This is a genomic window from Vicinamibacterales bacterium (assembly GCA_036504215.1).
GTDB lineage: Bacteria > Acidobacteriota > Vicinamibacteria > Vicinamibacterales > Fen-181 > FEN-299.
The window spans coordinates 1-57,671 of record DASXVO010000079.1; the positions used below are offsets into that span (position 1 = coordinate 1).

General features: G+C 67.3%; 46 protein-coding genes (1 of these 46 running past the window's edge). 31 read left to right on the top strand and 15 right to left on the bottom strand.

Features of this window, described 5'->3' with window-relative positions; translation table 11 throughout:
• The coding region (locus tag VGK32_20995; protein HEY3384243.1) for a lipoyl synthase at positions 1 to 515 on the bottom strand (515 nt) is incomplete at its 3' end.
• A gap of 96 nt (positions 516 to 611) precedes the next feature.
• Between VGK32_20995 and VGK32_21000 the strand changes: the two genes are divergently transcribed.
• Positions 612 to 1,343, top strand: coding sequence for a metal-dependent hydrolase (locus tag VGK32_21000; protein HEY3384244.1), 732 nt, complete (start codon positions 612 to 614; stop codon positions 1,341 to 1,343).
• Between the two features lie 12 nt (positions 1,344 to 1,355).
• On the opposite strand, the gene VGK32_21005 is transcribed toward VGK32_21000, so the two are convergent.
• Positions 1,356 to 1,901 (bottom strand): hypothetical protein, encoded by a 546-nt coding sequence (locus VGK32_21005; protein ID HEY3384245.1) that lies wholly within the window; start codon positions 1,899 to 1,901, stop codon positions 1,356 to 1,358.
• A 12-nt stretch (positions 1,902 to 1,913) separates the two neighbouring features.
• Between VGK32_21005 and VGK32_21010 the strand changes: the two genes are divergently transcribed.
• The 6 genes from VGK32_21010 (at position 1,914) to VGK32_21035 (ending at position 6,686) form a co-directional block, all read left to right on the top strand.
• Positions 1,914 to 2,687 carry a helix-turn-helix domain-containing protein gene (locus tag VGK32_21010; GenBank protein ID HEY3384246.1) on the top strand — a complete coding sequence of 258 codons (774 nt, stop codon included), beginning with the start codon at positions 1,914 to 1,916 and terminating at the stop codon, positions 2,685 to 2,687.
• Positions 2,688 to 2,714: 27 nt separating this feature from the next.
• The gene (locus VGK32_21015) at positions 2,715 to 2,975 is read left to right on the top strand and encodes a ferredoxin family protein (GenBank protein ID HEY3384247.1); all 261 of its coding nucleotides are present in this window, start codon (positions 2,715 to 2,717) and stop codon (positions 2,973 to 2,975) included.
• 101 nt (positions 2,976 to 3,076) lie between these two features.
• Positions 3,077 to 3,607, top strand: a complete 531-nt coding sequence (locus VGK32_21020) for an NADH-quinone oxidoreductase subunit B family protein (protein HEY3384248.1) — start codon at positions 3,077 to 3,079, stop codon at positions 3,605 to 3,607.
• Between the two features lie 4 nt (positions 3,608 to 3,611).
• A complete protein-coding gene (locus VGK32_21025; protein ID HEY3384249.1) occupies positions 3,612 to 4,073 on the top strand; it encodes an NADH-quinone oxidoreductase subunit I in 462 nt (153 codons plus the stop codon).
• A 235-nt stretch (positions 4,074 to 4,308) separates the two neighbouring features.
• Positions 4,309 to 5,823, top strand: a complete 1,515-nt coding sequence (locus tag VGK32_21030; GenBank protein ID HEY3384250.1) for an aspartyl protease family protein — start codon at positions 4,309 to 4,311, stop codon at positions 5,821 to 5,823.
• Positions 5,823 to 6,686 (top strand): metallophosphoesterase, encoded by an 864-nt coding sequence (locus VGK32_21035; GenBank protein HEY3384251.1) that lies wholly within the window; start codon positions 5,823 to 5,825, stop codon positions 6,684 to 6,686. The genes VGK32_21030 and VGK32_21035 overlap by 1 nt, the downstream gene beginning before the upstream one ends.
• Here the strand turns inward: VGK32_21035 and VGK32_21040 are convergent.
• The 3 genes from VGK32_21040 to VGK32_21050 all read right to left on the bottom strand — a co-directional run bounded on the left by VGK32_21040 (position 6,683) and on the right by VGK32_21050 (position 13,221).
• Positions 6,683 to 9,865: a PEP/pyruvate-binding domain-containing protein gene (locus tag VGK32_21040; protein HEY3384252.1), complete on the bottom strand. Its 3,183-nt coding sequence runs from the start codon at positions 9,863 to 9,865 to the stop codon at positions 6,683 to 6,685. The two genes, VGK32_21035 and VGK32_21040, sit on opposite strands and share 4 nt — an antisense overlap.
• Positions 9,866 to 9,875: 10 nt before the next feature.
• Positions 9,876 to 11,642, bottom strand: coding sequence for a PEP/pyruvate-binding domain-containing protein (locus tag VGK32_21045; GenBank protein ID HEY3384253.1), 1,767 nt, complete (start codon positions 11,640 to 11,642; stop codon positions 9,876 to 9,878).
• A gap of 292 nt (positions 11,643 to 11,934) precedes the next feature.
• Positions 11,935 to 13,221, bottom strand: a complete 1,287-nt coding sequence (locus tag VGK32_21050) for a Glu/Leu/Phe/Val dehydrogenase (GenBank protein HEY3384254.1) — start codon at positions 13,219 to 13,221, stop codon at positions 11,935 to 11,937.
• A 326-nt stretch (positions 13,222 to 13,547) separates the two neighbouring features.
• Here VGK32_21050 and VGK32_21055 point away from each other — a divergent pair, with 326 nt between their 5' ends.
• Positions 13,548 to 14,312 carry a SprT family zinc-dependent metalloprotease gene (locus VGK32_21055; GenBank protein ID HEY3384255.1) on the top strand — a complete coding sequence of 255 codons (765 nt, stop codon included), beginning with the start codon at positions 13,548 to 13,550 and terminating at the stop codon, positions 14,310 to 14,312.
• Between the two features lie 53 nt (positions 14,313 to 14,365).
• Here VGK32_21055 and VGK32_21060 read toward each other — a convergent pair whose 3' ends face one another.
• Genes VGK32_21060 through VGK32_21080 form a run of 5 tightly spaced genes read right to left on the bottom strand, consistent with a single transcriptional unit; the run spans position 14,366 to position 21,030 of the window.
• Positions 14,366 to 16,612: a PPC domain-containing protein gene (locus VGK32_21060; GenBank protein HEY3384256.1), complete on the bottom strand. Its 2,247-nt coding sequence runs from the start codon at positions 16,610 to 16,612 to the stop codon at positions 14,366 to 14,368.
• Between the two features lie 18 nt (positions 16,613 to 16,630).
• Positions 16,631 to 17,944, bottom strand: a complete 1,314-nt coding sequence (locus VGK32_21065) for a DUF1501 domain-containing protein (GenBank protein HEY3384257.1) — start codon at positions 17,942 to 17,944, stop codon at positions 16,631 to 16,633.
• A gap of 10 nt (positions 17,945 to 17,954) precedes the next feature.
• The gene (locus VGK32_21070; GenBank protein HEY3384258.1) at positions 17,955 to 19,559 is read right to left on the bottom strand and encodes a DUF1553 domain-containing protein; all 1,605 of its coding nucleotides are present in this window, start codon (positions 19,557 to 19,559) and stop codon (positions 17,955 to 17,957) included.
• Positions 19,556 to 20,422 (bottom strand): 3-deoxy-7-phosphoheptulonate synthase, encoded by an 867-nt coding sequence (aroF, locus tag VGK32_21075; GenBank protein HEY3384259.1) that lies wholly within the window; start codon positions 20,420 to 20,422, stop codon positions 19,556 to 19,558. Before aroF ends, VGK32_21070 begins: the two co-directional genes overlap by 4 nt.
• Positions 20,422 to 21,030 (bottom strand): Rid family hydrolase, encoded by a 609-nt coding sequence (locus tag VGK32_21080; GenBank protein ID HEY3384260.1) that lies wholly within the window; start codon positions 21,028 to 21,030, stop codon positions 20,422 to 20,424. The genes aroF and VGK32_21080 overlap by 1 nt, the downstream gene beginning before the upstream one ends.
• A gap of 136 nt (positions 21,031 to 21,166) precedes the next feature.
• On the opposite strand from VGK32_21080, the gene VGK32_21085 reads away from it, so the two are divergent.
• The 11 genes from VGK32_21085 (at position 21,167) to VGK32_21135 (ending at position 38,923) form a co-directional block, all read left to right on the top strand.
• On the top strand, positions 21,167 to 24,097 hold the full coding sequence (locus tag VGK32_21085; GenBank protein HEY3384261.1) for a TonB-dependent receptor: 2,931 nt from the start codon (positions 21,167 to 21,169) through the stop codon (positions 24,095 to 24,097).
• Positions 24,098 to 24,139: 42 nt separating this feature from the next.
• The gene (locus VGK32_21090; protein ID HEY3384262.1) at positions 24,140 to 27,532 is read left to right on the top strand and encodes a M20/M25/M40 family metallo-hydrolase; all 3,393 of its coding nucleotides are present in this window, start codon (positions 24,140 to 24,142) and stop codon (positions 27,530 to 27,532) included.
• A gap of 6 nt (positions 27,533 to 27,538) precedes the next feature.
• Positions 27,539 to 28,567, top strand: coding sequence for a Gfo/Idh/MocA family oxidoreductase (locus tag VGK32_21095; GenBank protein ID HEY3384263.1), 1,029 nt, complete (start codon positions 27,539 to 27,541; stop codon positions 28,565 to 28,567).
• 123 nt (positions 28,568 to 28,690) lie between these two features.
• On the top strand, positions 28,691 to 30,328 hold the full coding sequence (locus tag VGK32_21100) for a methylmalonyl-CoA mutase family protein (GenBank protein ID HEY3384264.1): 1,638 nt from the start codon (positions 28,691 to 28,693) through the stop codon (positions 30,326 to 30,328).
• 32 nt (positions 30,329 to 30,360) lie between these two features.
• Entirely contained in the window at positions 30,361 to 30,765 is a 405-nt protein-coding gene (locus VGK32_21105; protein HEY3384265.1) for a cobalamin B12-binding domain-containing protein, read from the top strand.
• A gap of 244 nt (positions 30,766 to 31,009) precedes the next feature.
• On the top strand, positions 31,010 to 32,269 hold the full coding sequence (locus tag VGK32_21110) for a response regulator (protein ID HEY3384266.1): 1,260 nt from the start codon (positions 31,010 to 31,012) through the stop codon (positions 32,267 to 32,269).
• Positions 32,270 to 32,333: 64 nt separating this feature from the next.
• Complete coding sequence (locus tag VGK32_21115) at positions 32,334 to 34,982, top strand: valine--tRNA ligase (GenBank protein ID HEY3384267.1); 2,649 nt, start codon at positions 32,334 to 32,336, stop codon at positions 34,980 to 34,982.
• A 1-nt stretch (position 34,983) separates the two neighbouring features.
• Entirely contained in the window at positions 34,984 to 35,871 is an 888-nt protein-coding gene (locus VGK32_21120) for a biotin--[acetyl-CoA-carboxylase] ligase (GenBank protein HEY3384268.1), read from the top strand.
• Positions 35,872 to 35,876: 5 nt separating this feature from the next.
• The gene (locus VGK32_21125; GenBank protein ID HEY3384269.1) at positions 35,877 to 36,674 is read left to right on the top strand and encodes a type III pantothenate kinase; all 798 of its coding nucleotides are present in this window, start codon (positions 35,877 to 35,879) and stop codon (positions 36,672 to 36,674) included.
• A 164-nt stretch (positions 36,675 to 36,838) separates the two neighbouring features.
• Entirely contained in the window at positions 36,839 to 37,576 is a 738-nt protein-coding gene (locus VGK32_21130; GenBank protein ID HEY3384270.1) for a hypothetical protein, read from the top strand.
• A gap of 42 nt (positions 37,577 to 37,618) precedes the next feature.
• Entirely contained in the window at positions 37,619 to 38,923 is a 1,305-nt protein-coding gene (locus VGK32_21135; GenBank protein ID HEY3384271.1) for a TRAM domain-containing protein, read from the top strand.
• Here VGK32_21135 and VGK32_21140 read toward each other — a convergent pair.
• From VGK32_21140 to VGK32_21155, 4 genes are all read right to left on the bottom strand, one after another.
• Positions 38,917 to 40,161: a mannosyltransferase family protein gene (locus VGK32_21140; protein ID HEY3384272.1), complete on the bottom strand. Its 1,245-nt coding sequence runs from the start codon at positions 40,159 to 40,161 to the stop codon at positions 38,917 to 38,919. The genes VGK32_21135 and VGK32_21140 overlap by 7 nt on opposite strands.
• On the bottom strand, positions 40,149 to 40,835 hold the full coding sequence (locus tag VGK32_21145) for a gamma-glutamyl-gamma-aminobutyrate hydrolase family protein (GenBank protein ID HEY3384273.1): 687 nt from the start codon (positions 40,833 to 40,835) through the stop codon (positions 40,149 to 40,151). The genes VGK32_21140 and VGK32_21145 overlap by 13 nt, the downstream gene beginning before the upstream one ends.
• Positions 40,836 to 40,899: 64 nt before the next feature.
• Positions 40,900 to 43,098, bottom strand: a complete 2,199-nt coding sequence (argS, locus tag VGK32_21150; protein ID HEY3384274.1) for an arginine--tRNA ligase — start codon at positions 43,096 to 43,098, stop codon at positions 40,900 to 40,902.
• Positions 43,099 to 43,152: 54 nt separating this feature from the next.
• On the bottom strand, positions 43,153 to 43,755 hold the full coding sequence (locus VGK32_21155) for a molybdenum cofactor guanylyltransferase (protein ID HEY3384275.1): 603 nt from the start codon (positions 43,753 to 43,755) through the stop codon (positions 43,153 to 43,155).
• A gap of 29 nt (positions 43,756 to 43,784) precedes the next feature.
• Between VGK32_21155 and VGK32_21160 the strand changes: the two genes are divergently transcribed.
• The 12 genes from VGK32_21160 to VGK32_21215 all read left to right on the top strand — a co-directional run bounded on the left by VGK32_21160 (position 43,785) and on the right by VGK32_21215 (position 56,182).
• Positions 43,785 to 44,393: a hypothetical protein gene (locus VGK32_21160; GenBank protein ID HEY3384276.1), complete on the top strand. Its 609-nt coding sequence runs from the start codon at positions 43,785 to 43,787 to the stop codon at positions 44,391 to 44,393.
• Positions 44,390 to 46,006: a tetratricopeptide repeat protein gene (locus VGK32_21165; GenBank protein ID HEY3384277.1), complete on the top strand. Its 1,617-nt coding sequence runs from the start codon at positions 44,390 to 44,392 to the stop codon at positions 46,004 to 46,006. Before VGK32_21160 ends, VGK32_21165 begins: the two co-directional genes overlap by 4 nt.
• 13 nt (positions 46,007 to 46,019) lie before the next feature.
• Positions 46,020 to 47,363, top strand: a complete 1,344-nt coding sequence (locus tag VGK32_21170; GenBank protein HEY3384278.1) for a nodulation protein NfeD — start codon at positions 46,020 to 46,022, stop codon at positions 47,361 to 47,363.
• Positions 47,360 to 48,172, top strand: coding sequence for a slipin family protein (locus tag VGK32_21175; protein HEY3384279.1), 813 nt, complete (start codon positions 47,360 to 47,362; stop codon positions 48,170 to 48,172). Before VGK32_21170 ends, VGK32_21175 begins: the two co-directional genes overlap by 4 nt.
• 41 nt (positions 48,173 to 48,213) lie before the next feature.
• Complete coding sequence (locus VGK32_21180; GenBank protein HEY3384280.1) at positions 48,214 to 48,897, top strand: SPOR domain-containing protein; 684 nt, start codon at positions 48,214 to 48,216, stop codon at positions 48,895 to 48,897.
• Positions 48,898 to 48,914: 17 nt separating this feature from the next.
• Positions 48,915 to 50,438 carry an apolipoprotein N-acyltransferase gene (gene lnt / locus VGK32_21185; GenBank protein ID HEY3384281.1) on the top strand — a complete coding sequence of 508 codons (1,524 nt, stop codon included), beginning with the start codon at positions 48,915 to 48,917 and terminating at the stop codon, positions 50,436 to 50,438.
• 75 nt (positions 50,439 to 50,513) lie between these two features.
• Positions 50,514 to 51,654, top strand: a protein-coding gene (prfB, locus tag VGK32_21190) for a peptide chain release factor 2 (protein ID HEY3384282.1) whose coding sequence is annotated in 2 segments (ribosomal slippage) — positions 50,514 to 50,591 and positions 50,593 to 51,654 — 1,140 coding nt in all. Because the reading frame shifts where the segments join, the coding sequence is not laid out codon by codon here.
• Between the two features lie 75 nt (positions 51,655 to 51,729).
• On the top strand, positions 51,730 to 52,179 hold the full coding sequence (locus VGK32_21195) for an Rrf2 family transcriptional regulator (protein ID HEY3384283.1): 450 nt from the start codon (positions 51,730 to 51,732) through the stop codon (positions 52,177 to 52,179).
• A 132-nt stretch (positions 52,180 to 52,311) separates the two neighbouring features.
• Positions 52,312 to 53,295, top strand: coding sequence for a sulfate ABC transporter substrate-binding protein (locus VGK32_21200; protein ID HEY3384284.1), 984 nt, complete (start codon positions 52,312 to 52,314; stop codon positions 53,293 to 53,295).
• 114 nt (positions 53,296 to 53,409) lie between these two features.
• On the top strand, positions 53,410 to 54,234 hold the full coding sequence (gene cysT, locus VGK32_21205) for a sulfate ABC transporter permease subunit CysT (GenBank protein ID HEY3384285.1): 825 nt from the start codon (positions 53,410 to 53,412) through the stop codon (positions 54,232 to 54,234).
• Positions 54,231 to 55,052, top strand: coding sequence for a sulfate ABC transporter permease subunit CysW (gene cysW / locus VGK32_21210; GenBank protein ID HEY3384286.1), 822 nt, complete (start codon positions 54,231 to 54,233; stop codon positions 55,050 to 55,052). Before cysT ends, cysW begins: the two co-directional genes overlap by 4 nt.
• A 77-nt stretch (positions 55,053 to 55,129) precedes the next feature.
• Positions 55,130 to 56,182, top strand: a complete 1,053-nt coding sequence (locus VGK32_21215) for a sulfate ABC transporter ATP-binding protein (GenBank protein HEY3384287.1) — start codon at positions 55,130 to 55,132, stop codon at positions 56,180 to 56,182.
• Here VGK32_21215 and VGK32_21220 read toward each other — a convergent pair.
• Positions 56,172 to 57,671, bottom strand: the 3' portion of a protein-coding gene (locus VGK32_21220) for a PBP1A family penicillin-binding protein (GenBank protein ID HEY3384288.1). The gene runs 843 nt beyond the window's last position; 1,500 of the gene's 2,343 nt are visible here — the last part of the coding sequence; its start codon lies off the right edge, out of view; the stop codon is at positions 56,172 to 56,174. The two genes, VGK32_21215 and VGK32_21220, sit on opposite strands and share 11 nt — an antisense overlap.

The window sequence follows — 57,671 nt, forward strand, 5'->3', positions numbered from 1 at the left end:
TGGTTGAGGATGTCCGGCCGCGCATCGAGCACGGTGCGGAGCGGTTCCTCCTTGCCCTGGAAGTCGGGGATCAACACCTCAATCCGGCAGTCGGGCCGGCGGCGTCGAATCCCGGCGATCGTCTCGGCGAAGATCGACGCCCCGCCGTCCGCCAGGTCGTCGCGGTCAACCGAGGTGATGACCACGTAGCGCAGCCGCATCTCGTCGACGGCGTTCGCCACCCGCTCGGGTTCGGCCGTGTCGAGGCCGGCCGGACGGCCGTGCGCCACCGCGCAATACGGACAGTTGCGCGTGCACACGTCACCGAGAATCATGAACGTCGCGGTACCGTGGTGCCAGCACTCGCCGATGTTCGGGCAGTGCGCTTCCTCGCAGACGGTATTGAGATGGAGTTCGCCCATCAGCCGCTTCAGCCGAAGGTAGCTCGGTGACCCGGGCGCTTTGACCTTGAGCCACGCAGGCTTCGCTTCGCGGTGTCGGACGAGGACCAGCGGGTTCTCTATGGACGTGGACATACCAGGTGATTACCTTCTAATAATAGCAGACGCGGTTCCGAAGACCAGACGGACCGCACCGACGACCACATCGCTGATTCCGGGAGGAGTGTTCGAATGACGGCGCCACGTCTCTCCGCCACATGGCTCGGCCACGGCACCTTCGTGCTCGAGTCCGAAGAAGGACGGCAGATCCTGCTCGACCCCTGGATCGAGACCAACCCCGCCTGCCCCGCGAGCTGGAAGGGGGGTGGGTGGCAGAAACAGCTGGGCGCGCTCGATCTGATCCTTGTCACGCACGGTCACTCCGACCATAGCGCTGACGCGTTGCCGGTCGCCAAGGCCACCGGGGCGCCCGTCGTGTCGGTGTACGAGATCTGCAGCTGGCTGAAGGCCAAGGGCGCACCTGCCGTGAGCGGAATGAACAAGGGCGGCACGCAGGAGATCGCGGGGCTGCGCGTGACCCACGTGCACGCGGACCACAGCAGTACCTGCGAGGAACGCGGACAGATCATCGCACTGGGCGAGCCGGGCGGCTTTGTCATCGCCTTCACGAATGGCGCGACGGTGTACTTCGCCGGCGACACGGCGCTCTTCGGCGACATGGCCCTCATCAAAGAGCTCCACGAGCCGACGCTCGCGTTTCTGCCGATCGGCGATCACTTCACCATGGGGCCGAAGGCAGCGGCCGCGGCGTGCCGGCTGCTCGGCGTGCGCCAGGTCGTGCCGATGCACTACGGAACGTTTCCGGTGCTGACCGGAACACCGGCCGAGCTGCGCTCGCTGGTCGAGCCGGGCGTGAGGGTCACCGAACTCGAGGCCGGGCGGAAGACGGTGCTCACCGTCTGAGAAATCCCGCGCTCAGTCCGCCCGGTCCGCATGCAAGACGATGACGAGCGTTCCGGGCCGGAGCACGCTGAGGGTCGGGTCCGGGTACGGCGAGATGAGCGTGACCGACCCGATGGCTCTTCCCACGCGGTCGAGGACGGGGCCGCGCGCGACGGCGGCGCGGTGCCCGCCGTAGAGCCGTGCGAGCTTCGTTCGGTCGTAGCGGGCGACGCTGCCGAAGGCTTCGAGCGGATCCAACGGCTGTACCGTCCAGGCGTCCTTCGGCACGTCGATCGTCGCGCCGCTCGACGCCAGCACACGGTCCCGGACGCGCTCGATGTCTTCCGGGATCTGCTCGACGGTGTAGTCGCCGGCGGGCGCGGCCGCGGGAACGAATAGACGGGCAAGCGCCGCCGTGTCGGTTGGTGGGACCACGGTGCCGGCGGGCAGTCCCGGTGGCTGGGAGCCACAACTGCCCAACAGCGCGGCGGCGAGGGCGGCGCCGCACAGCCGTGCCGCTTGCCTTGACAGAATTGGACGCCGGCGGTAGTGTTTGAAGAACGAAATGCCGTTCCGCATAGTGGAATCCCAGTGACCGACGGTCAGGTTTCCTCGTCCCACGCCGGCAGTCTAACCTCGGTCGACAAGGCCTTCGACGTCTGCGAGGCGCTGTCGCACGAACCGGATGGCATGAGTGTATCCGAGCTGGCGCGCGTCCTGAAACAGCCGCGTCCGAGCGTGCACCGGCTGCTCGCCGTGTTGCGGCGGCGCGGGTACGTCCGGCAGGACGAGGAATCGCAACGGTACAGTTTGAGCATCAAGATGCTCGATCTGTCGTTTCGCGTGCTGGGGCGGTCGGAATTGCGGCTGCACGCGTACCAGGTTCTGCGCGACTATGCGGCGCAATCGGGGCACCGCACGTTCCTGGCCGTGCCCGCGTCAGGGGAAGTGACGTACATCTGGAAGGCGGCAGCCGACGACGTGGCCATGCGGACCGTGTTCGGCAAGGAGATGCCGGCGCACTGTTCCGTGTATTTCGACCCTGGGCAGACCAGCCGCCGCCTGAGTTGCCTCCGCCTGGTCGAGGCCCGTGACATCTCGCGCAGCGACGAGATGGTGAAGCGGCTGCCAGACGCGGGCGCCCCCGGTTCGTCATCCGAGGTTCCCGCCGGGCAGCGCATGTTCTGCACCTGCGCTCCGGTGTTCGACTATACGGGCCGCGAGGTCGCACGGGTGGGGGTCTTCGGTCACGGGCCGGACGACCGACCCATCCTGGGCGTGCACAACCGCGGGGCGTGGGAGTTGGCGAGGCACATCTCCCTTCGCCTCGGGTATCTGTCGGCGATGGCGATGGGCGTCGCGTAGCGACACGTAAGGAGAAGCGGAGGAAGCATGGCGTACGTAATCTGCGAACCCTGCATCGGGACGAAGGACACAGCGTGCGTGGATGTTTGTCCGGTCGATTGCATCCACCCGAGAAAGGACGAAGGCGACTTCGCCACGGCGGAACTTCTCTACATTCATCCGGACGAGTGCATCGACTGCGGCGCCTGTGTTCCGGCGTGCCCCGTGGAGGCGATCTTCGCACTCGACGAGGTGCCCGAAAAGTGGAAGAACTTCATCCAGATCAACGCGGAGCACTTCCAGAAGTAGGAGCCACGAGCCAGGATTTTGGAATCGGGAACTGAGGATCGAGACGGCCGGTTCCTGATTTCTGGCGTGGGGACGGGGTAGAAGGCAGGGAGGCGTTCGAGATGGGCCTGATTGATCACAAGTTCCAGGACAACTTCATCACCACCAATCTCGACACGGTGCTCAACTGGGCCCGGCAGTCTTCGCTCTGGCCGATGGGATTCGGCTTGGCCTGCTGCGCGATCGAGATGATGGCGACAGGCGGGCCGCGGTTCGACATCGCCCGGTTCGGTGCCGAGGTGTTCCGTGCGTCACCGCGGCAGGCCGACCTGATGATTGTCGCCGGCACGGTGACCAAGAAAATGGCGCCCGTCCTGCGGAGGCTGTACGACCAGATGCCCGAGCCGAAGTGGGTCATCTCGATGGGGAGCTGCTCGAACGCGGGCGGGCCGTTCCCAACCTACAGCGTGCTGCAGGGTGTGGACAAGGTGGTGCCGGTGGATGTCTACATCTCCGGCTGTCCACCGCGTCCAGAGGCGCTGCTCTACGGTTTGATGCGGCTGCAGGACAAGATTCGGAAGGAAGGGACCGTGTTCCGCAAGGAGCGGGTGATCAAGGTCGGCCAAACCGAACCGATCCTGGTGGAAGGGTAGCGCGATGAGCAATTTGGTTCGGACAATCTTCCTGGTGGACCTCCTCAAAGGCCTGTGGCTCACCTTGACCTACACGCCCCAGCCGGCGTTCACGTTCCAGTACCCGCTGGAACGGCGGCCGACGGCTCCGCGGTTCCGCGGCCTGCTTCGACTGCAACTCGAGCCCGGCACCGGCGCGCAAACCTGCATCGTCTGTGACCAGTGCGCGAAGGCCTGTCCCGACGATCTCATCTCGCTCGGGGGACACCGTGAGCCGGGGATGAAGCTGAAGACGCTGGACTATTTCGACTTCAACCTGTCGCGGTGCAGTTTCTGCGGACTGTGCGCCGAGGTCTGCCCGACCAAGCCCGTCAAGGCGCTCATCATGAGCGAGGATTACGAGCTCGGCACGTACAGCCGGGAGTCTCAGGTGCTGCGGGTTGACCAGATGTACGACGGCGTGCCGATCGAGCGGTACACGCACTGACCACAACGTTCCGCTCGTTGCTGGCGGCACCGCATGAGTTGGTTCGAGCCGGAGCCTCGCGGCCGGAAGATGGAACGCAGAATGCATCGGTAGAACGAAACGTGTCGGACGGCACGCGCGGAGCGGGAAAACAGGACGAGAATCGTAAGACGAGTTTCCTTGGTCACGCCCGGCCCGCCGTTGGCACACTGCTGATACGATGAAATCCCGACACGCTTCTGTGTGGAGAGCCCTCATGACGCCTCGCACCAAGCTCGCTGTCGCGATCTTCGTGATCGTTCCCGCGCTGTCCCTGGTGCTGTTCGCCGCCGGAAAGCCCAGCGTGGCGACGGCAGCGCTGCAAGTGTCGCTGGCCGAAATCCTGTACGACCAGGCCGACTATCGGTCGGCCATGCGGATCTATCTCCGCGCGACCGAATGCGACGATGCGAAGGTCCGCGACCGGGCCCGCGCGGGCACGATCCGGGCCGCGCTGCGCATCGCCGAATTCGGCATCGCGGCAACGCAGCTGTCGCCGCTTCGTGCGGGGAGTGCGGCCGACCCCGACGTCCTGGCCCTGGCCGGCGACACGCTGTGGGCCTCGGGCCGTTTCGACGAGGCCGAATCGGCCTATCGTGATTCCCTGGCGCTCGACGCGGCGAATGCCCGCGGGCACAACGGGATGGCGCGGGCGCTGGCGTCCAAGAGCCAGCTCGACGCCGCGCTCGACGAGGTCTACGCGGCGCTTCGCTCGACGCCCGGTGATCCGGAGCTGCAGCACACGCTGGGATCGGTACTCGAGCGGATGCGGCGGTACCCGGATGCGGTGGTTGCGTACGAGATCTTCATGAACACGCTGCCGCACTCGGGACAGGCCGAGTCGGGGTGGTGGACACGCAACCACGTGGCGTTCCTCAAGTCCTTCAACGGCACCGTGCCGTTCGAGATCGTGTCCCGCGACGACCGTCGTCGTCACGTGATCGACTTCCGCCTCGAGAACGGGAAGGTGATCGTGAAGGCGAGCGTCAACGGCAGCCGGCCGATGGACTTCGCGATCGACACGGGTGCCGAGCAGACGGTCGTGACCGAGAAGACGGCCCGGAAGCTGGGGCTCCGGCCGATGCTCCAGACCCTGTCGGCAGGCGTGGGGCTGTACGGGATGCGCGGGCTGCTGGTCGGCAAGATTCAGGCGCTCGAGATCGGCACGCTGACCGTGAAGAACATTCCGTGCCTCATCAAGTCGCCTGCGCTCCGGGGATTGCCCGTGGACGAGACGAACGGGATCTCGCCGGTGGCCCTCGGGCTGTCGATGACCGTGGACTACAGGAACCGGCGCCTGACGATCGGCGAGCCGGATTCCGTCGGTGACGGCATCGTTGCCGAGTTGCCGCTGCGACTCAATCGCCTGGCCACCGTCCGCGGCGACGTGAACGGGAATCCGGCCAGCTTCATCGTGGACACGGGCGGCGAGGCAATCTCGCTGAACGAAAGCACGGCGCGCGGGTTGTTCAAGCCGGACGATCGCCGGCGCATCAAGCTGCTGGTGTACGGCGCTTCGGGGTGGGATCCCGACGCGTATCTGCTGCCCGGCGTCAACCTGGCCTTCGGCGACGTCACGCTCGCCAACCAGCCGGTGATGGTGCTGAACCTGCGCGCGCCGAGCGTGCTGCTCGGCTACGAAATCGGCGGGATCGTCGGCTATCGGTTCCTGAGCAAGTACCGCGTAGAGTTCGACCTGAAGCAGAGTCTGCTCCGCCTGCGCACGCTCTGATGCCCGCCTGTTTCTTCGCGTCCGATTTGCACGGCCGCATACGGCGCTACAACTCGCTCATCGGGGCGATCGAGGCCGAACGGCCGGCTGGCGTGTTCCTCGGCGGCGACCTCCTGCCGTCCGGCTTCGGCATGGCCGGGTCCGTCGACCCGGATCACCTGGACTTCATCAACGGCTTTCTGGCCCCGCAGCTCGAGCGACTTCACTCCGTTCTTGGCCGCGACTATCCGGACATCTTCGTTATCCTGGGGAACGACGACCCGAGGGCTGAGGAAGCGGCTGTGCTGGATGCGGCCGCGCGCGGCGTGTGGCACTACGTTCACGATTGTCGAGTGGAGTGGCGGACCTTCGACGTCTACGGCTACGCCTGCGTGCCGCCCACGCCGTTTCGACTGAAGGACTGGGAGCGGTACGACGTGTCGCGGTTCGTCGATCCGGGCTGCCTGTCGCCCGAGGAAGGGTGGCGCAGCATCCCGGTGCCGGACCACGTCGTGCGCTACGGGACGATCCAGGGGGATCTCGAACTCCTCGTCGGGGATCGCCCCGTGGACCGCGCGATCATGCTGTTCCACTCTCCGCCGTACAAGACCGTTCTCGACCGCGCGGCGCTCGACGGGGTCACGGTCGACTACGCCCCGGTGGACGTGCACGTCGGCAGCATCGCCGTGCAGCGGTTCCTCGAGCGGCGCCAGCCGCTGGTAACGCTGCACGGGCACGTGCACGAGTCTGCCCGACTGACCGGGGAGTGGCGGACACGACTCGGAGAGACGCAGGCCTTCTCGGCCGCTCACGACGGTCCGGAACTGGCGCTCGTGAGATTCGACCCCGAGCACGCCGCGGCCGCCACGCGGGAACTGATCTAGACCGTCGCCCCCTGGAGCGGCAGGGCCCGCGCCGGATCGGTGATGGCCCCGATCTTCGACGCGAAGCTCGAGTGGTTCGCGAAGTCGGCATCGGTCACGATCTTCACGTCCAGGAGCCCTTCCGTCTTGTAGCCCGTGCGCAGGTAGTTCATCTCGCTGAGGCAGAGACTCCAGCCCTCGAGCCACGGTTCCAGCACGCGCCGCTTCTCGTCGTTGTCCTCGATGTGGACGATGAGATCGATGTCGCTGCCCGGTCCGGCCGTCGCGTTCTTCGTGCTGCCGAAGACGTACATGCCCTTGATGCCGAAGCGTGCCGGATCGGCCTCGAGCGCGATGTGCTCGACCATGCGCAGGCGCCACCGCCAGTGGTCCTCGGTCAGTTGATGCGTGTCGGCCCGCCGCTCGGGCGGGGCGCCCTGGGCGAGCGTTGGCGGAGCGAAGAAGGCGACCGCCTCGTCGAGGTCGGCGTTCATCAGCACCTGCAGGATGAGGCCCTCCGTGGCCTTCGAGACATCCACGACGCGCACCGTCTGAGCCAGGTGGGCGTACTCGGGCACCAACTCCGCCATGATGTTCGGGGACCGTCGAAGGAACATCTCGTTCAACATCTCGCCGTCGTCGCCGGGGAAGAGCGGGAGGTAGCGGATGCTCGCTTCCACGAGGTCCTGGAAGAAGTGCGTGCCGAACGACACGTCGGGCACGTAGTTGCCCTTCTTGGCGGCAATCTCCATCAGCATCGCGGTGTTGTTGATGTCCGAGTAGGTGACGCTCACGCCGAGCTTGATGTCGCCCCGGCTGCCCCAGCGCCCGGGGCCCATGAGGATGAACTGCCGCTTGGGCAGCAGCTTGTTGAGCCGGCCGATGACGCGGCCGACGTCCTTCAAGTCCGTGAGGTTCTCGACCTGGTCGTACTCGTCGGGATCGACGTAGACGACGTGCGTGATGTCCGGCACGCGACCGTTGGAGACGTACTTGTTCGCCGAGAAGAGGACGCGTTCGAACGGCAGGTCGCGCGGAATGGCTGACGGTGTCGCGTCCCGCGAGAAGCTCTGAGGCCGGCACTGGAGCAGGTACAGATCCTTGCCGTCCGAGGCGAACTCGATGTCGACCGGTGATCCAATCCGCTCGCGCAGCAGCTTGAGCAGCGCCTTCATCCGCGCCATGAACGGCGTGCTGCTCACCAGGCCGTCGAACGTGACCACGGTGTGCGACTCGGCCGGGTCCCATCCGAAGCCGACGGGCCGATGGATGCCCTCGCTGTCGTACACCGAGGCGATCAGCTCGAGGGCGGGGTACTCGCGGCCGTACTCGCGGAACAGGTCCCCGGCGTCCACGGTCTCGAAGCGCCGCGTCTCCAGGTTGATGACGTCGATCTTCCGAGGAGCGTACCGCAGGATCTCCTCGGGCCGGACGTTGACGCGCAGCCCGGGCTGTCCCGGTGCGACGAGGATCGGATAGTCGTCACCGACGCGATCGACCGCGCGCGTGCCGAGGCCGGGCACCAGACGGACGAGGCCGTCCTCGCGTTTGATGCGCGGCGACCACCGGAATTCGTTGTGACTGAAGGCGACGCCGGCGAACGACGGCATGAAGTACGGGCCGACGCGCGTGCCCACGACCTCCTGGATCATGATGCCCATCTCTTCGTGCAGGTCGAGGAGATTGCGTTCGGCGCGGTACTCGATCGGGTCCGCGCCGAAGAGCGACGCATAGACCTCCGCGATCGCGTCCATGAGCGCGCTCAGACGTTCGCCCTTCGTGCCGACGTTGGCCAGGAAGAGGCTCTTGTACTTGCCTGAGAACGCCGCGCCCATCCGATCCTCGAGCAGGCTGGAACTGCGGACGATGAGCGGCTTGCCTTCGAGATCGTCGAGGGCCAGCGACAGCCCCTTCATGATCTCCGGCGCGAACCGCGAGTTCTTGAACACCTGGACGATGTGCGGGTACTCGCGCCGAATCTGCTCGATCTCGAGGTACTTCCGGTTGTAGACGTCCTCGAGCTGGTTGTACTCGACGAAGCTCATGAGGCCGTCGGACGCGATGTACCACGTCTTCGGCACCTTGATGCTGCTCAGCAGTTCGGAGTATTCGCTGCACTTCCGGATGATCTGCGAGGCGAGCAGCATGCCGGCGCTCTTGCCTCCCAGCTTGCCGTGACTGGCGGGGGGGCTGATGATGTGGTTGACCAGCTCGTAGAAATCGCCTATCTCGATGTAGTTCTTGGCGGTGTTGATGAACTCGAGATCCTCGGTGAAGAACCGGCGGGCGAGCGACACGCGCAGGCCGATCTGAACCGACAGCGAGAGTTCTTCGTCCTCGACGGCGAGCTGGTGGTACCGCTCGAGCGCCTGGCCGATGTCGGTGAGCGACGTGCACTGGTTCTCGACCGCTTCAACGAGGAACCCGGTCTTGTCGTCCTTGATCCACTTCTGGATGCACGAGACGATCTCACCCTCGCTCAGGTGCGAGGCGGCGATGCGGAAGGCGTCCTCCGTGAGCGCCAGCAGGTCCTCGATGCTCTTCTTCCGCAGCGGGATGTTGTCCTCGAACCCATCGGACTGCTGCGTGAAGTCCGCGGCGAAGCGGTGCAGCAACTGCTGTGCCTCGTCGATGCCGTTCCAGCACAGGTAGTTCAGCATGCGGCGCGAGATCCGCATCAGCAGGTGCTGGTCGGTCTTCCGCAGGAACTCGATGATGACCCACCACTCGCGCTTCTCGGGTGAGGCGAGGTTCTCGATCGCCGACTGCCAGTTGCGGAGCGTGGTCTGCAGCTGTCGCTGCATCAGGAAGTGCGCGAGGCGCTCGGCAATCGTGTCGATCAGCTTCCGTTCTTCCTTGAGGAACGGCCCCTCGTCGGCGCGCGGCATCTGACGCGTGTAGAACATCTCGATGCTGCCGACCTTCTCGCCTTGCACGATCACGTCCGCGCGCAGCGCCCACGGCGTCTCGGTCACGCGCGGCAGCTGATACACCTGGCTCTCCAGGGTGATCTTCGCCCAGCACACGCTCGGGTACTGCCAGCCGCCCGGCAACACGTCCAGCAGCCGCCGGCACACGTCGTCCACCGACGCGTCAGCCTGGTTGATCAGTTCGTGAACCTTGTAGAGCGTGTGCAGTTCCTTCGCACGCTCCTGCAGTTGCTCGATGATGTTGTTGACGGGCTGATTGCCGGGGTTCATGAGTGTGGCGTCACTCCCTGACGCGGGATTCCCAAAGGACGACTCCGTGCCCCGTCCGGCCGTCCACCTCGACCCGAAGGGGACGCGGCACGCGAACGTGGCGGACGAACGCGGTCTCGGCAACCGCCGGCAGACGCGACAGACCGTCCCAGTCGATCGCGAACGGGCCGTCGAACGCGACCGAGAAGTAGCTGACGTTGAAGCTGGAGATGTTGTGGAAGAAGTGCGAGCCCTGGCTGAGATCCACGTTCATCGACGGCAGCGTGGCCTCGACGATCGCACGCGCCCCGCCGATCTGCGACCAGGCCACGGGGATGCCCAGCCACGGGTCCGAACTGCCCCAGCGCCCGAATCCGAGGAGCAGGTACGGGGTGCCCTGGTCGATGAGCCGCAGGTTGAGGTGCGCGATGTCCTCCGCGATGGCCGGCGTGTGCCTGGTCTCGAACGCGTCAGGCCGGACATAGACGATGTCCTGGATGTCGGTGAGGATGCCGTTGCCCATCACCCGATCGGAGGCGAGCAGCACGTGGGAGCGGTCGACGGCGTCGAGATCGACGTTCACGACCGTGTCGGACACCGACATCGGCCGGACCTGCAGGAAGCCGAACCGCGCGGGGCCATCCTCGTCCTCGGCGGGGAAGGTGACGGCGAACTCGATTTCCACCGGCGCGCCCAGGGCGTCCTGGCAGAGACAGAGCATCGCCTTGAGCAGCGCGTTCAACCCGTACTCCTCGAGCACGAGCAGCGGCGCGAAGTTCAGCACGCGGGGGCCGCGGATGCCAACCCCCATCGACATCCGATCCGACCGCGCGTCGTAGGTCGAGGCCAGGTACCGGAGGGTGCCGTCCTCGTCGGCGTCGGGGAGGGACCCGTGGACCAGGTACTCGGCTTCGGTCAGCGGATCGTACGCCGCGGGCCGTCCCATGTTCACCGCCCAGAACTGCACCTGCGTCTGCTTCAGTAGTTCGCCGACCGACCCGTACGGCGGCGTGGCCTGCGGGTACGCCGGCGAGTAGCTCCAGGTGATGCCCCCGTCCACGATGCTCTTCCCGAGGCCGAGCGCGAGATTGACGACGCCGTCCTCGGGCCGCGTGCGGCCGCTCCGGTAGAAGCTGTAGGAGCGCGCCACGCCCGACAGTTCGGGGTAGAACAGGTCGCGGTGGCGGCGGCCGACGATCGCCTGGAGGATCACCGCCATCCGGTCGTCCGAGCCGTGCCCCGTGAGGCGCCGGTAGTTGCGCGCGTTGGCGAAGAACGTCGAGGCGTAGACGAACTTGATCGCCTCGACCAGACGATGGAACCGTGATTCGACATCGTGCTGGTTGTTCGGGATCATCTTCGTCGCGTAGACGCCCGCGAACGGCTGGTGAAGCGCATCCTCGAGCAGGCTCGACGAGCGGACCGCGAGCGGCGTGTGGACCTGCCGGATGAGCGCCCACAGGTCGCCGACCAGTTCGGTCGGCAGGGCGGCGGCGAGGAACGCGGCCGCGATCCGATGATCGGGCTCGCCAGACGTCGCCAGGTCCCAGAGCTGGTTCTCGGCCATGAACGTCTCGAAGACATCCGTGGCCACCACGGTCAGCGTTGGCACGGTGACGTCGAAGTGCCGTCGCGCCCGTTCATCGAGACGCGTCGCGAGCATGTCCTTGACGGAGAGCAGGCTGTGGGCCTTGCCGCCGTACTCGCCGCTGCCGATGCACGTGAACTGCTCGCTGCCGTCGAAGAAACGGCGATCGAACCGAGGGACGGCTGGTCGGGTATGCAGGCTGTTGGGCATGGCGCCAGCTGAGCGGGCCGTCGCGTTCTACGTGTTCCGTACCGCGTCTCTCGGTCCAGGACGCGTCTCTGACCATCCTGCCAGGCGGTCGGTCGTCGTGCCGAAACGAGGATACCGCATCCGCCGGAACGGAGGAAGGAGGGCTTAAGCTGTCGCTTAACAGAGTGGGGCAAGGCGGGAAGGCGGCGGCAGACAAAGTAAGCAGGGCGGCCCTTTCGAGCCGCCCCATCGGTTCCGACTGACCGCGTCAGTATCCACTGACCGCGTCAGGTCCGACTGACATGTCTCAACTTTAGACCCAGCCGCGGTCCTTGCACGCCTTGGCGACGCGATTCACCGAGATCACGTACGCCGCGTCGCGCATGTACAGCTTCTGCTTGCGCGCCAGGTCGCTGACCGCGTTGAACGCCGCGGTCATCTTGGTGTCGAGCTTGCCAAGGACCTCTTCGCGTTCCCAGTAGTAGTTCATGTTCCCCTGCACCTGCTCGAAGTAGCTGCAGGTCACGCCGCCGGCGTTGGCCAGGAAGTCGGGGATCACGAAGATGCCTCGCTCGTGGATCACCTTGTCGGCCTCCGGCGTCGTCGGGCCGTTCGCGCCCTCGGCGATGAGCTTCACCTTGGGGTGAATCTTGCCGACGGTCTCCGCCGTGACCTGGTTCTCGATTGCCGCGGGCAACAGGACTTCGACTTCCTGCTCGATCCACGCGTCGCCCGGAAGGATCTCGTAGCCGAGCTTCTTCGCCTTGCTCTTGTCGATGCCGCCGAAGTGGTCCGTGATCCCCATCAACTCGTCGGGGTCCACGCCGGCCAGCTTGCGGAACGTGTAGGACACCTGGTCTTCCTGGTCCCAGCACGACACGCAGATCACCTTGCCGCCGAGCTGCCGGTAGAGGCGAACGGCATACTGCGACACGTTGCCGAAGCCCTGCACCGCCGCCTTGCAGTCAGCCGGCTTGAGGCCGAGTTCACGCAGTGCCTCGCGCACCGTGAAGATCACGCCAAAGCCCGTCGCCTCGGTCCGGCCGAGGGAACCGCCCATGCCCACCGGCTTGCCGGTGATGAAGCCGGGGTAGCGGCCACCGTGAATCGCCTCGAACTCGTCGAGCATCCACAGCATGTGCTGCGGGTTCGTCATCACGTCGGGTGCTGGCACGTCGTTGACCGGGCCGACGTTCTTCGCCATCTGGCGCACCCAGCCGCGGCAGATCGCCTGCTGTTCGCGCTGGCTGAGGTTGTGTGGATCGCAAATGACGCCGCCCTTGCCGCCGCCGAGCGGGATGTCCACCACCGAGCACTTCCACGTCATCCAGGTGGCCAGCGCGCGGACCGTATCGAGCGTCTCGTGCGGATGGAAGCGGATGCCGCCCTTGGCCGGGCCCCGGGCGTCGTTGTGCTGGACGCGGAAGCCACGGAACACCTTCACGGTGCCGTCGTCCATCCGAACCGGAATTGCGAAGGAGAATTCCCGAATCGGGTTGCGGAGCAGTTCCCGGGTGGCCGAATCGAGATTGATGATGTCGGCGACCTTGTCGAACTGAGCCTGTGCCATCTCGAACGGATTGAACGCTTTCTTATTCACGGATTATCCCCTCTCTTCTGTCGACCCGCCTCGATGGAGGCGGTAATAAGGCCAGTGGATCCTTCCGATCGATCAAAAAGTCTATCACGGCGCAACCCGGTCCTCGCGATCGATACGATGGGACGTGAGGTTGCGGATTGGAGCACCAGTCAGGTGCGTACCGAGGATTGAGGCGGACCCGTCACACGAACCAGAATCCGGAACGGACTCGGGCGGCCACCAAGCGGGCCGGACTCGCATCGGACCGTCCTTCAGACTAGAAGGTTGGCACGGAAGAGTCAAGGCCGGCGTCCCGTGTCCGGCGGCGGCGCGTGGTAGGCTGGCGTGTGGACTCCGACACGGGCGCACAGCCTCGACTGCCATTCGGTCCGGTGCCTCGCCCCCCGCGCGGCGGATCCGTTCGCGACACCCTCATCGCCCGTGGTCGCCCGCTGGTGGTGACGTACGTGCGCCACCGGCGCGCGCGGCACTACCTGCTGAGACTCGACGCGGACGGCAACGTCCGCATCACCGTGCCATGGCGAGGTTCGCGTGAGGAGGCCAATCGCTTCATCCGCGAGAAGATCTCGTGGATCGAGCGCGAGCGATTCCGTCAATCGCTTCGCCAACCCGGGCGTCGGTGGGAGGCCGGTACGCCGGTGCTCCTGGACGGGGAAGAGGTCGGTTTGGCGGTGATCGAGAACGCCGGTCAGCGCACGGTATCGGTCGGTCCCCATCGCGTGCCGCTCTCGGACGGCGATCCGGTCGACCTCAAACCCGTCGTCGAGCGCCATCTCCAGCGTGTCGCCACGGTCATGCTGGACGCCCGCCTGCGCGAACTCGCCGCGGAGCTTCGCGTCACCGTCGTCGCCGTCACCGTGCGCGGCCAGCGCAGCCGCTGGGGGTCGTGCTCGCCGTCCGGACGCATCTCGCTCAACTGGCGGCTCATCCAGTTGCCGCCCACCGTGCGCGACTACGTGCTGCTCCACGAACTGACGCACCTGCGTCATCCGAACCACTCCAGGCGGTTCTGGCGTGCGCTCGAGCAGGTGTGCCCGAACCTCGCCGACGCACGCGCCTGGCTGCGCGGCGCCAGCCTGCAGACCATGTAGGGCGCGTCGCCAAATCCGTGCTCGGTCGATGGGCTGAAGCCCCGCCCTCTCACCTACGGGACGATTTCGAACAGAATTGCCGGCAGGCATGCGAGCGTCAGGCGGCGGCGCTGGGACTTCGGGGCCTGGTTGCCGGCGGCCACGCGCTCGCCCGACACGGTGACGATGAGGTTACCCTTCGAGCCGGCCTTGGCCTTCGCCGCGTCCGCGCGCACGACGATCTCCGCGCCGCCCGCCGTCACCGACACGTCGGCCAGCGATAGCCCCTCGGGCGGCTCGCTCAGCTCCAGCCCGATCTGGTCGAACTGGCGCAGTGGCGGCAACGACACCCGGATCCTGGCACTGCCGCCTGCGGGAACGCGCACCGGCTGGGGCGTCATGACCCGCGCCCACGACCGCGTGGCTCCCCGCCGTATGACCGAGACACGTAAGGCGTCGACCGGCACCAGGTGGCGGTAGGCGAAGGCTTGCATCATGTTCTCGGCCGGCACGGCGCGGTGGGAGACGGACCGGCCATCAATCGTGGCACGACCTTCGACAACCAGGCCGACCGGCGTGTCGGTCGGCACCGGCGGAACGGTGAGCGTCACGCGGATCTGGTCCTGGCCCGCAGGTACGACTCCTCCGCTCAGCGAGAACCCGTCCGACGCGTCCTTCAATGACAGCGCGATGTCCCCTGCGAAGCCGTCCTTGCGGATGGCGTGGACGGAGACGGGGATGGTCGCGCCGGCGGCGGCGTTCACGGCCGACGGGGTCATGCGCAACTCGAAATCCGGCCGTGGCGGGCCGACGGACAGGCGGTAGCCATAGTCGGCTCCCCCCTTGCGCTGCCTGTCCCCGATGCGCAGCAGGTAGATCCCGTTGGCGGGCAGCGTCGCGATGATCAGCGAATCGGCCTGGTGAGTGACCAGGGCGGCGGCTTTGTCGTCGTGGTCGTCGTTGAATGCCACCCGGACGCCGGCCGCGTCGGTCAGTTCGAGCACGGAATCGAGTGGTGAGCCCAACCGCCGCCCGAAGACCTCGGCGACGATGCGGCCACCGGCGCGGCCCGTGAAGCTGTAGACGTCGACATCCCCCGGCTGCTGGATTCGGCCATTCACGATGACCGGGAGCGAGATGCGCTGCGCGGTCTTCGCCGTGTCGTTCGGTTCGCGCTCGGTCACCTCCGGCAGCTGGTCCACGGCGAAGGAAACCCGGTTCGACGAGACCTCGCCGCGTCGCATCGACAGAGGATAGACTCCGGGCGTCGCGTGCGTCGCGTCCATCGTGGCCCGGCTGGTCGACAGGTTCCAACCGGTGGCCTGGACGGTCGTCTTCACGCCCGCCGGACCGCCAAGAGGAAAGATCGACGTCAGGAACGGAACTTCGCCGATCGTGATGCGGTAGACGAAATCCTCGCGCCCACGGTAGAGCGCGTCCTTGATCTCGACGACGTATTCACCCTCGCTCGGCACCTTGAAGTGGATCACCGGATCGGGCAGGAACCGATCGTCATCGTCGTACGCCACCTCGCGGCCGTTGGCGTCGTAGAGCGTGAGCACCGCCTGGAACCATCCGGGCACCGCGTCGGCCAGGTAGGGCATCAGCTCGCGGGCGCTGGCGGCGATGATGAGGTCTGCGCCCTTGCGCGCCTCGAAGCGGTAGCGGTCGACGTCTCCGGGCACGTACTGCTGTCCCTGCCTCGGAAAGAACTGCGCACGGTCGGTGTCGCCCGGCACGAGCCGGCCGTTCACGACGGCCGGCAGCGTCACCGCGGTTTCCGCGTCCGCGCGGCTTTGCTTCTCCTCGTTCTCGCGAAACTCGGGCAGTTGGCCCACACAGAACACCACAGGGTCCGACAGGCCGAGTGGCGTCATCAGCCGCAGGAACCGCGGCCCGGCGACGGCTTCGGGTTCGATGAGGATATCGAGGGCCACGATCTCGGCGATGACGGGGTTCTGATTGCGACGCAGCGAGTCGGCCATCTTCAGCCGGAGCTCGGCGACCTGCCTGCGCACCTCGGGATCGGGACCGCCTTTCAGCAACTCCTGAACCTTGTCGCGCGACTCGCCGATTTCCTTCTGGGTCAGCGGCTTGTCGTAGCCGACGACCTCCGCGCGCACGCCGCCGCCCGACACCACGGGCGCCGCCGCGCCCTCGAGATATCGACCCCCGACCTTGACGTGGACCGTGGTGCCGCGCTGGCCCCCCGCCGGATAGACGTAGCCGATGTGCGGGGAATTCTGCTGCCCGAGGGCAGGAGCCGCGAGCAGCGTGGCGGCCGCGAGGCCGAGCACTGCGGACGTTTTCGTTCGAGGCATGCCGCTCCACTCCACGGATTACATGATTTCTCGGAGGATCCGATCGGGGCTCGCCCCATCAGCGGCGGTGGGAACGGCGCGGATGTCGAGTCCCTCGGGGTTTGGCAGTTTCGCGTCGGCCGACACGCCGAGCAGTTCGTACATGCTACCGATGAGATCGGCCGGCGAGACCGGCCGGTCCGTCACTTCTTCGCCCCGGCCATCCGACGATCCCACGACGTGGCCCCCCCTGAATCCGCCGCCCGCGACGAGCGCGGAGAACGCCGGGCCCCAGTGTCCCCGGCCGCCGTTCCACGGTGGTTCCCACTGCACCTTGGGCGTCCGGCCGAACTCCCCGCAACACCAGATCATCGTGCTGTCGAGCAGTCCCCGCGCGGACAGATCCTGGAGCAGCGCGGCGAGTCCCTTGTCGAGCTGCGGCAGCTTCTGGCGCATCAGCTGGAAGTGCTGCTTGTGCGTGTCCCATCCCTTCGAGTTGATCGTGATGTACGGCACGCCGCGCTCGACCAGCCGGCGCGCCACCAGGCACGATTGCCCGAAGGTGTTCTTGCCGTAGCGCTCGCGCTCGTCGTCCTTCTCCTGTGAGAGGTCGAAGACCTTGCCTGCCTCGCCGAGGATCAGTTCGTAGGCCTGGTCTTCGGTCTGCGCGAACGCCTGGAGCGCAGCGTTCTCGGGCGCGGCCTTCCCCAGCGTGTCGAGCTGGTGCAGCAGCGCGCGCCGGTCTCGCTGGCGCTGGTCCGAGACTCCCGGCGTGATTACCCCCTGGACCGCGAACGGCGTTTGCGCGGGGTCGCCGCCCGTGGCAAACGGGGCGTAGCGCTGGCCCAGGAAGCCGGCTTCAGAAAAGCGGCCCTGCAGATCCGTGAGGACGACGTACGGCGGAATGAGGCCGGAGTAACCCGCGCTGTAGCCCTTCAGCAGTGCGACGACCGCGCCCACACCGGGATAGACGAGCCTGGCTCCCGGCTTGCGGCCCGTCTGCACCGTGTAGGCGGCGGTCTCATGGGCGTTGGTGTCGTGCGTCATGCTTCGGATCAGCGAGTACTTGTCTGCCTGTCTGGCCAGCAGGGGCAGCAGTTCGCCAATCCGAATCCCACTGACGTTCGTCTCGATTGGTGTGGCGAGCGGGCCGGTGTAGTCGTTGCCGGCCTCGGGCTTCGGATCAAACGTGTCGAGGTGTGACGGTCCGCCCCACAACCAGATCTGGATGACCGCCTTGGCGCGCGCCGCCGGCGCCATGGCCCGCGTCCGGGCACCCAGTCGGTCGGCCAGCAACAGGCCGGCCGTGCCCCAGACTCCCCGACGTATCGCCTCGCGCCGTGTCAGTGGCATGTCTCGTCCTTCAATGACGGTACCGGAACTCGGCGGTGTTGATGAGCGCCCACGCCAGATCCTGGACCGCCGCTCGTCGGTTGCCGCCAACCGATCGCGCATATCCGGTTGCGATCTTCAGTTCCTCGTCGGTCGGCGGGCGGGAGAGGATCGTCAGGTACAACGTCGTGGCGATTTCACGCGCATCGCCCTTCGTCTGGAGCAGTGCCTGCAGCTTCGGGCCCTGCTGAAGCTTCCGCTGAATGTCGGTCGAGTTGAGCAGGTAGAGCCGCTGGGCGGCCGTCGGACGCGTCGTCCGCTCCGCAGCACGTCCCGTGTCGCGCGCGGGACGGCCGAACGTCTCGAGGAACGCACTCCTGATGCTGCCGTCCGCCAGCGCGATGGCACGCTGGTCGGGCGGGATGAACGTGAAGGGTTCGGGGATCGGGCTCGAGTACTGTTCGGCGGATCCGGTGATCTGTACGATGGCGTCGATCAGTACCTCGGCGTCGAGCGGCCGCACCACCGCCGCAGCGAAGTAGGTGTCCGCGTCGGCGCGCCCACCCGACGCGACGGCCGAGAGCTGATAGGTGCTCGAGTTCAGGATCAGGCGGTAGAGGGACTTCGGGTCGAACCGCGCGGCAACCAATTCGCGCTCGAGGTACGCGAGGAGTTCCGAGTGCGTCGCGGGGTTGTCCGGCCGAATGTCGTCCGGTTCGTGGACGATCCCGCGGCCGAGCAACCAGAACCAGATGCGATTGACCAGGCTGCGGGCGAACCAGGGATTCTCCGGCGAGACGAGCCACGCGGCGAATACCTCGCGGGGATCCTGGTCCGAAGACAGGCGGGCGGCAGTGCCGTCTGGAAATACGGCGGCGGGCATCTGACCGCCTGCCGTGGGCGCGCGCGCCTTGTCGGGGTCGAAGAAGACGATCTCTTCCTTCCACTCGCCGGTGTTCTTGTAGCCAATCTGCGAGAAGAAGGCCGCAAGTCCGGCGACGCGCTCGGCCGGCCAGTTCTCGATTCGCGCACCCATGAAGGTCTCTGCGACCATCGCGGCGATCGCCCGGGGCTCCCGGCTCTGGGTGGCGCGATAGAAATTGACGGGCGCCACGCGGAAATTGCTGCCGCTGGCGGTCAGCAGTTCGCGCGCGAACCGGTCATAGGGCAGATTGTCGCGAATGGCGGTCCGGATCCACCGATGGTAGGCCTGCACCGCGTTCGGCCACAGGTTGATCGGAAACTCCGATTTCACCCGCAGGGCGTCGCACCATTTCATCGCCCAGTAGTCGGCGAACTCGTCCCGCTGGAGCAACCGATCGATGAGGGCCTGCCGCTTGGTCGGCGACGTCTCGTCGATGAACGCGCGCGTTTCGTCGGCCGTCGGGAGCGTGCCAATCACATCCAGGAACACGCGGCGGACGAAGACCGCGTCGGAACAGAGCCGCGCGGGCTGCACGTTGAGCTGCTTCAGACGGCCGAAGACGAGCGTGTCGATCGTGTTGCGAATCGGGGGCGCGGCCCCCGGTTCGAGCGGGGATGATTGTCGGGTTCCGGTTGCTGGTGCCGCGGACAGATCGGCGCCTGGCCACGCGGCGGCCAGCACGAGGACGAACGCAACGAGTACCGTTCTCATGATGTGCACGTCAACATGTCGGCGGGGCTTGTCGCTGCCGAGTGGCGCCCGAGCGCGGCCGCGACAGCGGCGACCTGCCTCGTGAGACGGGCGAACGCCTCTGGCGTCAGCGATTGCGCGCCGTCGCTCCGGGCATTGGCCGGATCACAGTGGACTTCGATGAGCAGGCCGTCGGCGCCGGCGGCGACCGCGGCACAGGCCAGCGTCGGGACCATCCAGGCCTCGCCCGTCCCGTGACTGGGATCCACGAGCACCGGCAGGTGGGTGTGCCGGTGGAGCAGCGGCACGGCGTTGAGATCGAGCGTATTGCGCGTCGAGGGTTCGAACGTCCGAATGCCCCGCTCGCACAGGATGACGCGGTCGTTGCCGGCGGCGAGCAGATACTCGGCCGCCTGCAGGTACTCGGTGAGCGTCGCGCTCATGCCGCGTTTCAGGAGCACGGGATGCCGGCTGCGGCCGACCTCCTCGAGCAGCGTGAAATTCTGCATGTTGCGCGACCCGATCTGGAGGATGTCGGCGTGCGCCGCAACGATCTCGATGTGGCGCGGGTCCATGACCTCGGTGACGACCGGCAGACCCGTCTCCGCCCGAGCCAGCGCGAGGAGGGCGAGGCCCTCATGCTTGAGGCCCTGAAAGCTGTACGGGGACGTCCTTGGCTTGAACGCGCCGCCGCGCAGCGCCTTCGCGCCGGCCGCCCGTACGGCCCGGGCCGTGGTGAGGATCTGCTCTTCGCTCTCGACCGCGCACGGCCCGGCGACGATGACGACCTCCCGACCGCCGAAGTCCACGCCGCGCACCGAGACGACCGTGCCGCCGGGCCGGTTCTGACGATCCACGAGCATGGCGGGCGGCAGGTCGTGCATCACCGGTCTCCCACCCGGCGTGGGACCACGGCGATGGCTTCGATCTCGACCAGGAGATCCTCGCGGCACAGCCGCGCCTGGATGCCGGTGCTGGCCGGGAGCGGTTCGAGGCCGAGCCAGGTGAAGAGAGCCGTGCGGACCTCGTTGAAGTCCTTGTAGTCGCGCTCGATGTCCCGCAGGTAGCAGGTCGTGCGCACGACATCCTGCCAGGTGGCGCCCTCGGAGGCGAGTAGGCCGGCGATGTTCCGGTAGGTCCGCCACAGCTGTGCCCGGAAATCCCCCACGTTCGTCGTCTGGCCGGCCTCGTCGATGCTGGCCGTGCCCGAGATCATGATCATCGACTTGTCGCCGAGGTCGAAACGGATGGCGCGGGCAAACGACGAGGGCCGCGGATAGTCGTACGCCTCGTTCAAGATCGCCCCGGCGGTCACCGCCCGTTTCTCTACGGGTTCGCGCGAGGGGCCGGTACCGGCGGCCAGGCCCGGCGAGGGAATCCGGCCATCGGCCGTCAGGATGCCGAGCGCCACCATCTCCCGGCGTTCTTCGTCCGAACGGGGCCGGAGACTGACGGTGAGAACCGGGGGAGGGATGAGCGTTGAGGTAGCCATGGGTTTCCCTTCCGAGGCCGGGGCCAGGCCCGGCTCTTCTTCACCCTTAGACAGGGAATGCCGGCTGGACGTTGAAGCCCGGTGGGCCAGGGCCACGGGCTGGACAATGTGGGTTAGAATCAGCGACTCAATCCCGATGAGACGATCCGTCACCCTGCTGTGCGTGTCGTTGATGATCGTCCTGGCGATCGCCGCGTCCGGCGACGCCCAGACCACCGGAGGTCTGTCGGGGCGTGTGACCGATCCGTCCGGCCTGGGTGTCGTCGATGTGGTCGTGACCCTGACGGGACCGCCGCTGCCAAACGTCGCGCGCACGATCCGGTCCGACGCGAGCGGGACCTACCAGTTCAAGGACCTGGCCCCAGGCGTCTACCGGGTGTCGTTCGAGTTCCAGGGCTTCGAGCCCCAGACGCGAGACGTATCGATCGGGGATGCGGCCCAGCTCCCGCTCGACATCCGCCTCGAAATCGCTGCCATCCCCCAGACGGTCAAGGTGACGCACGATCTCGAGGACAACGAGATGCCGCGCGATGTCCGACCGGGTGAAGTGACGTGGCCGGCGGACGCCCTGGACCGCCTTCCCATCGGACGATCGCCGGAAGAAGTGGCGTTGATGACGCCCGGGGTGACGGCCACGGGGCCTGGTGGGGCGCTCACCATGGCGGGGGCGTTCTCCTACGGCAACCTGTTCCTCGTGGACGGCATGGTGGCCAACGACAGCACGCGCGGCCAGGCGCGCGGCTTCTACATCGGCGAGGCCGTGAAGGAAACGCGGGTCGCAGCGGGCGCGGTGCCCGCTGAGTTCGGACGGTTCCAGGGCGGTGTCGTGCAGACGATCACACGGTCCGGCGGGAACACGTTCAGCGTTTCCGGCCGTGTCGGGCTCACGAACGACTCCTGGCGAGCCCTGACCCCCTACAAGGGCGACCAGACGTTGAACCACCGCGTCCCCACTTGGGAGGCCGTCGTGGGCGGGCCGGTCGTCAGGAATCGGATCTACCTCCTGGTGGCGGCCATGGCGGCGCACAGCGAGCAGAGCCGGACGCTGGCCTACACGCGCGGGAACTACCCGTACGGAGAAGACGATCGAAAGTACCAGGTGAAGGGGACCTGGACGCCGTCCAGGGCGCACACCATCCGGGCCACGTACTTCCGCGTCGATTCCTCGCGGCAGGGCGTGAACGCCGGATCCGTGATGGACCGCGCGAGCCTCTACGACAACGAGTCGCCCGAGTCGCTGTCCGGGCTGACGTACAACGCGGTCGTGTCAGAGCGGTGGCTGCTCGAAGCCCGCTACTCACAGCGCCGGCTGACGTACTCGGGGTTTGGTTCGAGCGACACCGGCCTGGGCGGCGGCACCCCGATCTGGGATCGATCGCGGTCGGATGCGCGGTTCAACTCACCGGCCGGTTGTGCCGTCTGCCCCGACGCGGCCGATACGCGGAACAACCAGGACGTGGCGGCGAAGCTCTGGTTCAGTCTGCCGACGAGCCGTCGCGGCGTCCACGACGTGACGGTCGGCTTCGACCTGTTTCGGGAGACGCGGTATACGAACGCCTATCAGTCGGGCAGCGGATTCCGCGTTCGGGCCACGCGGTCGATCATCCAGGGTGACCAGGTGTATCCCGTCTTTCTCCCCGATCGGACGACGTGGATTTACTGGACGCCGATTCCGAAGAACTCGGCGGGCAACGACCTGCGGACGTACTCCGCATACGTCTCCGATGCCTGGCGCCTCTCGCCCCGGATGACCGTGAAGGCCGGTCTGCGGGTGGACCTGAACGACGACCACGACAGTCTCGGCGCCCGGGCGGTGAATGATCTCGCCGCGAGCCCCCGGCTGGGCGTCACGTGGGATCCGGCCGGCACAGGGACGTGGCAGCTGAGCGCGGGATGGGCGCGGTACCTGACCGCCATCAACACGAACGTGGCCGACGCGGCCTCGGCGGGCGGCCGTCCGGCGACGTACGTGTATGACTACCTCGGACCGGCGGTCAACCCGACGGCGTCGGCGACGCTCACGCCGTCGCACGTGGCCCTCCAAACGCTGTTCGCGTGGTTTCTCGCGTCTCCCGGCGTGGGCCGTGCCACGCGCAGCGCCCCCTCGATCCCGAGCGTCAACGTGCGGATGGACCCGGACGTCGGGCCGCTCGACACCCGCGAAGCGATGGTTGGCGTGTCACGCCAGTTGGGCCGCCGCGGGTTCGTGCGGGTCGAGGGCATGTACCGTCGATTTCTGAATTTCTACGCCACACGTCGGGACAGGGGGACGGGCAAGATCGTGGACCCGATCGCGGGCACGAACGATCTGGTGCTCATCACGAACGCCGATACCGACGTCTCGCGGTCCTACAAGGGGTTGTTGACGCAGTTCAGCGTCCGGGCCACCGCGCGCATCCAAGCGTCGGCCTCGTACACGCTGGCCTCCACGCGGGGCAATGTCGATGGCGATGATGCGAGCACTGGACCGTCGATGGTCACGCTCACCGACTATCCGGAGTATCGCCGCGTGTCGTGGAGTGCGCCGGACGGTCCGCTCGCCAGCGACCAGACGCATCGCCTGCGGCTGTGGACGACCTGGGATCTGCCCGTGTCGTCGCGCGTTGGGCGGCTGACGATGGCGCTCGTGCAGCGGGTGGAAACGGGCAGCCCGTGGTCTGGCGTGGCGAACATCAATCCCAAGGCGTACGTGGTCAATCCGGGATACGTGAGCCCGCCGACCTCGGTGCCGTACTACTTCACGCCCCGCGGGGAGTTTCGCACGGATACGCTGACGGCGACGGACATCTCGGTCAACTGGTCGCGCCGGCTGCCGCACCTCCGGAAGGGCCAGTGGTTCTTCCGTGGCATCCTGACGAACGTCTTCAACCAGTCGGCGGCGCTGCGGGTGAACCGTACGGTGCTGACGCGGAACGACAGCGTGGCGTTCCAGGGGTTCAACCCGTTCGTCGACACGCCGATTCGGGGCGTGCACTACGACTACGGCCCGGACTTCGGCAAGCCAATCAACCCCACCGATTACCAGTCGCCTCGCGAGTTCTCCATCTCCCTCGGCATTCGGTACTGAATGGGCGTTCCCAATTGCTATACTGCCCCCCGGGAGACTGCCATGACTGGTCGCCTGTCGATTGCCCTCGTGCTGCTCTCGCTGTCGATTCCGGCCTGGGCGGCCGTCCCCGGCGGTCGCGTCCGGCACGCGATGTCGGTCAGTCTCGATCCCGCCACGCACCAACTCGTGGTGACCGATACGATCCAACTTCCGCACGCGTGGGCGGGCGCGGTGGATTTCGTGCTGAGCGGCGCCCTGCATCTGACTCGGAGTGAGCCCGCGGCGCGCGAGGTTCCGCTCGGCCGGGACGCGACGTTGTTCGGCATCAACGGGACCAGCGAGGACCTCGGGCGTCAGGCCCAGGTGAAGCGATATCAGGTGACGCTCGCGCCCGGGCAGGCGACGCTGACGCTTTGTTACCGCGGCGCGATGGACTTCGGTCTCTCGGACGCGAAGGAGCAGTACACGCGCGGTTTCCGCACCACGGCGGGCATCGTCGGGCCCGAGGGCGTCTATCTGGCGGGCAGCAGTTTCTGGTATCCGGCGTTCAACGGGGACCTGGTCGAGTTCGACCTGGACGTCGCGCAACCGGCCGGCTGGCATGTCATCTCGCAGGGCCATGGCACGTCACGTGACGACCGAGGTCGCGCACGCTGGGCCTCGGGCGGCGCCATGGACGAGATCGACCTGGTCGGCGGTCCGCTCCAGGTCTGGCGTGATTCGGCGGGCACCGTCGAGACTCTCGTCTACCTCCACGATCGCGATGACGCGCTGGCGGCCAAGTATCTTGCCGCGACGTCGCAATACCTCGAGATGTATCGCCAGTTGATTGGCCCGTATCCGTACCGCAAGTTCGCGCTCGTCGAGAACTTCTGGGAGACCGGTTACGGGATGCCGACCTTCGCGCTGCTCGGCAAGCAGATCATCCGCTTCCCGTTCATCATCACCTCGTCCTACCCGCACGAGATCCTGCACAACTGGTGGGGCAACTCGGTCTTCGTGGACTACGAGAGCGGCAATTGGTGCGAGGGTATGACCGCGTACCTCGCCGACCATCTGATCCAGGAGCAGCGCGGGGCGGGCGACGAGTACCGACGTTCGACCCTCCAGAAGTACCGCGACTACGTCAAGGCCGGCCGCGACTTCCCGCTCACCGCGTTCCGTTCACGCGAGAGTGCGTCGACCGAGGCGGTGGGCTACGGCAAGGCGCTGATGGCGTTCCACATGCTGCGGCTGTCGGTCGGCGATGACACGTTCCGCATGGCCATCGCGCGGCTCTATCGCGACTTCAACGGCAAGCGCGCGTCGTTTGCCGATGTCGAGAAGACGTTTGCCACCGTGAGTGGGCGCGACCTCGGCCGATTCTTCGGGGATTGGGTTGGGCGCGCAGGGGCGCCGACGCTCGCCGTCGACGTGACGCGTGCGGGTCCAGACGCCACCGCGTTCTCTGTCGAGGGGCGTCTCCGGCAGACCCAGCCGGGCGATCCGTTCGTCGTCGATGTGCCGGTCGTCGTGCAGACGACCAAGGGCGTGGTCAGCGAGGTCGTCCATCTCGATCGCGCGGCGCGGGACTTCACGATCCGGTCCACCGACGCGCCGCTGATGGTGCACGTCGATCCGCGATTCGATGTCTTCCGCAAGCTCGATCCTCGCGAGACGCCGCCCTCGATCGGACAGATCTTCGGTGAACCCCGGGTGCTCGCGCTCCTCCCGTCGGGAGCGGCCCCCCAGGAACTCGAGGCCTGGCGGACGTTGCTCCAGGGTTGGCAGTCGGCAAGCCACGCCATCGAGATGAAGCGCGACATCGAGGTGACGACGCTGCCGCGGGATCGCGCGATCTGGGTGGTCGGGCGAGAGAACACGTGGGCGGGACGACTGTTCCGGACGCACGTAGGAATGGTGTCGAGCGAATCGGCGATCGAGGTGGATGGCGAGAAGATGGCGCTCGCGAATCATACGCTGGTGCTCGTCACGCGTCATCCGGACAACGTCGAGAAGGCCGTCGGCTGGCTGGCGGTCGATCCGGCCGCCGCGTTCCCCGGTCTCGGCCGCAAGCTGCCGCACTACGGCAAGTACTCGTATCTCGGCTTCGAAGGCACCGAGCCGGTCAATGTGCTGAAGGGGCAATGGCAGGATTCGGATTCGCCGCTGCGCGTGGACGTGCGGAGGCTGGCGGGGCAGACGGCGGCCATCATGGCGCTGCCACCCGATCCCCGCAGGCCACTCGCCGAATTGCCGCCGGTCTTCTCCCAGAAGGACCTGCTGGCGCATGTCGCGTTCCTCGCCGATGCGGCGCCCGAGGGGCGCGGTCCCGGCAGCGGCGGGCACGAAGCGGCCGCGAAGTATATCGCCGAGCGCTTCAAGGCGTTCGGCCTCGCACCCGGCGGCGCCGACGGTTCGTACTTCCAGCCGTTCACCATGCCGATTGGAGGGCCGCGCGAGGAGAAGCGCGTGTCGAACGTCGTCGGGTACATTCCCGGCACGAAGATCGAGTGGAAGGATCAGGCCGTGCTCGTCACCGCGCACTATGACCACCTGGGTCTCGGCTGGCCGGATGTGCACAAGGGCGACGAGGGCAAGGTGCACCCCGGCGCCGACGACAACGCGAGCGGCGTGTCGGTGATGCTGGAACTGGCGCACACGCTGGCGGCCGGCGAGAAGCCGTCGCGCTCGGTCGTGTTCATCGCATTCACCGGCGAGGAAGCCGGCCTGGCCGGCTCGAAATACTACGCGGCTCACGCTGGACGTTTCCCGCTGCCGAAGACGATCGGTGTGATCAACCTCGACACCGTGGGTCGCCTGGGTGAGCAGAGACTGTCCGTCCTCGGAACCAGCACCGCCTCGGAATGGCAGCACATCTTCCGCGGCGCGAGCTTCGTCACCGGCGTGGAGAGCCGCAATGTGCCCGAATCCGTTCAGGCCTCCGATCAGGTGAGCTTCATCCAGCAGGGCGTGCCGGCCGTCCAGATATTCACGAGCGCACACGCCGACTACCATCGGCCCAGCGACACGCCGGACAAGATCGACGGCCCCGGCCTCGTCAAGGTCGCCACATTCGTCCGCGAAGGCGTGGCCTATCTCGCGGAGCGGGCCGAACCGCTGACGAGCACGCTCGCTCCGGCCGGCGCGAGCGGCACCCAGACCCCGGCGGCGCCATCGGCCGCGACGGGCCCGGGCGCCCCAACTCCACGACGCGTGAGCTTCGGAACGGTCCCCGACTTCGCCTTCGAAGGCCCGGGAGTGAGAGTGAGCGGCCTGGTTCCAGGTTCGCCGGCGGAGAAGGCCGGCCTCCAGGTGGGAGACGTCGTCGCCGCCATCGACGGGAGGCCGATCGCCAATCTCCAGGCGTTCTCGAACGCGCTTCGCACGCTCGGCGTCGGCCAGACGGTACGGGCGACCGTCATCCGCGGCGGCAAGGAGCTGGCGCTGTCAGTGACCCTGGCTGAACGGTGAGGTGACATGACGTATCGCTCGGCCATCATCGGGACGGGGCGGGTGGGTTCGCTGCTCGAGCGCGATCCCCGCCGGCCCAAGCCGCACTCCCATGCCGGCTGGCATCGACGTCATCCGTCGATCGAATTGGTGGCCGGCGCCGACATCGATCCGGAACGGCTGTCCGCCTTCGGCGAGGATTGGGGTATTCCCGCGGACCGTCTCTTCGCCGACTACCGTGAGATGCTCGCCGTCGTCCGGCCGGACATCGTGTCGATAGCGGCGTGGGCCCCTGCGCGGCTCGAGATGGTGTTGGCGGCGCTCGACGCGGGCGCTCGCGGGCTGTGGATCGAGAAGGCCATTGCGACTTCCATCGACGAGGCGGAGCGGTTGCGCGAGGTGATCGCGCGCACCGGCGCGACGGCCATCGTCGATCACCCGAGGCGCGCCGACGGGGCCTACCGGGCGGTGAAGCGGGTCATAGACGAGGGCACGCTGGGCGAGTTGCAGACGGTGAACTGCCTGATGAGCGGGCACCTGATGCACACGGGCACGCACGCCTGGGACGTGCTGCTCTACTGGTGCGGGCCCTGGCGCTCGGCCACCGGCTGGCTCGATGATCCGGCGGTGGACGGTGTGCAGGTGAAGGACACGGGCGGGCACGCCCACGTCGTGTTTGGCGGCGACGTGCATGCGTACGTCACGGGCCGGGACAAGCGCTACTACATCTTCCAGTTCGACTTGGTCTTCAGCGAGGGGCGGATCCAGATAGGCAACGACGTACGCCGCGTGATGCGCCCGGCCGACAGCCCGCGCTACACCGGATTCCGCGAACTCGTCGAGGTGACCGATCTGCCGCTCGACGATCCCTATCCGCACCCGATGGTGTACGACCTGGTGCACGCAATGGAAAGCCGCGTCGAGCCGGTGATGTCGGTCCGGAACGCGATCGATGCGTTCGGCCTCGGGCTCGCGCTGTTCCAGTCCGGCCTCGACAATCACAAGGTCGTGACACCCGACCTGCTCGATCGCACCCTGCGCGTCGAAAGCGTCTGACGATGTGTCGGCCCCGCGCGCCGGGGACGCATGCTGCCGAGCGGGCGAGATCCTGTCCCGCGGGCGAGCACCTCTCCCGGAGTGATTTCCCGGCCGAGCGGGTTCCGCGCGATAATGGGAGGCATGCCACCCACAACTGGAGCGCGCCCGGGAAGCGTGGCCCCAACCTCGGCGAGGCAGGCCTCCTTCGCGACAATCTCGGGCCGGCCCGTCGAGAGGCTGTACACCCCGCAATCCCTGCCGGGATTCGACGACCAGCGCGACCTGAACGTCCCGGGCGGCTTTCCGTACACGCGTGGCATCCACCCGACGGGCTATCGCGGCAAGCTCTGGACGATGAGGCAGTTTGCCGGATTTGGGACGCCCGAGGAGACGAACGCCCGCTACAAAGAACTGCTGCAGAACGGCGGCACGGGCCTGAGCGTGGCGTTCGACCTGCCGACGCTGATGGGACGCGACCCCGACCACGCGCTGTCGCTCGGCGAGGTGGGGAAGTGCGGTGTCTCGATCGCGTCGCTGGCCGACATGGAGACGCTGTTCGACGGCATCTCGCTGGCCGACGTCACGACGTCGATGACGATCAACTCGCCGGCGTCGATGCTGTTGGCGATGTATCTGGTCGTCGCCGAACGCCAGGGTGCCGACTGGAAGGCGATCTCCGGCACCATTCAGAACGACATCCTGAAAGAGTTCATCGCCCAGAAGGAGTACATCTACCCGCCGCGTCCGTCGATGCGGCTCATCACCGACGTCTTCGGCTTCTGCATGCGCGAGGTGCCACGCTGGAACACGATCTCGGTGAGCGGGTATCACATCCGGGAGGCCGGCGCGACGGCCCTCCAGGAACTGGCGTTCACGCTGCGCGATGGCGTCGAGTACGTGCAGTACGGCGTGGACGCGGGTCTCGACGTGGACGCGTTCGTGCCGCGCATCTCGTTTTTCTTCAACGCCCACAGCGATTTCTTCGAAGAGATTGCGAAGTATCGCGCGGCCCGGAAGATCTGGGCGCACGTCATGCGCGACCGGTTTGGCGCGAAGGACGAGCGCTCGCTGAAGCTCCGCTTCCACACGCAGACGGCGGGCGTCTCGCTCACCGCGCAGCAGCCCTACAACAACGTCGTTCGAACCGCCGTGCAGGCGCTCGGGGCCGTCCTGGGCGGCACGCAGTCGCTGCACACCAACTCGCTGGACGAGGCCCTGGCGTTGCCCACGAGCGAGGCTGTGACCATCGCGCTGCGGACGCAGCAGATCATCGCGCACGAGACGGGCGTGGCGAATGTCGTCGATCCGCTGGGCGGGTCGTACTTCGTCGAACGGCTCACGCTCGACATGGAGCGCGAAGCCCTTGGCATCTTCGACACCATCGACGGGATGGGCGGGATGGTGGCGGCCATCGAGTGCGGCTACCCGCAGAAGGAAATCGCCGAGAGCGCCTACCTGTTTCAGCAGGCGGTCGAGCGGCGCGAGAGAATCATCGTCGGTGTGAACGACTTCGTGGCCGATCGGGAGGATGCGATCCCCACGCTCTACATCGACGAGGCCGCGGCCGGGCGGCAGCTCGCGAAGCTGGAACGGGTCAGGCGGGAACGGGATGACGACCGTGCGAGGCGCGCCCTCGATCACCTCCGCGAGGTGGCCGCCGGAACGGGCAACACCATGGAACCGATTCTCGCCGCGGTGCGCGCGTACGCCACCATTGGCGAGATGTGCGACGCCCTGCGCGAGGTGTGGGGCGAGTACGAGGAAGTACCGGTGGTGTAGGGCTGGCCTCGAGGCCCGCCTGAGGACTTCAGATGCGGAAAATCCGAGTCGTCATCGCCAAGCCCGGCCTCGATGGCCACGACCGCGGAGCCAAGGTGATTGCTCGGGCCCTGCGCGACGCGGGCATGGAGGTCATCTACACCGGGTTGCGCCAGACGCCCGAGCAGGTCGTGGCTGCCGCGGTCCAGGAGGACGCCGACGTCATCGGTTTGTCGATCCTGTCCGGGGCGCATACGCAGATCTGTCCACGCGTCATGGAACTCGTGCGCGAGCAGGGACTCGACGATGTGCTCGTGGTCATTGGTGGCATCATTCCGGACGCGGACGTGCCGAAGCTGCAGGCAATCGGCGTCAAGGGCATCTTCCGGCCGGGCAGCTCGATGCAGGATATCGTGCGGTTCATCGAGCACAATGTCCGCGCTGCCACCGAGGCGTGAGTGGAGGCGGCTCACGGTCGATCACGGGGTTTGCGGAGCCCGCAGAGGCAACAGGCACGGTTGACTCCACGATCTCTGCGATCTCCACGTCGAATGTCACGTGGGCGAGCGGCCAGACGGGGGCCGGAGCCGTGCGGCCAGGGCGTGGCTCTATTGCGGAGATCGCCTGCCGCCGATAACCGAACGTGTAGCTCCGGCGGCGCGGTGTGTTGTGCACAGCCGACCGGGCATTCGCGGTGACCGGATGCCGTACAAACTCCTGCTTGCAGACGACAGCGTTACGATCCAGCGGGTCATCGAGCTGACCTTCGCCGACGAGGACGTCAAGGTGACGGCCGTGGGCGATGGCCAGCAGGCCATCGATTGCATCGGGGCGGATCGTCCCGACATCGTGCTGGCCGACGTGGGCATGCCGAAGCGGGACGGATACGAGGTGGCGGCCTTCGTCAAGGACAACCCGGAACTCGCGCACATTCCCGTCCTGCTGTTGACAGGCGCCTTCGAGCCGGTCGATGAGGCGCGCGCGCGCGCCGCGAAGTGCGACGGGGTGCTGGCCAAACCGTTCGAGCCGCAGATGCTGATAGGTCGCGTCAAGGAACTGTTGAGCGGCGTGAAACCATCGAGATCGGTGCCCCCGCCTCTGGTGCCGGCCGTGGCCCCGGTGGCCGTGCCACCTCCCGCGCCGCCCACTCCCGCTGCCGTGGTCGATGAGGCGGACGAGCCCACGGTGAGAATATTCGCGCCGTTACACTTCGGTGGGCAGCCGGAGCAGGCGCCGACGGCCCAGTTGCCGACGGCCCAGCCCCCGGCAGAACCTCCGCCCGCGGCGCTCGTGGTCGAGGAGATATTCGAGGCGACGCCGGTGCCGATCCTGCAGAACGACACCGACATGGTGCTCGACCCATCCTCTCTCAATCTGCGGACCGATACGCCGCCGCCGGACTCGTCGCTCGACGACTACTTCGACCGCCTGGACGCGGCCTTCGCGCACTTGACCGGCCAGCCGGCCGGCCGTGAGGGCACCGCTACACGATCGCCGGGTGACCTGTGGCCGGAGCCGACGCCTCCAGCTGCCGACTGGGCGCAGGCAGCCGTCGAGCCTCAGGCGACATTCGACGTTCACCCTCCAGCCGATCCGGCGCCATCGCTCGCGGGCGCAGACGAGGGTCGCATGCCCGTTTCGAGTCCCGTCACCCCCGCGGCGGCCGAACCGGAGGCGGCGCCGCTCGTTGCCGTCCCGGTGGCCGACGCGTTCGCCGCGCTGTTCGACGCGGAGCACCGTCACGGCCCCGAGGCGCTGAACCTCGGCGATCCGTACGCGGCTGCATCGGTGATGCTGCCCGGCACGGCGCTGACGGAGGACTTCATCCAGGACGTCGCGCGCCGCGTCGCCGAGCGTCTCGGCGATGGAGCCCTTCGCCAAGTGGTGGCGGACGTCGTCTCGACGACGACCGAACGCCTGGTCCGGGAGGAAATCGCCCGCTTGAAGGCGTCGATCCGGTAGCCGGCGCCCCCCGGCGCCTTCCCCCTTGCAGCCCGCCCGATTCCCCCGTACGATCAATAGATCTATGTCTGAACTCTCCAAAGCTTTCGAGCACGCCGAAGTCGATCCGCGCTGGTACGCCTTCTGGGAGTCGACCGGCGCCTTCCGCGCCAATCCCGGTTCGGGCAAGCCGCGGTTCAGTATGGTGATCCCGCCCCCCAACGTGACCGGATCCCTGCACATGGGGCACGCGCTCAACCACACGTTGCCCGACATCATCGCCAGGTGGAAGCGGATGTGCGGGTACGACGTCCTCTGGCTGCCCGGCACCGACCACGCCGGAATCGCCACGCAAAACGTCGTCGAGAAGCAGTTGGCCCTGGAAGGCAAGACGCGCCACGACCTCGGCCGCGAGGCGTTCGAGGTCCGCGTGTGGGAGTGGGTGCGCAAGAGCCACGGGACGATCACGGGGCAGATGCGGAAGCTCGGTGAATCGGTGGACTGGACGCGCGAGCGCTTCACGCTCGACGAGCAGCTCTCGCGTGCGGTGCGCCGCGTCTTCGTCACGCTCTTCAACGAAGGCCTGATCTATCGCGGAACCTACATCGTCAACTGGTGTCCGCGCTGCCGGACGGCGTTGTCGGATCTCGAAGTCGTCCACAAGGACACGACAGGCAAGCTGTGGTACGTGCGTTACCCCGGCGCGGACGGCAGTGAGGGGATCACGGTCGCGACCACGCGGCCGGAGACGATGTTGGGCGACACGGCGATCGCGGTGAATCCGACCGACGATCGATACAAGGACCGGATTGGCCAGCACGTGCGCCTGCCGATCATCGGTCGCGATCTGCCCATCGTGGGTGACGAGTTCGTCGATCCCGCGTTCGGCACGGGTGCCGTGAAGGTGACGCCGGCGCACGATCCGAACGACTTCCAGATGGGGAAGCGCCATCACCTGCCGGAAGTAGCCGTCATCGACGAGGACGCGAAGATTACGGCCGCCGGCGGCCCGTACGCCGGGCTGGATCGATTCAAGGCCCGCGCCGCCATTGTCGAGCAACTCGAGCGAGACGGGCTGCTGGTCAAGATAGCCGACCACCAGCACGCGGTCGGCACCTGTCAGCGTTGCAGCACAGTGGTTGAGCCGCTGGTGTCCACGCAGTGGTTCGTGAAGATCCAGCCGCTGGCGCAGGACGCGATCCGCGTCGTCGAGGAAGGTCGCGTCCGGTTCCTCCCCGAGAACTGGACGAAGACCTACTACGAGTGGATGTACAACATTCACGACTGGTGCATCTCGCGGCAGCTCTGGTGGGGGCACCGCATTCCCGCGTGGTACTGCCAGGCGTGCGGAAAGATGATCGTCTCCGAGCAGACGCCCGAACGCTGTGATTGCGGGGGCGCGCTCGAGCAGGACGGCGACGTGCTCGACACGTGGTTCAGCTCCCAGCTCTGGCCGTTCAGCACGCTGGGCTGGCCGGATCAGACCGACGATCTGCAGCGATACTATCCGACCGATCTGATGCTGACGGCGTTCGACATCATCTTCTTCTGGGTCGCGCGGATGATCATGGCCGGGACGAAGTTCGCCGGCGACGTCCCGTTCCGGGATGTGTACATCACAGGCCTGGTCCGCGACGAGCGCGGCCAGAAGATGAGCAAGTCGAAGGGCAACGTCGTCGATCCGTTGGAGGTGATGGACGAGATCGGTGCCGATGCGCTGCGCTTCACGCTCACCGCGATGGCGGCGCCCGGCATGGACATCCCGCTCTCCGAGGGGCGGATGACCGGTTACCGGCAGTTCATCAACAAGATTTGGAACGCGTCCCGCTTCGTGCTCATGCACGTGGGGGAGCTCACCGCGCGTCCCGAAGTGCCCGAGGCCCGGTCGCTCGCGCTCGTGCACCGGTGGATCCTCCACCGGCTCAACGTGGTCACCGGCGAGGTGAAGGAAGCATTCACCACCTATCGGTTCGACGTGGCCGCCGACCGCCTGTACCACTTCTTCTGGCACGAATACGCCGATTGGTACATCGAGATGGTGAAGCAGCACCTCCAGGCGGAGGGCGCCGAGCGCGACACGGCGCGCGCCGTGCTGCTCGAAGTGCACGACCGCGTGCTTCGGCTGCTGCATCCGATCATCCCGTTCGTCACCGAAGAGCTGTGGCAGCACCTGCCGCGACGCCAGGAAGATGGCCAGACGATTACGCTCGCGCGCTATCCCGACGTCCGGGCCGACTGGTCGGATGCGCAGGTCGAGGCCGACATCGAACTCCTCCAGGGCCTGGTGACGACGATCCGGACGGCGCGCGCAGAACGGACCGTGAAACCATCTGAACGGATCAGCGCCAGCGTCGAGGGGGTGAGCGAGGAACAGCAGCGGATCCTGAGCGAGCAGAAGGGATATGTGCTGGCACTCGCCGGACTCACGGCGCTGGAGTTTGGCCAGGCGACGGCGAGCGACGCGCCGGGGGCAGATCTCGTCACGCGAGTGTTCAACGACCTCCGGGTCCACATTCGGATGCCTCAGGCGGACCGCGGCGCTGAAGTGGACAAACTCCGGAAGAAGCTCGCCGACACCGAGCGCGAGATCGCGAGTGTCGACGGGAAGCTGGGCAACGAGTCGTTCGTCTCACGCGCCCCGGCAAAGGTCGTCGAGGATGCGCGAGCCCGTCGCGAGAGCCTGCGGGTCCAACTCGGCAAGATCCAGGACACCCTGCGGGACATGGGAGAGTAAGGTGGGCGTCCTCTTGCCGGCCACCGTCCCGTTGCCGCACGACGTGCGCGACGCGCTGGCAATGCGTGCCGACCGGCTCCTCGGATTCGCGTCCCGGGTGGACTGGTACGACCGGGTGCCCTCGACCAACGACTTGGCTGACCGTGCCGCGGCGGCGGGCGCCGGGCACGGGTTCGTCGTCGCGGCCGAGGCGCAGTCGAGCGGACGCGGGAGGCAGGGCCACGTGTGGTTCTCGCCATCCGGCGCCGGTCTCTATGTCTCGGTCGTCCTGCGCCCCACCGCGCTGTCGCCGGGCGGAGACGACCACCCCGCCACCCTGTCCCGGACCGGACGGGGTTTCTGCCCTGCCGTGATGGCCTCATCGATCACACTGACGGCGGGGGTGGCGCTGGCCGAGGCACTCCGCGCGGCTACCGGTCTGCCGGTCGACATCAAGTGGCCGAACGACCTGGTGATTGGTCCCCGCAAGGTGTGCGGGATTCTCGCGGAGGCGGCCGCGGCCGGTGACCGTCTCGAGCACGTCGTGCTGGGCTTCGGCATCAACGTGCTACCCGTCGCATATCCGCAGGACATCGCCGGCCGCGCGACCTCCCTCGAAACCGAACTGGGACGGCCCGCGGATCGTGCGCTGGTGCTCGCGGAGTCGCTCGCGCGTCTCGCGGAGTGCCTGCGCGAGCTGGTCGAGCGCGGGTTCGACGGGCTGCTCGACCGGTGGCGGCTTCTCTCGCCGTCGAGCACGGGAACCCAGGTGCACGTGCTCGCAGCGGGAGAGTGGGAGCCGGCCGTCACCTCTGGAGTAGACGATGATGGTGCGCTGCTGGTCAGGCGCGGGACCGCCGTTCAGCGGGTGGTCGCCGGCGAGATCGGGTGGCCTTCACCGCGAGGCTGACTGACATGCTGCTTGCGCTCGACATCGGCAACACGAACATCGTCGTCGGCGTCTTCGACCGCGACCAGTTGCTCCACAGTTGGCGGCTGTCCACACTTCGTCAGCGGACGGCCGACGAGATGGGAATCTGGCTCGTCCAGCTCTTCGCCCACCGGCGGCTGGCCACCGAAGCCATCGACGGCGTCGTGATCGCCTCGGTGGTTCCCACGCTCACCGGGCCGACCGCTGACATGGCGCGGAGCTACTTCTGCCGCGAACCGCTGGTTGTGGACGCCGGCACCGACACGGGCATGCCGGTGCTCTACGACGCGCCTGGCGAGGTCGGGGCCGACCGGATCGTCAACGGTGTCGCGGCGTATGAACGACACGGGCGTGCCGGCGCGACGTCACCGGCGCAGGATGCCCGCGCGCTGATCGTGGTGGACTTCGGCACGGCGACGACGTTCGACGCCATCTCGCGCCGCGGCGAGTATCTCGGTGGCGTCATCTGTCCCGGTGTGAACATCTCGGCGGATGCGCTGTTCGAGCGGGCGGCCCGGCTGCCCAGGGTGGACGTGCGCAAGCCGGCGTCGGTCATCGGGAAGACGACCGTCGGATCGATGCAGTCGGGACTGTTCTACGGATACATCGGTCTGGTGGAAGGCATCGTGCACCGGATGCGCGCCGAGCTGGGCGACCCTGTGGGATGCATCGCCACGGGCGGCCTCGCAGAGATGATTGCGCCCGAGACGACGGTCATCGACGCGGTCGATCGGGACCTGACGCTTCACGGGTTGAGGGGGATTTGGGAGAGAAACAGGTAGCAGGTGCTGGAGGTGCTGGGGGTGCCGGAGGTGCTGAAGGTGCGGTGCTGGAGGTGCTGGGGGTGCTGGAGGTGCTGGAGGTGCGGTGCTGAAGGTGCGGTGCTGACGGCCGTCTCGTGGCGGTGGACCTTCGGCGTGCGGTGATTGAGGTCGGGGTGGAGCCGGTGATTGAGGATACCGATTCGTATTGCCGCGAGGTCGAGGCGTACTTGTGCCGCCGAAACGCGGGACACCTCGTTCGAGTGGTCGGGCCCGCGTTCGACATGGTGGCAGGGTGGGCCGCGCGCGGCATTCCGATCAAGGTGGCGCTGCGCGGAATCGACCGGACATTGGAGCGCCAGACCGCCAAGGACCCGCGACGGCGGCGCCCGGTGCGTGTCGAGTTCTGCGAGGCCGACGTGCTCGACGCGTTCGACGAGTGGCGCCGTGCCGTTGGCGTCGGCACGGCTGGCGGTGGCGGGGCGCAGCCGGCCGGCCCCGACGACCCTTCGGGAGGCTCGACGCCGAAGCCCACGCGGTCATTGCGCGCGCACCTCGATCGCGTGGCGACCCGCCTGACGGACCTTTCCGCGGCCGGTCCGCTGCCCGCCGGCCTCGACACGCTGGTCGAGCGGTTGCTGGCCGACCTCGGTGAGGATCGAGCCGCAACCCGGGTGCTCCGCGGTGACGCGAGGCGCGAGTACCTCGCGCGACTCCAACGTTTCGACGACGAACTGCTGCAGACCGCGCGGGCCGCCGTCCCGGCCGCGACGCGCGAGGCGTTGCGTGACGAGGCAAGCCGGGAACTGGCTCCTTTCCGTAGCCGCATGCCCGAGCATGCGTTCGAGACGGCGGTCGACGCCGCGTCGGACAATCTGCTGCGCGATCGTCTCAGGCTCCCCGTCGTCCGGTTCGATCCCTGACCAGGCCGGTGGCGGCGCTTCCAGTTGGCTCGCGGACTTTCTATGCTCTCACCAGGGTCCGTCGTCGAACTCGTCGTCGAGAAACCAGCCACCGGTGGTCGCATGGTCGCGCGCCACGATGGGCTCGTCGTGCTCGTCCAGGCGGCCATTCCTGGCGAACGGGTGCGGGCGCTCATCGACCGAACCGGGCAGGGTCTCGCCTACGCGATGACTGTGGAAGTGATCGAGCCGTCACCGGATCGGCGCCCCGGCCTGCGTGACTGGGCGTGCGGCGGCAACGTGTACGCGCACATCTCCTATCCGAGACAACTCGCGCTCAAGGCCGAGATCGTCGCCGACGCGTTGACGAGGATCGCCAGGCTCCCGCCGGAGCGACCGATTCCGATTACCGGATCTCCGGAACGCGGATACCGCATGCGGGCGCGGTTCCACGTGCGTGGACGGACGATGGGCTTCTTCCGCGAGGGCAGTCACACGCTGTGCGATCCGGCGGCCACCGGCCAGTTGCTCGAGGAAACCGGTGGGCTCCTCGCCGAATTGCAGGACCACCTGCTCGGCGGGCGTCTTGCCGGGGTGACCGAGATCGAACTGGCGGAGAACGTTCCGGCGGCTGAGCGCGCGCTCCATGTCGAACTGGACCGCCCGGTCACCCCGATGGGTCTCGTGGAGTTGAGCCGGCTTCCAACGGTCGTCGGGGTGAGTGCAGGGTTCGGGGCACGCGGCGAGCGTGGACGGCCGCCGGTTCGACGGACCGTGACCGCGGGCGGCACACCGTCGGTGCTCGACACGATCGATCTGCCCGCCGCGCACGTCCAACTTCAGCACCACGCGCAGGCGTTCTTTCAGGCCAACCGGTATCTATTGTCTCCGCTGGCGTCGCGGGTGGTGTCGCTCGTGCCGCCAGGGCCGGTGGTCGATCTCTACGCCGGAGTCGGCCTGTTCGCAGCGTCCCTGGCCGCATCCGGCCGGACGTCGGTGGTCGCGGTCGAAGGCGACCGTGCGGGCGCTGCCGATCTTCGCGCAAACGCGGCACCTTATGGTGCATCACTGGTGCCGGTCGAGATGGCGGTGGAGCAGTACCTCGCGACCCGTCCAGTCAGTGGGGACACCAGCATCATCGTGGATCCGCCGAGGACCGGAATGTCGAAGGAGGCGTCGTCGGCGATTGCCGGTCAGAAGGCAGGGACAGTGCTGTACGTGTCGTGCGATGTGGCGACGTTCGCGCGCGATGCGCGCAGGCTGGCCGACGCTGGCTACCGCCTGTCGCACCTCGAGGCGTTCGATTTGTTCCCGAACACGGCGCACGTCGAAGCCGTGGGAGTGTTCACGAGGCATCATGCTCAGTAGAGCTGACGCCAGGTGAAGAACAGGATCGCGGCGATGCCCTGCCCCATGGCGAATGCCGCAATCCAGGCGCCACGGCGGCGAGCCGGCACGGACGCACCGAGCCAGAGGAACACCGGGAAGAGCACGGAGGTGAATCGGCCCAGCGACGTGACGCCGCCGCTCAGCAACTGCGGCACCAGGTTGACGACAATCACCAGCACGTAGGCAGCCCCGAACCGCCGCAGCACGGGCCAGACCGCGACGAGCGCGAAAAGCGCGGCCAACTCGTTCATCGCGTCGATCGGCTTGTTCATCCAGCGCTCGAAGCCGAGGCTGTGGATCGCCTGCAGCGTCTCCACGATTGGGGCGCCCCCTCGGACAGACCGCCCCCAGGCTGACTGCGCCGCGATCCATGCGAACGGATTCCCGGTGAGCGAGTAGATGTACGCGGAATAGGCGAGCATCCCTCCGACGGGTGCGGCCACCGCGAGGAGTGTCGAGAGGCGTGGCCACGGCGGCAGGTCGCGGCTGCCGCCGGCCGGGCACGACCCGAACAGCCAGCGATGCGCGGCGACTGGCAGTCGCCGCCGCAGCATGGGAATCGTGGCGATGAAGGCGAGGACGACCGCGAGGAGGAAGCCGTTGGGACGCGTCAGTCCGCAGAGTGCTCCCCACAGCCCGGCCTTGAACGCCTGGCCCCGCCATGCATGGAAGACGGATCCGACCAGGCACAGCAGGAAGATCGATTCGGTGTAGACCGCTCCGTGGAACAGAGCGAACGGGTATGCGGCCAGGAAGACCAGCGAGGCCGCGGCCGCCTGGTCGCCCATGTGCAACCGCGCCAGTCGATACAGGTACGCGAGCGCCCACAGGAACGCCGTCATCGAGACCAGCCAGCCGGCCAGCATCGTGTGGCCACCGAGCAGCCAGCCGCCGCCGGCCATCAGAATCGGCAGTAGCGGAAAGAACACGATGCTCGTCTGCGCGCCCGTTTCACGCGGCGACCACGCGTAGCCGCGCTCGGCGATGGGCAGGTACCAGCCGGTGTCCCAACGGGCCAGCAGGTTGAAGGCCGGCACATCCGATACGGAAAAGGGCAGGTGGCTTCCGGGAAGAAAGCCGATTTGCACGACCGCGATGTAGGCCACGACCAGGACAGCGACGCGCGTCGCGGCCCATACCGGCAGCGCGACAGCGACTGGCTCGGGGAGGGCGGAGCAAATTCGGCGCCAGGACAGGCCGCGCGCTACTTCCGGCATGCCTCGATGAAGCCCTCGAACAGCGGGCGGAACTCGCCGGTGCGCCAGAAGTTCTCCGGGTGCCACTGCACGCCCAGGCAGAAGAGGGAGTTCTGGCACTCGATCGCTTCGATGACGCCGTCCGGGGCGGTTGCGGTGACCTCGAACCCCGGCGCGATTCGTTTGATGGCCTGGTGGTGGCGGCTGTTCACCGAGCAGGTCTCGGCGTCGGCCATCTTCTCCTGCATCAGCGTCCACAGCCGGCTGCCCTTGCTCACCCAGATGTCGTGGGCGATGGCGCAGGGCGGCGTCGCCACCGTGTGCTGGAGGATCCCGGTCATTTGCGCCGCGAGGTCCTGCACGAGCGTCCCGCCGGACGCCACGTTCATGACCTGAAGGCCACGGCAGATACCGAATACAGGACGCTTGGCCTCGCGCGCCGACGCGAGCAGGGCGAACTCGAACTCGTCACGATCGGGTTCAACGGCGGTCACGGCCTCGTGGCGCGCCTCTCCGTAGCGGATCGGGTCGATGTCCACGCCCCCGGTCAGCAGCAACCCGTCGATGTCGCCAATCACACGTTCCGGGCGGTCCTTGGCCGGATCGAGCACGCGCGGCTCTCCGCCGGTTCGGCGAACCGCTTCCACGTAGTCGGGCAGCGATCGGCAAGGTGCGACGCCGATGATGGGCGGCATAACAGACCTCGTGCGAGAACCCTGTGTTGGGCCCGGGATCAACCCGCGAGGCACCCGTCCGTCGCTACATGCGCGGCGGAACCGAGATGCCCATGAGATCGAGGGCTCCCGTCAACTGATTACGGAAGTAGCTCACCGCGGCTGCGCGCCACCGCCTGGCGTCGTCCCGCTCCTCGTTCAGGATCGGGAAGCGGTGATAGAAGGCGTTGAACATCTGCGCCAGGCCGAACGCGTATTTTGCCAGTACCGAGAACTCCAACGTGCGGACCGCCTGCTCGGCGACCTCGTCCAGCCTTGCCGCCTCCAGTACGAGTGCCCACAAATCGTGTCCATGGGCCTCGCCGTTCAGTTCCTGTGTGGGCAGATCGCCCAGGGGGCTCAGGAACGCCGCCTCCGTTTCGCCTTCCCGGTCGCGCAGTTTCTGGAAGATATTGTTGGCGCGCACGCAAGCATACTGTAAATAAGGTCCGCTTTCACCTTCGAAATTGAGGGCTTCATCGATGTCGAACGCGATGACCTTCCCTCGGGAGAACCTCACCATGAAGTAGCGCACGGCGGCCACGGCAATGGCTTCGGCGATGCGGCGATTCTCGTTCGGCTGCAGGTCGGGATTCCGTTTCGCCACTTCCTCTGCGGCCTTCCGGACGAGGATGTCCAGCAGGTCGTCGGCCTTCACGCCCAGACCTTTCCGCCCTGACACCTCGACGAACGGGCGAGCCGCGTCCTCGGGCGAAAGGTGGTAGCCGAGCTGGCGCGCCGTGTTGTGCGTGAGCGCGACCATTTCGTAGGAGAAGTGGACCGAGCGGTCGGCCTCCTGGGGATGGCCGATGGCCGCCAGCGCCTGCTTCAGCAGCTTCTGGAGGTAGGACTGGCGCACGTCGATGACGTTGAAGACCGCGCCGGCGCCGCCGAAGGCCGGCCTCGACGCTTCGTCCTGCGTGGCGTCTTTGCACGTGGCCCAGATCGGACTTCCGTCCGGCCGACGGGCGAAGACCCGGTAGTGGAAGTCCTTGCCGAGCAAGCCGAACTTCCAGAATTGATACGCCATGTCCTTGCCGACGTAGGTCACCGTGCCGTTCGAGCGGACGATGACCTTCTCCCGGCTCTCGTCATCGTCGGGTAGATCCAGCACGGGCGGGACGCCCGCGCCACTCCCGCCGCCGGGCGGGACGCCCGTGCCACTCCCGCCGCCGGGCGGGACGCCCGCGCCACTCCCGCCGCCCGGCGGGACGCCCGTGCCACTTCCACCGGCCGGCGGGACGCCCGTGCCACTCCCGCCGCCCGGCGGGACGCCCGTGGCACTCCCGCCGCCCGGCGGGGCGTCGGTGCCGCTCTCAGCGGGCTGGCCGTCCTCGATCGTCATCACCCAGCAGCCGTTCAACCGCCCCTGCGTCTGCAGGAAGACGGCGTGCTTCTCCTTGAGAATCTCGAACGCTCGCGCCCAGAAGTGCAGGCGCAGGATGTCGCCCTCCCATGCCAGCAGGTCGTAGTCCACATTCATCCGCGCCATCGTCAGCAGATGGCAGCGCACGATCCGATCGGCGATGAACGCGGCCATCTCCGCGATCTCACTCCCACCGTGTTCGATCGCGTGAAGCGTGTCGAGGCGAGTCTGCAGCCGGGACTTGTCCTGCTCGTACCAGTCGGCCACCTTCGCGTACAGATCCCAGCAATAGAAGTCGAACCGCGTGGTCTCTGCCAGATGCCGGACGTCGGCGAGCGTCTTGCTCTCGAGTTCGCGGAATCCGACGACGACATCGGCCACCTGCACGCCGGTGTCGTCGATGTAGTTCTGGATCTCGACCGACGCGCCGCGAAAGCGCAGCGTGCGGACCAGCGTGTCACCGAGTGCGGAGTTCCGAAGGTGCCCGATATGCGCAGCCTTGTTCGGGTTGATTGCCGTGTGCTCGACGATCGTCTTGACGGTGCCGTGTGCCGGTCGGGCTGCGACGCGGGCATCGAGCCGCGCACGCAGGAACGCCGGACGGTGGAGGCGAAGGTTGAGGTACCCCTTCGTCGCCTCGACGCGCGCGACGCCCGGAATGTCTCCGACCGCCGCCGCGATCTCCTCGGCGATGGCCTTCGGGGCCTTCCTCAGTCGCCGCGCCAGCTCGAAGGCCAGCGGCAGCGCCAGGTCACCGAGTTCGCGGGTCGGCGGATAGTCGATGACGATTGAGGGCAGCGCGTCGGCCGCGAGCCCGTAGAGTTGCTGCAGGGATGCGGCAATCCGCTCCCGGACGATGGCGTGAACTGGAAGTATCATCGCTCGATGTCGTTGCTGGTTTGTCGGCCCGCTGGCGTGCAATAATCTGTGCTGTCAGCGCTCGGTCGGACCGTCTGCCCACGTTGCAAGGCGGATGGCCTCGTCCAGGTCGCTTGGCGTGTTGACGTTGAAGAACGCCCGGCTCTCTGGCTCGATGTCGGCCAGTTCGTCGGGGCTCAGTTCCCGGACGCGCGCCGTGGCGAACAGGTCCACGACCTTCAGGTGACCTGAGTCGATCTGCCGCCGTACGGGTTCGACGAGCCGCCTCGAATAGACGGCGCACAACGGCTGCAGCCCGTCCGGTGTGCGCGGAACGACGACGTCGAACTGCGGACTGGCGAGTCCGACGAGCCGTGACACGAGCGGCCGGCTGACGAATGGCAGGTCGCACGCCAACACGAACACGTGATCCGTCGTGGCGACGGACAAGGCCGTGTAGATGCCGCCGAGCGCACCGGCGCCCGGGAGCAGATCGCCGATGACCGCAACACGTTTGTCGCGATACGGTTCGGGGTCGCCGGCCACGACGAAGATGCGGTCGGCCAGTCCGGAGAGCGTCGCGAGCTGGCGGTCGATGATCGAACTCCGACCGACATGAAGCGCGCCCTTGTTGCGGCCACCGAGGCGGCGCGCTTGGCCACCCGCAAGGATTGCCACGTCCACTTTCGTTCTTACCTTAGCAGAAAATGACCGAAGCGGGAATTGGCCGGATCCTCGTTGCCAGCCTCCACCAGGGCATTGTCGACCTTTTGCCGACGCGTCTCCCGTTCTACGAGAACTGGCTCAACTCGGATGGACTCAGGCACGGGACGATTGGCCTGGCCCCGTTCCAGGCGGTATTGAGCTTCCTGCGGCAGGAGGGCGAGGCCTACCGCCTGATCACCGAGCGTGCCGGCGAGTACGCGGGCGAGTGGACGGTGGCGTCCCAGTCGGCGGTCGGACGTTCGATGATCCGGGCGCTCCCGCGTTGGATTCGCACGCGCGCCGCGCTGCGCGTGGCGCGGCGCGCGATCCGCGACTCCTATGTCGGGACACGCGCCATCATCCGGCTTGGGAAGGGCCGCGGGACCATCGACGTGCGGGCATCGCTGTTCTGCGGTATCAGGGAACCCTCGGCCGAAGCGCTCTGTCAGTACTACGCGGCGGTCGTCGGGCGCGTCCTCGAGTTGTACACGATTCGGGGGGAGGTCACGACTGGACAGTGCCGCGCCAAGGGCGACGCCTTCTGCGTGCTCGAGCTCGCGCTCGACACGAGCCGTCCGCCGAAGTTCCCCAGCATCGTCGGGACGCCATGATTTTCTGCCGCGCGCTCTCGATTCTCACGTGCCTGCTCGGCTTGGTGGCGCCGGTGGCGCAGGCCGCAACGGGCCGGGATCAGGTTCTCGTCGTTCCCTTCGAGAACGCCCGGCACGAAGCCCGTCTCCACTGGCTCACCGAAGCGTCGGCGGTCCTCGTGACCGGCCACCTGGAGGCGCTCGGGCAGCGGGTGCTCTCACGTGATGACAGACTGCAGGCGTTCGATCGTCTCCAGTTGCCACCGGCGGCGTCCCTGAGCGAGGCGACCATCATCAGGGTCGGGCAACTCCTCGGCGCCTCGCAGGTCATCCTTGGCTACTTCACGGTCGAGGAAGGGCGGCTGACGGTGAAGGCTCGAGTGATTCGCCTGGACACCGGCCGCATGGACCCGGAGGTCGTCGATGGCGGGCCATTGGCCGACGTGTTCGCCGTCTACGAGCGGCTGGCGCGAAAGCTGGGACCGCCGGCCGCGCAGGCCGGATCGACCGGTAGGTTCGAGGCGCCACCCCTTCCGGTCTTCGAGGATTACATCAAAGGGCTGCTGGCTGACAGTTCCGCCGGGCAGGTCCGCTTCCTCGAATCCGCCCTGCGCAAGGCGCCGACGTACGACCCCGCTCGGCTGGCGCTCTGGCAGGCGTTCACTGCCAGGGGCGACCACGCCAGCGCCGCGAGTGCGGCCCTCGCGGTCGCGCCCGGGTCGGCGTACTCGGCACGGGCCCGTTTCCTGTCGGCGCTCTCGCGGATCCGCCTCAAGCAGTACGACGACGCGTTCCAGGCGCTGAAGGCGCTCCTCGACGAGTCGCCGACCGCCGCCGTGTACAACAACCTCGGGGTGATCCAGTCCAGACGCGCCCCGACGGCCCAGGCGGGCAAGGCCACCTACTATTTCAACAAGGCTGCCGAGTGGGACCGCGAGGATCCGGACTGCGCGTTCAATCTCGGCTACGCGTACTGGCTCGATCGCGATCCGCAGGCCGCGCTCTACTGGTTGAAGGAAACCGTCCGCCGCAACCCGGCCGATGGCGATGCGCATTTCGTCCTCGGCATGGCCTTGCAGAGCACCGGCGCTGCGATCGAAGGAGAGCGGGAGAAGGAACTCGCGCGCCAGCTGTCGTCCCGCTACGCCGAGTGGGAGCGCCGGCCGAACGCGGCGACCGAGCCGGTGCCGAAAGGGTTGGAGCGGCTGCGCGAGGACATCGCCGCGCCGCGCCTTGCGCTCGTGGATGCGGCGCTCGTGCCGGCGGGACTGAAGGACCAGCAGGACGAGGCGTCGTTCCACTTGGAGCGCGGGAAGCGGCTGTTCCAGGAGGACCGGGACCACGAGGCGATCGAAGAATTGAGACGATCGCTCTACCTGTCACCGTACCAGCCGGACGCGCACCTGCTGCTCGGGCGGCTGTATCTGCGCACGGGGCGCTTGCACGAATCGCTGCTTGCGCTCAAGATTGCGATCTGGAGTCGCGACTCGGCGGCCGCCCGGGCGGTACTCGGCGAAGTCTATCTCCAGTCGAAGGACATCGCCGCGGCGCGTGAGCAGTTGAAGAACGCGCTCTCGCTCGATCCTCAATCGGCGGACGCGAGACGGCTGGCAGAGAAGCTCGGCGGCAAATAGCGGGAGGTCACTGGTGCGTCAACCGGGCCCGATCGGGATCCGCGTGCTCCTGTTGCTCCTCGTGCTCGTGACCTCCGCCGGCGTGGCGGCCGTGGCGCCGCCGACGGTCCCGGTGGTCTACTCGGCCGACGTCGATGCGCTCATCCATCCCGTGTCGGCGGAGTTCATGGTGGATGCCATGGACCGGGCCGACCGCGACCACGCCGCGCTCATTGTCTTCACGCTGCGGACGCCGGGCGGCCTGCTCGATTCCACGCGCACGATCATCACCCGCATGCTCGCCGCGAAGACCCCCGTCGCCATCTTCGTCGGCCCGTCCGGCGGCCGTGTCGCATCCGCGGGCTTCCTGATCACGATTGCCGCGGACGTCGCGGCGATGGCGCCCGGGACGCACATCGGCGCCGCGCACCCGGTCGAAGGCAGCGGCGAAAAGGTCGATGAGACGATGGCCAGGAAGATGGCGTCCGACGTGGCGGCGGCCGCCCGGACGTGGGCCACCGGCCGCGGCCGGAACGCCCAACTGGCCGACGAGGCGGTCCGCGAAAGCCGGTCGTTCACCGAGCAGGAGGCGTTGACGGCCAAGCCGCCACTCATCGATCTGATCGCCCGCGACGTTCCGGATCTGATCCGGCAGCTCGATGGACGCGAGATCCGGCGGTTCGATGGCAGCCCTGTCGCGCTGCGCACCGCGGGCGCCCGCGTGGTGCCGCTCGAGATGAACTGGCGCCAGCGCCTCCTCAGCGCGTTGGCGCATCCGAACATCGCCTACCTGCTGCTCAGCCTCGGCATGCTCGGCCTCACCATCGAGTTCTGGCACCCGGGGGCGATCCTGCCGGGAGTCGCCGGCGGGATCTGCCTGCTACTCGCGTTCTTCACGTTCCAGATCCTGCCCATCAACTATGCCGGCGTCCTGCTGATCCTGTTCGGCGTCGCGCTCCTCGTTCTCGAGGTGAAGGTCCCGAGCCACGGTGCCCTGAGCCTCGGCGGGATCTCCAGCCTGCTGTTCGGATCGCTGATGCTGATGGACACGCGCGCGCCGGAACTGCGCGTGAGCCTGTCGGTCATCCTGCCGGTCGTCGGCAGCCTCTCGGCGATTCTCATCATGCTCGTGCGGCTCGGGATCGCCTCGCAGCGCCGGCAACCGACGACGGGCGCCGCCGGGATGATCGGCGAGAAGGCCGTCGTGCTGACGGAGATCACACCCGATACACCGGGACGCGTCCGTGCGCACGGCGAGATCTGGGCCGCCGTCGCCGACGAGTCATTGGCCGTCGGCGAGGCGGCGGCGGTTACGGCGGTGGACGGGCTGACCCTCACGGTTCGCAAACACGCTCCACGGGGACGAGGTGACGAATGATGGCGCTTCCGCCGGTCATGCTGTTCTTGCTCATTGTCGTGATCTATCTGCTCAGCGCAATCAAGATCCTCGCTGAGTACGAACGCGGGGTCATCTTCCGTCTCGGCAAGCTCCTGCCGCAGCCGAAGGGCCCGGGCGTGATCCTGGTCTTCAGCCCGCTCGATCGGATGGTTCGCGTCAGTCTGCGGACGATCGTCATGGACGTGCCGCCGCAGGACGTCATCACGCGCGACAACGTGTCGGTCAAGGTCAACGCCGTCGTGTACTTCCGCGTGATGGATCCGCGCCGGGCCATCGTCGAGGTCGAGAACTACCACTACGCCACCTCGCAGCTCGCGCAGACGACGCTGCGGAGCGTCCTCGGTCAGGTCGATCTCGACGACCTGCTGTCGGAGCGCGAGCGACTCAACCAGCGGCTGCAGCAGATCCTCGATCTACACACCGATCCGTGGGGAATCAAGGTGTCGGCCGTCGAAGTGAAGCACGTCGATCTGCCCCCCGACATGCAGCGCGCGATGGCGCGCCAGGCGGAAGCCGAGCGCGAGAAACGTGCTAAGATCATCCACGCCGCCGGCGAGTTGGAGGCCTCCGAGAAGCTCGCACAGGCGGCCAGCGTCATGGCCGTCGAGCCGATGACCATCACGTTGCGGTATCTCCAGACACTCACCGAGATCGCCTCGGAGAAGAACTCCACCATCGTCTTCCCGCTGCCGATCGAGTTGATCAACCTGCTCGGGCGCGCCGGGGCGTCCGAGACCGGTGGGCGGTTGGCATCCGGTGGAGCACGTCCGCAACAGGCCGCTGAATAGGGCCGGCCTGAACGGAGAACGTCAAGGGGTCACAACGCCGCATGACAGACGAGGGCTTCCACGAAATACAGCTGAACGGGAAGCAACTGATCTTCCTGTTGATGATCGCGACTGTCGTCCTCGTCGTGGCGTTCTTGCTGGGCGTCATGGTGGGCCGGGGCGTCCGGTCGGAGAAGGACCGGCTGACGGGCGACGTGCTCGCGCAGACAGCGCCGGCGACGACCGATGCAGCTGCGGTTCCGGCCCCCGCGGCGCCCCCCGCGACGCCGGTCGTTCCGCCGCCGGCGGCGTCGGCTCCGCCGCAGCCGGCTGACGAGGATCTCAGTTACTACGGACGCCTGGAAGGGCAGACGGCTCCCGCAGAGAGCCTCAAGGCCCCTGGCGGCAAGGCGAAGGTCGCGTCGGGCCAGCCCGCGAAGCCTGCGGCACCGGCGCCGACCGGTGGCGAGGCGGTGCCGGTCACGGCGGCCCCATCGTGGCAGAGTGAGCCCTCCGGCGCGGGTTGGGCCCTGCAGATTGCCGCCATCCGCGACCGCTCGGAGGCCGAGGCCGTCGTCAAGCGGTTGTCCGGCAAGGGCTACAACGTGTACGTGATGCCGCCGACCGGCAAGGGCGCCACGGTGTACCGCGTGCGGGTCGGCAAGTTCAAGACGCGGCGCGAGGCCGACACGGCCAAGCGTCGCCTCGAAAAAGAAGAGCAGTTCAAGCCCTGGATTACGCGCTAGCCCTTCTCTCCGGCGTATTGCTGGCCCTCAGCTTCCCGCGGTTCGGGCACTCGGCGCTGGCGTGGATCGCGCTTGCGCCGCTGCTTGCGAGCCTGACCGTCGTCGTGCGCCGACGCGCCGCGGCGCCACGCCACTCGTCCCGGCGAGCCTTCACCCTTGGTCTTCTGTCGGGCTTTGTGTACTTCGTCGGCACCATCTACTGGACCAGCCAGGTGATGTCTCAGTACGGTGATCTGCCCACGTGGGTTGCCGTGCTCCTGATGCTGGCCCTCGCCGCGTACCTCGCGCTCTATCCGGCGATCTTCGCGGTGGTCATCGAGCGACTCCGCCGCGCGTTCGGCCCGGCGGCGCTGCTCCTGGCACCCGCCGTATGGGTGACGACGGAACTGGCTCGGACATACGTGTTCACCGGTTTTCCGTGGGTGGTGCTCGGATACAGCCAGGCGACCGTGCTGCCCATCGCACAACTGGCCAGCCTGGTCGGGGTCTACGGCGTGTCGGCGCTCGTCGTCCTCGTCAACGTCGCGTTCGTCGCGTCGGCGCTGGCCAGCGCGCGCTGGCGGTGGTGGGCCGTCGGCGTGACGGTTGTTGCCGTGGCCGGCACGGCGCTCTGGGGAAGCGCGCGGATCGCCGATGGGGCCCTGACGAGGAGCGGCACGCCATTCCGCGTCGCGCTCGTCCAGGGGAACGTGGCCCAGGATCAGAAATGGGATCAGGCGCGCGCGGCGACGATTCTCCAGACGTATCTCGACCTCTCGCTCGGAGCGTCCGCCCGGGGTGCGCGGCTCATCATCTGGCCGGAGTCCTCATTGCCGTTCCTCTTCCAGGAGGATCCGGCGGCCGGCGATGCGCTCCGGCTGTTGGCGTTCCGGACGCACAGCTACCTCCTGTTCGGGAGCGATCAGATCGAGCGGCAATTCACGCCGCCTCGGTACTTCAACTCGGCCTTCCTGCTCGATCCGGCCGGCACCGTGGCGGGCGTGTACCGGAAGATGCACCTGGTGCCCTTCGGCGAATACGTTCCAGTCAAGAGGCTGTTGTTCTTCGCCGGGCCGCTCGTCGCGGCGGTCTCGGATTTCTCGGCGGGCGAGCAGATGGTGATGATGCCGGTCGCCGGACATCCGACGAGCACGGCGATCTGCTACGAGGTCGTGTACCCTGATCTCGCGCGCCAGGCGACGGCACGCGGCAGCCAGTTGCTGACGACGATCACCAACGACGCGTGGTTCGGGCGGTCGTCGGCACCGTGGCAGCACTTCGAGCAGGCGACGTTGAGGGCGATCGAGCAGGGACGGTATCTGGCCCGTGCCGCGAACACCGGCATCAGCGGCATTGTCGATCCCTACGGCCGCGTCGTCCTCCGCTCCGGCATCTTCGAGCAGGCCGTGCTCGTGGGGGAGATCCGCTTTCTGACCGATCGCACCGTCTACGCGCGGACGGGGGATCTCTTCGCGTATCTCTGCGCCATCCTGACACTCGGCGCCCTGCTGGTGGCCGCGCGTTCGAGCAGCGCGTGGCGGCCGGTACTGCGTGACCGTTAGCCCAGGATTCTCAGGTGTCGATGCTCGATTCTCATTTCTCAAATCTCGATTCTGACTTCTGACCGGAGGCACCACATGGCCATCGCGCTCGAAGAACTCGTCCGCAAGTACCAGGATCTCGCCAAGCGCTCGTCCGAGCTGCGGAGCTATCTTTGACCGCTCGGCACCGCGCGACGAGCTGACCCGCCTCGAGACGGATATTTCCCGGCCCGACTTCTGGAACAATCAGGCCGACGCGCAGAAGATCCTGCAGCGCCGCCGCCGCCTCGAGCAGGAGATCGAGATCATCGAAGCGCTCAGGAAGCGGCAGGAGGACCTGTCGGTGCTCGTGGAATGGGCCGAGCAGGGCGAGGATGTCAGCCGGGAGCTGAGTGAAGGGCTCGACGCGCTGACCGCTGATGTCGAGGCCGCGGAGACCAAGAAGCTCCTGGGCGGTGAGCACGACCAGAAGAACGCGATCGTCACGATCCATCCGGGGGCCGGCGGGACCGAGTCCCAGGACTGGGCCGAGATGCTGCTGCGGATGTACCTCCGATGGGTCGAGCGCCGCGGGTTCCACCGCGAGATCATGGACTACCAGCCGGGGGACGAAGCGGGGATCAAGAGCGCGACATTGACGATCGCCGGCGACTACGCCTTCGGGCTGATGGCGGCCGAAGCGGGTGTCCATCGACTGGTGCGGATCTCGCCGTTCGACCAGGCCGCTCGGCGCCACACATCGTTCGCTTCGGTCTACGTCTGGCCCGAGTTGCCGGACGATGTGGAGGTGGAGATCGACGAGAAGGACCTGCGTATCGACACGTACCGATCGAGCGGGCACGGCGGCCAGCACATCAACGTGACCGATTCGGCCATCCGCATCACGCACTTGCCGTCGGGGATCGTGGTCACGTGCCAGAACGAGCGGTCGCAGGGACGGAACCGGGATTCGGCGATGAAGGTGCTGCGCTCCCGGCTGTACGACCTGAAGATGAAGGAGCAGCAGGCGAAGCTGGACCACCTCGGCGGCGAGAAGCGGGACATTGCCTTCGGGAGCCAGATCCGCAGCTACGTCCTCCACCCGTACCAGATGATCAAGGATCACCGGACGAAAGAGGAGGTCGGGGACGTCAACCGGGTGCTGGACGGCGACATCGACGCGTTCATCAAGGCCTACCTGAAGCAGAAGGCGGCGGGGACGCTCGGGCAGGCGGGCGTCGAGGGTGAGGCCGAGTAGGCCGATGTCCCGGCTGTTGTGTGCCCTCTGTTGTGCCCTCTTGCCTATTGTCTATCAACAAGCTAGACTATTGCCGTGCTGACCCGGAAGTCGAAGTACGGCCTGAAGGCGTTGCTGCTCCTGGCGCGTGAGTACGCGCGGGGGCCGATCCTGGCGTCGGAGCTGGCCGGGCGGGAGGGGATTCCGGAGAAGTTCCTGCAGATGATCCTGCTCGACCTGAAGCGCCGCGGGATCGTGAAGAGCAAGCGCGGGCACGGCGGCGGCTACCAGCTCGCGCGGGATCCGCAGACGATCCACTTCGGCGAGGTCCTGCGGGTGCTCGACGGTCCGTTGGCACTCACGCCGTGCGTGAGCCAGACGGCCTACCAGCGCTGTGAGGAGTGCGCGGACGAGCGGCGCTGCGGGATCCGGCTCGTGATGAAGGACGTCCGGGACCGAACGGCGCGGATCCTGGAAGGGGCGACGCTGGCGGGCGTCAACGCGGAAGTGGACCGGAGCGTCCGGCGCCGGCGTCCCAGGAGATAGGCGGGAGTTCTGCGGGTCCTGGGGCGGGGCGAGAGACTGCCCGGCCCGACGACCGGGCGTCTCCAATTATCAAGTCAATCGATAGAGAATAGGGAAAGTGAGATGCGGCGTCCTCCACGACCCTCTCTCGGCATGTGGCTCGCGTCCGTCCTGGCGGGCCTCGGACTCGCGGGATCCGCTGCCGCACAAACCACGTTGCTCAACGTGTCGTACGACCCGACCCGCGAGTTCTACCAGGACATCAATGCCGCGTTCGCCAAGGTCTGGCAGGCCACGGGCGGCGGCGTGCTGACCGTCAACCAGTCGCACGGCGGGTCCGGCAAGCAGGCCCGGTCGGTCATCGACGGTCTCGAGGCCGACGTGGTCACGCTCGCGCTCGCCTACGACATCGACGCCATCCAGCAACAGGGTCTCATCGCGCCCGGCTGGCAGAAGCGGCTGGCGTCCAACAGCACACCCTATACCTCCACGATTGTGTTCCTCGTCCGCAAGGGGAATCCGAGGAACATCCGCGACTGGGACGACCTCGTGAAACCGGGCATCGCCGTCATCATGCCGAACCCGAAGACCTCCGGTGGGGCCCGCTGGAACTACCTGGCCGCGTGGGGATTCGCGCGCACCCGTCCGGGGGGCGACGAGAACAAGGCTCGTGACTTCGTCGGACGTCTCGTGCGGAATGTCCCGGTGCTCGATTCCGGCGCCCGCGGGGCGACCACCACGTTCGTGCAGCGGGGAATCGGCGATGTGCTCGTCACCTGGGAGAACGAGGCGCTGCTGGCCGTCGAGAAGATCGGCAAGGGCCAGGTGTCGGTCGTCGTGCCCTCGGTGTCCATCCTGACCGAGCCTCCCGTGGCCGTCGTCGACCGTGTGGCCGATCGGCGAGGCACGCGCCGCGCCGCCCAGGCGTACCTCGAGTTCCTCTACACCCCGCAGGCCCAGGAGATTGCGGCGCGCCATCACTTCCGCCCGCGGAATGCCGATGTCCTCGCGCGGTACCGGGCGACGTTCCCCACCGTGAAGATGCTGACCATCGACGCGGACTTCGGGGGCTGGGCACGCGCACAGAAGACCCATTTCGACGACGGGGGGACGTTTGATGCGATTTACCGGAGGTAGCAGGTGCTGGAGGTGCTGAGGGTGCTGGAGGTGCTGCAGGTGCGGTGCTGGAGGTGCTGAGGGTGCTGGAGGTGCTGCAGGTGCGGTGCTGGGGGTGCTGAAGGTGCGAAAGTCATGAGTCGGCGTCGGGTGATGCCGGGGTTCGGCCTGTCGCTCGGGTTCACGCTGTTCTATGTCTGCCTGCTCGTGCTGATTCCCCTGAGCGGTGTCGTGCTGAAGGCGCGGGGCCTGACCTGGGCGCAGTTTGTCGCGGCCGTGACGAGCGAGCGGGCGATAGCCGCATGCACGCTCTCGGTGGGGGCCGCGTTCGCGGCGGCGGTCGTGAACGCCGGTTTCGGCCTGCTCGTCGCCTGGGTGCTGGTGCGCTACACGTTCCCGGGACGACGGCTCGTCGATGCCTGTGTGGACCTGCCCTTCGCCCTGCCGACCTCGGTGGCGGGCATCGCGTTGACGGCGGTGTACGCCCCGACCGGATGGCTCGGGCAGCGCCTGGCTCCGCTCGGTATCCAGGTGGCGTTCACCCGGCTGGGGGTGATGGTGGCGCTCACCTTCATCGGCCTGCCGTTCGTGGTCCGTGCCGTGCAGCCGGTGCTCGAGGACCTGGATCCCGAACTCGAAGAGGCGGCCTGCAGCCTGGGCGCGAGCCGCTGGCAGACGTTCCGGCGTGTGCTGCTGCCGGCGCTGCTGCCGGCGCTGCTCACCGGCTTCACGCTCGCGTTCGCGCGGGCGCTCGGCGAATACGGCTCCGTGGTGTTCATCTCGGGAAACATCCCGATGCGCACCGAGGTGGTGACGCTGCTGATCGTCGCACGGCTCGAGCAGTTCGACTACGCCGGCGCGACGGCGATCGCGTCGATGATGCTGGGGCTGTCGTTTCTCGTGCTCCTCGCCATCAACCTCTTGCAGGCCTGGAGCCGCCGGCGGGGTGCCCTCGCATGAAGGCGGCGACGGGACGTCCGACCGAGCCGGCGGTGGTCCGCTGGGGATTGACCGCCATCGCGCTGTCGTTCCTGATGTGCTTCCTGTTCGTGCCGCTTGCCGCCGTCTTCGCGCAGGCGTTTTCGGAGGGGCTCCGCGCGTATTGGGCCGCGATCGTCGAGCCCACGGCCCTCGCCGCCCTCCGGCTGACGGCGATCACCGCGCTCGTCGCCGTCCCGGTCAATACGCTGTTCGGTCTCGCGGCCGCCTGGGCCATCGCGCGGTTCGAGTTCCCGGGCCGCGGCGTGCTCATCACGCTCATCGACCTGCCCTTCGCGGTCTCGCCCGTGGTCTCGGGATTGATCTTCGTGCTGATGTTCGGTCTGCACGGCCTGTTCGGGCCATGGCTGGTCGCCCACGGCATCCGGATCATCTTCGCGGTGCCCGGCATCCTCCTGGCGACGCTCTTCGTGACCGTGCCGTTCGTCGCGCGCGAACTGATCCCCGTGATGCAGGAACAAGGCTCCGAGGAAGAGCAGGCGGCGCTCGCGCTCGGGGCGAGCGGCTGGCAGATGTTCTGGCGCGTGACCCTGCCCAACATCCGCTGGGCACTCCTCTACGGGGTCGTCCTGCTGAACGCCCGGGCGATCGGCGAGTTCGGCGCCGTGTCGATCGTGTCGGGGCACATCCGCGGTCAGACGAACACCGCCCCGCTGCACGTGGAGATTCTGTACAACGAGTACAACTTCGCGGCGGCGTTCTCGGTGGCCTCCGTGCTGGCGTTGATGGCCTTGGTCACGCTGGTCGCGAAGAGCATCATTGGACGGAGAAGGACATAGGGAACGAGCAGTGGTGCCGGACCGCGGGCAGAGACGCCCGCGGCCACTCGATGGCGAAACAGCAGGGAGCGGGAGCAGTGAGCATCGAAGTGCGGGGCGTGACCAAGCGGTTTGGGTCATTCGTGGCGGTCGAACAGGTCGACCTCTGCATCGAGACCGGCGAACTCGTCGCGTTGCTCGGGCCGTCCGGGTCGGGGAAGACAACCCTCCTGCGGGTCATTGCAGGCCTGGAGATTCCCGACTGCGGAACGATCCTGTTCGACGGCAAGAACTCGACCGATCGCCGCATCGCGGATCGCCGTGTCGGGTTCGTCTTCCAGCACTACGCGCTGTTCCGTCACATGACCGTCTTCGAGAACATTGCGTTCGGCCTGCGGGTTCGGCCGCGCGCACGCCGCCCTGGGCGCAGCGAAATCCAGGACCGCGTCCATCGGTTGCTGGAACTCGTGCAGCTTGGCGCGATGGCCGACCGTCTTCCGGCGCAGTTGTCCGGAGGACAGCGCCAGCGAGTTGCCCTGGCCCGTGCCCTGGCGGTCGAACCCCAGGTGTTGCTGCTCGACGAACCCTTCGGCGCGCTCGATGCCAAGGTGCGCAAGGAACTGCGCCGGTGGCTCCGCCGACTGCACGACGAACTGCACGTCACCAGCATCTTCGTGACGCACGACCAGGAGGAGGCACTCGAGGCGGCAGACCGCGTCGTGGTGATGAACCAGGGACGCATCGAGCAGGTCGGGACGCCGCCGGACGTCTACGCCCATCCCGCCAGCCCGTTCGTCTACGATTTCCTCGGCGACGTGAACCTGTTCCGGGGGCGCGTCGAGAAGGGCAAGGCCTACATCGGGTCGCTCGAACTCGAGGCACCCAGCCAGGCGCACGAGGCGCGCATCGCCACGCTCTACATCCGGCCGCACCAGCTGGAGATCGATCTCGATGGTCACGGCGAGCGGCAGTTCCGTGCGCGGGTCGCGCACGTGAATCCGGCGGGGCCACTGGTGAAAGTCGATCTCGTCGCGGAGTGGGGCGACCCGGTGCGGGTCGAACTCTCACAGGAACGTTATGTGGCGTTGGCGCTGCAGCCTGGAGCCGACGTGTTCGTCCGGCCGAAGGACATGAGCCTCTTCACTGCCTGAGGCCGCCGGGCTGCGTTCCGGCAATGAACGCTTCGCTGATCCCGCCCGGCGAATCGCCGGCCAGGGGCTGGCCGGTCGCGCGATCCACGTTGACGAAGACGATGTTGCCAGGCGCCTCGAACGTGGGTGGATTCTGCCGGTCGCACCGCTTGTCGATGTAGTCCTTCATGAAGTCCATCCAGACGGGCAACGCCGCCATGGCGCCCGTCTCGGCCGGTCCCAGCGGCTTCTTGTCGTCGTAGCCCACCCAGACGCCCACGGTGAGGTTCGGATCGAATCCCGTGAACCACGCGTCGGTGAAATCGTTGGTCGTGCCCGTCTTGCCGCCGAGCGGCCAGGCCAGTGCCGCCGCCGCCGCGCCGGTCCCGCGCTGGACGACGCCCCGCATGAGGCTCGTCATCACATACGCCGTGTCCGCACGGATCGCCTCACGCGGTTGCGGGCGATTCTCCTCGAGCAGGTTCCCCTCGCGATCGACGATCTTGAGAATCTGATAGGGCTTCATCAGGACGCCCTGGTTGGGGAAGACCGAGTACGCCGCCGTCGTCTCCAGCAGGCTCGCCTCCGCCGCGCCGAGGGCGAGCGAGAGATACGGTTCCATCGGCCCCTGGAATCCGAACCGCCGGGCGTATTCGATGACGTGCTTCGGCCCGATCTGCTCCATGGTTCGCACGGCCGGGACGTTGCGTGACTGCTCGAGCGCCCGTCGCAACGGGATGGCGCCCTCGTACTTGCCGTCGTAGTCGCGGGGCGAGTACGGCGGCTGGCCCGGACCGGCGGAGTAGCTCACCGGCGTGTCGTAGAGAATCGTGGTCGGCGTGAATCCCCGGTCGATTGCCGCCGTGTAGACAATCGGCTTGAATCCAGATCCCATCTGTCGGTACGCCTGCGTCGCGCGATTGAACTTGCTGCGGCTGAAGCTCAGGCCGCCGACCATCGCCCTGATCTGTCCGGTCCTGTTGTCGATCGCGAGCACCGCTCCATCCACGACCGGCGTCTGTTCCAGCGAGACGGACAGCGCGGCGGTCGCGTCGTCGATCTTCGTGATGCGCACCTCGATCAGGTCGCCAGGCGTGAACAAGTCGATGGCGGACGTGCGGCCGGTCCACGCCAGGCCCTCCTTGCCCAGATCGGCGACGTATCGACCGACTCGGACACGAACCGCACCGAACGGCACGGGCCGGCTGGCGAGCGGGACGACTGCCCCCCCGGGCCTTGCGGCCGGCCCGACCTTCTTCGCCGCCCCCGTCCCGACGGATACGACGACGGCGGGAACGACCTGGTCCACGGCGAAGGGCCGATCCCAGCGGTCGTCGCGATACTGCTCGACCGTCCGCCCTTCGTGCAGCAGGTTCCGCCGGGCTTTGCGCACGCCGCGCCGCTTGTCGAGCTTGCGCAGGCCGTTGTCGAGCGCCCGGTTGGCAGCGATTTGCAGATCGACATCGAGCGACGTGTAGACGGCGAGACCGTTTTCGTAGAGCTGCTTGGC

Bases quoted from the DNA above. Each gene is read 5' to 3' on its own strand.
- VGK32_21000 (HEY3384244.1), top strand. From the start codon at position 612: ATGACGGCGCCACGTCTCTCCGCCACATGGCTCGGCCACGGCACCTTC.
- VGK32_21005 (HEY3384245.1), bottom strand. From the start codon at position 1,901: ATGCGGAACGGCATTTCGTTCTTCAAACACTACCGCCGGCGTCCAATT.
- VGK32_21015 (HEY3384247.1), top strand. From the start codon at position 2,715: ATGGCGTACGTAATCTGCGAACCCTGCATCGGGACGAAGGACACAGCG.
- VGK32_21020 (HEY3384248.1), top strand. From the start codon at position 3,077: ATGGGCCTGATTGATCACAAGTTCCAGGACAACTTCATCACCACCAAT.
- VGK32_21025 (HEY3384249.1), top strand. From the start codon at position 3,612: ATGAGCAATTTGGTTCGGACAATCTTCCTGGTGGACCTCCTCAAAGGC.
- VGK32_21030 (HEY3384250.1), top strand. From the start codon at position 4,309: ATGACGCCTCGCACCAAGCTCGCTGTCGCGATCTTCGTGATCGTTCCC.
- VGK32_21035 (HEY3384251.1), top strand. From the start codon at position 5,823: ATGCCCGCCTGTTTCTTCGCGTCCGATTTGCACGGCCGCATACGGCGC.
- VGK32_21040 (HEY3384252.1), bottom strand. From the start codon at position 9,865: ATGAACCCCGGCAATCAGCCCGTCAACAACATCATCGAGCAACTGCAG.
- VGK32_21045 (HEY3384253.1), bottom strand. From the start codon at position 11,642: ATGCCCAACAGCCTGCATACCCGACCAGCCGTCCCTCGGTTCGATCGC.
- VGK32_21060 (HEY3384256.1), bottom strand. From the start codon at position 16,612: ATGCCTCGAACGAAAACGTCCGCAGTGCTCGGCCTCGCGGCCGCCACG.
- VGK32_21065 (HEY3384257.1), bottom strand. From the start codon at position 17,944: ATGCCACTGACACGGCGCGAGGCGATACGTCGGGGAGTCTGGGGCACG.
- VGK32_21070 (HEY3384258.1), bottom strand. From the start codon at position 19,559: ATGAGAACGGTACTCGTTGCGTTCGTCCTCGTGCTGGCCGCCGCGTGG.
- aroF (HEY3384259.1), bottom strand. From the start codon at position 20,422: ATGCACGACCTGCCGCCCGCCATGCTCGTGGATCGTCAGAACCGGCCC.
- VGK32_21080 (HEY3384260.1), bottom strand. From the start codon at position 21,030: ATGGCTACCTCAACGCTCATCCCTCCCCCGGTTCTCACCGTCAGTCTC.
- VGK32_21085 (HEY3384261.1), top strand. From the start codon at position 21,167: ATGAGACGATCCGTCACCCTGCTGTGCGTGTCGTTGATGATCGTCCTG.
- VGK32_21090 (HEY3384262.1), top strand. From the start codon at position 24,140: ATGACTGGTCGCCTGTCGATTGCCCTCGTGCTGCTCTCGCTGTCGATT.
- VGK32_21095 (HEY3384263.1), top strand. From the start codon at position 27,539: ATGACGTATCGCTCGGCCATCATCGGGACGGGGCGGGTGGGTTCGCTG.
- VGK32_21100 (HEY3384264.1), top strand. From the start codon at position 28,691: ATGCCACCCACAACTGGAGCGCGCCCGGGAAGCGTGGCCCCAACCTCG.
- VGK32_21105 (HEY3384265.1), top strand. From the start codon at position 30,361: ATGCGGAAAATCCGAGTCGTCATCGCCAAGCCCGGCCTCGATGGCCAC.
- VGK32_21110 (HEY3384266.1), top strand. From the start codon at position 31,010: ATGCCGTACAAACTCCTGCTTGCAGACGACAGCGTTACGATCCAGCGG.
- VGK32_21115 (HEY3384267.1), top strand. From the start codon at position 32,334: ATGTCTGAACTCTCCAAAGCTTTCGAGCACGCCGAAGTCGATCCGCGC.
- VGK32_21125 (HEY3384269.1), top strand. From the start codon at position 35,877: ATGCTGCTTGCGCTCGACATCGGCAACACGAACATCGTCGTCGGCGTC.
- VGK32_21135 (HEY3384271.1), top strand. From the start codon at position 37,619: ATGCTCTCACCAGGGTCCGTCGTCGAACTCGTCGTCGAGAAACCAGCC.
- VGK32_21140 (HEY3384272.1), bottom strand. From the start codon at position 40,161: ATGCCGGAAGTAGCGCGCGGCCTGTCCTGGCGCCGAATTTGCTCCGCC.
- VGK32_21145 (HEY3384273.1), bottom strand. From the start codon at position 40,835: ATGCCGCCCATCATCGGCGTCGCACCTTGCCGATCGCTGCCCGACTAC.
- argS (HEY3384274.1), bottom strand. From the start codon at position 43,098: ATGATACTTCCAGTTCACGCCATCGTCCGGGAGCGGATTGCCGCATCC.
- VGK32_21160 (HEY3384276.1), top strand. From the start codon at position 43,785: ATGACCGAAGCGGGAATTGGCCGGATCCTCGTTGCCAGCCTCCACCAG.
- VGK32_21165 (HEY3384277.1), top strand. From the start codon at position 44,390: ATGATTTTCTGCCGCGCGCTCTCGATTCTCACGTGCCTGCTCGGCTTG.
- VGK32_21175 (HEY3384279.1), top strand. From the start codon at position 47,360: ATGATGGCGCTTCCGCCGGTCATGCTGTTCTTGCTCATTGTCGTGATC.
- VGK32_21180 (HEY3384280.1), top strand. From the start codon at position 48,214: ATGACAGACGAGGGCTTCCACGAAATACAGCTGAACGGGAAGCAACTG.
- VGK32_21200 (HEY3384284.1), top strand. From the start codon at position 52,312: ATGTGGCTCGCGTCCGTCCTGGCGGGCCTCGGACTCGCGGGATCCGCT.
- cysT (HEY3384285.1), top strand. From the start codon at position 53,410: ATGAGTCGGCGTCGGGTGATGCCGGGGTTCGGCCTGTCGCTCGGGTTC.
- cysW (HEY3384286.1), top strand. From the start codon at position 54,231: ATGAAGGCGGCGACGGGACGTCCGACCGAGCCGGCGGTGGTCCGCTGG.